The 55559-nt window shown below is 60.0% G+C and carries 53 protein-coding genes, 4 tRNA genes and 1 pseudogene (1 of these 58 cut by a window edge); 40 read left to right on the forward strand and 18 right to left on the reverse strand.

The window, feature by feature from the left end; genetic code table 11:
* The first annotated feature begins 43 nt into the window (after positions 1–43).
* Positions 44–718: a DNA-3-methyladenine glycosylase I gene (locus KGA96_RS07635; protein ID WP_046043019.1), complete on the forward strand. Its 675-nt coding sequence runs from the start codon at positions 44–46 to the stop codon at positions 716–718.
* 100 nt (positions 719–818) lie between these two features.
* Here KGA96_RS07635 and KGA96_RS07640 read toward each other — a convergent pair whose 3' ends face one another.
* The 3 genes from KGA96_RS07640 to arsC are packed head-to-tail and all read right to left on the reverse strand — an operon-like array spanning position 819 to position 2192.
* A complete protein-coding gene (locus tag KGA96_RS07640) occupies positions 819–1244 on the reverse strand; it encodes a DUF2069 domain-containing protein (protein ID WP_223512213.1) in 426 nt (141 codons plus the stop codon).
* Between the two features lies 1 nt (position 1245).
* Complete coding sequence (wrbA, locus tag KGA96_RS07645) at positions 1246–1842, reverse strand: NAD(P)H:quinone oxidoreductase (protein ID WP_046043016.1); 597 nt, start codon at positions 1840–1842, stop codon at positions 1246–1248.
* Positions 1839–2192 (reverse strand): arsenate reductase (glutaredoxin), encoded by a 354-nt coding sequence (gene arsC, locus KGA96_RS07650; protein WP_046043015.1) that lies wholly within the window; start codon positions 2190–2192, stop codon positions 1839–1841. The genes wrbA and arsC overlap by 4 nt, the downstream gene beginning before the upstream one ends.
* A gap of 114 nt (positions 2193–2306) precedes the next feature.
* Between arsC and KGA96_RS07655 the strand changes: the two genes are divergently transcribed.
* Positions 2307–2774, forward strand: coding sequence for a TlpA disulfide reductase family protein (locus KGA96_RS07655; protein ID WP_046043014.1), 468 nt, complete (start codon positions 2307–2309; stop codon positions 2772–2774).
* 191 nt (positions 2775–2965) lie between these two features.
* Here KGA96_RS07655 and KGA96_RS07660 read toward each other — a convergent pair whose 3' ends face one another.
* The 4 genes from KGA96_RS07660 to KGA96_RS07675 all read right to left on the reverse strand — a co-directional run bounded on the left by KGA96_RS07660 (position 2966) and on the right by KGA96_RS07675 (position 7723).
* Entirely contained in the window at positions 2966–3370 is a 405-nt protein-coding gene (locus tag KGA96_RS07660) for an META domain-containing protein (RefSeq protein ID WP_223464202.1), read from the reverse strand.
* Positions 3370–3804: a hypothetical protein gene (locus tag KGA96_RS07665; RefSeq protein ID WP_007988765.1), complete on the reverse strand. Its 435-nt coding sequence runs from the start codon at positions 3802–3804 to the stop codon at positions 3370–3372. The genes KGA96_RS07660 and KGA96_RS07665 overlap by 1 nt, the downstream gene beginning before the upstream one ends.
* A 77-nt stretch (positions 3805–3881) precedes the next feature.
* Positions 3882–4874 carry a 2-hydroxyacid dehydrogenase gene (locus KGA96_RS07670; protein WP_223512215.1) on the reverse strand — a complete coding sequence of 331 codons (993 nt, stop codon included), beginning with the start codon at positions 4872–4874 and terminating at the stop codon, positions 3882–3884.
* A 95-nt stretch (positions 4875–4969) separates the two neighbouring features.
* Positions 4970–7723 carry a response regulator gene (locus tag KGA96_RS07675; RefSeq protein ID WP_223464205.1) on the reverse strand — a complete coding sequence of 918 codons (2754 nt, stop codon included), beginning with the start codon at positions 7721–7723 and terminating at the stop codon, positions 4970–4972.
* Between the two features lie 215 nt (positions 7724–7938).
* On the opposite strand from KGA96_RS07675, the gene KGA96_RS07680 reads away from it, so the two are divergent.
* The 8 genes from KGA96_RS07680 to KGA96_RS07715 all read left to right on the forward strand — a co-directional run bounded on the left by KGA96_RS07680 (position 7939) and on the right by KGA96_RS07715 (position 17521).
* Entirely contained in the window at positions 7939–8658 is a 720-nt protein-coding gene (locus KGA96_RS07680) for a response regulator transcription factor (RefSeq protein WP_046043008.1), read from the forward strand.
* Positions 8648–10069, forward strand: a complete 1422-nt coding sequence (locus KGA96_RS07685; RefSeq protein ID WP_223512217.1) for a sensor histidine kinase — start codon at positions 8648–8650, stop codon at positions 10067–10069. The genes KGA96_RS07680 and KGA96_RS07685 overlap by 11 nt, the downstream gene beginning before the upstream one ends.
* A gap of 168 nt (positions 10070–10237) precedes the next feature.
* Positions 10238–11140: a cysteine synthase CysM gene (gene cysM / locus KGA96_RS07690; protein ID WP_046043004.1), complete on the forward strand. Its 903-nt coding sequence runs from the start codon at positions 10238–10240 to the stop codon at positions 11138–11140.
* Positions 11140–12492 (forward strand): 23S rRNA (uracil(1939)-C(5))-methyltransferase RlmD, encoded by a 1353-nt coding sequence (rlmD, locus tag KGA96_RS07695; protein WP_223512225.1) that lies wholly within the window; start codon positions 11140–11142, stop codon positions 12490–12492. The genes cysM and rlmD overlap by 1 nt, the downstream gene beginning before the upstream one ends.
* 122 nt (positions 12493–12614) lie before the next feature.
* On the forward strand, positions 12615–14858 hold the full coding sequence (relA, locus tag KGA96_RS07700; RefSeq protein ID WP_046043002.1) for a GTP diphosphokinase: 2244 nt from the start codon (positions 12615–12617) through the stop codon (positions 14856–14858).
* A 152-nt stretch (positions 14859–15010) separates the two neighbouring features.
* Entirely contained in the window at positions 15011–15844 is an 834-nt protein-coding gene (mazG, locus tag KGA96_RS07705) for a nucleoside triphosphate pyrophosphohydrolase (RefSeq protein ID WP_223464216.1), read from the forward strand.
* A gap of 28 nt (positions 15845–15872) precedes the next feature.
* Positions 15873–16415 (forward strand): DUF2058 domain-containing protein, encoded by a 543-nt coding sequence (locus KGA96_RS07710; protein WP_103397702.1) that lies wholly within the window; start codon positions 15873–15875, stop codon positions 16413–16415.
* 158 nt (positions 16416–16573) lie between these two features.
* The gene (locus tag KGA96_RS07715) at positions 16574–17521 is read left to right on the forward strand and encodes a hypothetical protein (protein ID WP_223464218.1); all 948 of its coding nucleotides are present in this window, start codon (positions 16574–16576) and stop codon (positions 17519–17521) included.
* Between the two features lie 68 nt (positions 17522–17589).
* On the opposite strand, the gene KGA96_RS07720 is transcribed toward KGA96_RS07715, so the two are convergent.
* The 6 genes from KGA96_RS07720 to KGA96_RS07745 all read right to left on the reverse strand — a co-directional run bounded on the left by KGA96_RS07720 (position 17590) and on the right by KGA96_RS07745 (position 25121).
* Positions 17590–17778: a hypothetical protein gene (locus tag KGA96_RS07720; protein WP_223464220.1), complete on the reverse strand. Its 189-nt coding sequence runs from the start codon at positions 17776–17778 to the stop codon at positions 17590–17592.
* Positions 17779–18170: 392 nt separating this feature from the next.
* A complete protein-coding gene (fabB, locus tag KGA96_RS07725; RefSeq protein WP_046042997.1) occupies positions 18171–19391 on the reverse strand; it encodes a beta-ketoacyl-ACP synthase I in 1221 nt (406 codons plus the stop codon).
* Between the two features lie 11 nt (positions 19392–19402).
* Positions 19403–19918 (reverse strand): 3-hydroxyacyl-[acyl-carrier-protein] dehydratase FabA, encoded by a 516-nt coding sequence (fabA, locus tag KGA96_RS07730; RefSeq protein ID WP_046042996.1) that lies wholly within the window; start codon positions 19916–19918, stop codon positions 19403–19405.
* Between the two features lie 247 nt (positions 19919–20165).
* On the reverse strand, positions 20166–22067 hold the full coding sequence (locus tag KGA96_RS07735) for an ATP-binding protein (protein ID WP_223464222.1): 1902 nt from the start codon (positions 22065–22067) through the stop codon (positions 20166–20168).
* Positions 22064–22996, reverse strand: a complete 933-nt coding sequence (locus KGA96_RS07740) for an ABC transporter substrate-binding protein (protein ID WP_046042993.1) — start codon at positions 22994–22996, stop codon at positions 22064–22066. Before KGA96_RS07740 ends, KGA96_RS07735 begins: the two co-directional genes overlap by 4 nt.
* A 1-nt stretch (position 22997) precedes the next feature.
* Positions 22998–25121 (reverse strand): TonB-dependent receptor plug domain-containing protein, encoded by a 2124-nt coding sequence (locus tag KGA96_RS07745; protein ID WP_223512227.1) that lies wholly within the window; start codon positions 25119–25121, stop codon positions 22998–23000.
* A 195-nt stretch (positions 25122–25316) separates the two neighbouring features.
* Between KGA96_RS07745 and KGA96_RS07750 the strand changes: the two genes are divergently transcribed.
* From KGA96_RS07750 to KGA96_RS07795, 10 genes are all read left to right on the forward strand, one after another.
* The gene (locus KGA96_RS07750) at positions 25317–26342 is read left to right on the forward strand and encodes an NAD(P)H-dependent glycerol-3-phosphate dehydrogenase (protein ID WP_223464225.1); all 1026 of its coding nucleotides are present in this window, start codon (positions 25317–25319) and stop codon (positions 26340–26342) included.
* Between the two features lie 33 nt (positions 26343–26375).
* On the forward strand, positions 26376–26723 hold the full coding sequence (locus tag KGA96_RS07755; protein ID WP_046042988.1) for a DUF4389 domain-containing protein: 348 nt from the start codon (positions 26376–26378) through the stop codon (positions 26721–26723).
* The gene (gene sixA / locus KGA96_RS07760) at positions 26720–27172 is read left to right on the forward strand and encodes a phosphohistidine phosphatase SixA (protein ID WP_046042987.1); all 453 of its coding nucleotides are present in this window, start codon (positions 26720–26722) and stop codon (positions 27170–27172) included. The genes KGA96_RS07755 and sixA overlap by 4 nt, the downstream gene beginning before the upstream one ends.
* Positions 27173–27371: 199 nt before the next feature.
* A complete protein-coding gene (locus tag KGA96_RS07765) occupies positions 27372–29039 on the forward strand; it encodes an AMP-binding protein (protein WP_046042986.1) in 1668 nt (555 codons plus the stop codon).
* A 32-nt stretch (positions 29040–29071) separates the two neighbouring features.
* Entirely contained in the window at positions 29072–29515 is a 444-nt protein-coding gene (locus KGA96_RS07770; protein ID WP_046042985.1) for a hotdog fold thioesterase, read from the forward strand.
* Between the two features lie 113 nt (positions 29516–29628).
* Complete coding sequence (locus KGA96_RS07775; RefSeq protein WP_223512229.1) at positions 29629–30435, forward strand: alpha/beta fold hydrolase; 807 nt, start codon at positions 29629–29631, stop codon at positions 30433–30435.
* The gene (locus tag KGA96_RS07780; protein ID WP_223512231.1) at positions 30432–31286 is read left to right on the forward strand and encodes an alpha/beta hydrolase; all 855 of its coding nucleotides are present in this window, start codon (positions 30432–30434) and stop codon (positions 31284–31286) included. Before KGA96_RS07775 ends, KGA96_RS07780 begins: the two co-directional genes overlap by 4 nt.
* Positions 31287–31336: 50 nt before the next feature.
* On the forward strand, positions 31337–31996 hold the full coding sequence (locus KGA96_RS07785) for a glutathione S-transferase family protein (RefSeq protein ID WP_046042981.1): 660 nt from the start codon (positions 31337–31339) through the stop codon (positions 31994–31996).
* Positions 31997–32004: 8 nt separating this feature from the next.
* Positions 32005–32811 (forward strand): DUF4892 domain-containing protein, encoded by an 807-nt coding sequence (locus KGA96_RS07790; protein WP_046042980.1) that lies wholly within the window; start codon positions 32005–32007, stop codon positions 32809–32811.
* Between the two features lie 69 nt (positions 32812–32880).
* Positions 32881–33936 (forward strand): AI-2E family transporter, encoded by a 1056-nt coding sequence (locus tag KGA96_RS07795; RefSeq protein ID WP_046042978.1) that lies wholly within the window; start codon positions 32881–32883, stop codon positions 33934–33936.
* A gap of 109 nt (positions 33937–34045) precedes the next feature.
* Here the strand turns inward: KGA96_RS07795 and KGA96_RS07800 are convergent, their stop codons facing one another.
* Together KGA96_RS07800 and KGA96_RS07805 are read right to left on the reverse strand one after the other, a co-directional pair.
* Positions 34046–35095, reverse strand: a complete 1050-nt coding sequence (locus tag KGA96_RS07800; protein ID WP_046037530.1) for a sensor histidine kinase — start codon at positions 35093–35095, stop codon at positions 34046–34048.
* Entirely contained in the window at positions 35095–35853 is a 759-nt protein-coding gene (locus tag KGA96_RS07805) for a response regulator (protein WP_046037528.1), read from the reverse strand. Before KGA96_RS07805 ends, KGA96_RS07800 begins: the two co-directional genes overlap by 1 nt.
* Positions 35854–36149: 296 nt before the next feature.
* On the opposite strand from KGA96_RS07805, the gene pyrF reads away from it, so the two are divergent.
* Positions 36150–36848, forward strand: a complete 699-nt coding sequence (pyrF, locus tag KGA96_RS07810; protein ID WP_008016546.1) for an orotidine-5'-phosphate decarboxylase — start codon at positions 36150–36152, stop codon at positions 36846–36848.
* 141 nt (positions 36849–36989) lie between these two features.
* Here pyrF and KGA96_RS07815 read toward each other — a convergent pair whose 3' ends face one another.
* A complete protein-coding gene (locus tag KGA96_RS07815) occupies positions 36990–37994 on the reverse strand; it encodes an NADP-dependent oxidoreductase (RefSeq protein ID WP_046037524.1) in 1005 nt (334 codons plus the stop codon).
* Between the two features lie 236 nt (positions 37995–38230).
* Here KGA96_RS07815 and KGA96_RS07820 point away from each other — a divergent pair, with 236 nt between their 5' ends.
* From KGA96_RS07820 to KGA96_RS29870, 4 genes and pseudogenes are all read left to right on the forward strand, one after another.
* The gene (locus KGA96_RS07820) at positions 38231–38992 is read left to right on the forward strand and encodes an SDR family oxidoreductase (protein WP_046037522.1); all 762 of its coding nucleotides are present in this window, start codon (positions 38231–38233) and stop codon (positions 38990–38992) included.
* 201 nt (positions 38993–39193) lie between these two features.
* Positions 39194–40579: a PLP-dependent aminotransferase family protein gene (locus tag KGA96_RS07825; protein WP_046037520.1), complete on the forward strand. Its 1386-nt coding sequence runs from the start codon at positions 39194–39196 to the stop codon at positions 40577–40579.
* A 987-nt stretch (positions 40580–41566) separates the two neighbouring features.
* Positions 41567–41791, forward strand: a pseudogene (locus KGA96_RS29865) (HAMP domain-containing protein); the annotation flags it as partial.
* Complete coding sequence (locus tag KGA96_RS29870) at positions 41789–42652, forward strand: methyl-accepting chemotaxis protein (RefSeq protein WP_411741520.1); 864 nt, start codon at positions 41789–41791, stop codon at positions 42650–42652. The pseudogene KGA96_RS29865 and the gene KGA96_RS29870, both read left to right, overlap by 3 nt.
* Before the next feature lie 60 nt (positions 42653–42712).
* Here the strand turns inward: KGA96_RS29870 and KGA96_RS07835 are convergent, their stop codons facing one another.
* A complete protein-coding gene (locus KGA96_RS07835; protein WP_046037516.1) occupies positions 42713–43471 on the reverse strand; it encodes a hypothetical protein in 759 nt (252 codons plus the stop codon).
* Between the two features lie 385 nt (positions 43472–43856).
* Here KGA96_RS07835 and KGA96_RS07840 point away from each other — a divergent pair.
* From KGA96_RS07840 to KGA96_RS07855, 4 genes are all read left to right on the forward strand, one after another.
* Positions 43857–43932 (forward strand) — tRNA-Glu (locus tag KGA96_RS07840).
* A gap of 2 nt (positions 43933–43934) precedes the next feature.
* Positions 43935–44010 (forward strand) — tRNA-Gly (locus KGA96_RS07845).
* A gap of 104 nt (positions 44011–44114) precedes the next feature.
* Positions 44115–44190 (forward strand) — tRNA-Glu (locus tag KGA96_RS07850).
* 3 nt (positions 44191–44193) lie between these two features.
* A tRNA-Gly gene (locus KGA96_RS07855) sits at positions 44194–44269 on the forward strand.
* Between the two features lie 58 nt (positions 44270–44327).
* Here the strand turns inward: KGA96_RS07855 and KGA96_RS07860 are convergent.
* Positions 44328–45197 (reverse strand): AraC family transcriptional regulator, encoded by an 870-nt coding sequence (locus KGA96_RS07860; RefSeq protein WP_046037514.1) that lies wholly within the window; start codon positions 45195–45197, stop codon positions 44328–44330.
* Between the two features lie 404 nt (positions 45198–45601).
* Between KGA96_RS07860 and KGA96_RS07865 the strand changes: the two genes are divergently transcribed.
* The 11 genes from KGA96_RS07865 to KGA96_RS07915 form a co-directional block, all read left to right on the forward strand.
* A complete protein-coding gene (locus KGA96_RS07865; protein ID WP_223512239.1) occupies positions 45602–45796 on the forward strand; it encodes a Flp family type IVb pilin in 195 nt (64 codons plus the stop codon).
* Between the two features lie 191 nt (positions 45797–45987).
* On the forward strand, positions 45988–46512 hold the full coding sequence (locus KGA96_RS07870) for a prepilin peptidase (protein ID WP_223512241.1): 525 nt from the start codon (positions 45988–45990) through the stop codon (positions 46510–46512).
* Between the two features lie 2 nt (positions 46513–46514).
* On the forward strand, positions 46515–47843 hold the full coding sequence (locus KGA96_RS07875) for an AAA family ATPase (RefSeq protein WP_223512244.1): 1329 nt from the start codon (positions 46515–46517) through the stop codon (positions 47841–47843).
* A gap of 15 nt (positions 47844–47858) precedes the next feature.
* Entirely contained in the window at positions 47859–48677 is an 819-nt protein-coding gene (gene cpaB, locus KGA96_RS07880) for a Flp pilus assembly protein CpaB (RefSeq protein WP_223512246.1), read from the forward strand.
* Positions 48678–48752: 75 nt separating this feature from the next.
* Positions 48753–50111: a Tad domain-containing protein gene (locus KGA96_RS07885; RefSeq protein ID WP_223512248.1), complete on the forward strand. Its 1359-nt coding sequence runs from the start codon at positions 48753–48755 to the stop codon at positions 50109–50111.
* Between the two features lie 8 nt (positions 50112–50119).
* The gene (locus tag KGA96_RS07890; protein WP_223512250.1) at positions 50120–50596 is read left to right on the forward strand and encodes a TadE/TadG family type IV pilus assembly protein; all 477 of its coding nucleotides are present in this window, start codon (positions 50120–50122) and stop codon (positions 50594–50596) included.
* Positions 50596–51063 (forward strand): TadE/TadG family type IV pilus assembly protein, encoded by a 468-nt coding sequence (locus tag KGA96_RS07895; RefSeq protein ID WP_223512252.1) that lies wholly within the window; start codon positions 50596–50598, stop codon positions 51061–51063. Before KGA96_RS07890 ends, KGA96_RS07895 begins: the two co-directional genes overlap by 1 nt.
* Entirely contained in the window at positions 51057–52274 is a 1218-nt protein-coding gene (locus KGA96_RS07900; RefSeq protein ID WP_223512254.1) for an AAA family ATPase, read from the forward strand. Before KGA96_RS07895 ends, KGA96_RS07900 begins: the two co-directional genes overlap by 7 nt.
* A gap of 3 nt (positions 52275–52277) precedes the next feature.
* On the forward strand, positions 52278–53720 hold the full coding sequence (locus KGA96_RS07905; RefSeq protein WP_223512256.1) for a CpaF family protein: 1443 nt from the start codon (positions 52278–52280) through the stop codon (positions 53718–53720).
* The gene (locus tag KGA96_RS07910; protein WP_223512258.1) at positions 53717–54703 is read left to right on the forward strand and encodes a type II secretion system F family protein; all 987 of its coding nucleotides are present in this window, start codon (positions 53717–53719) and stop codon (positions 54701–54703) included. Before KGA96_RS07905 ends, KGA96_RS07910 begins: the two co-directional genes overlap by 4 nt.
* A gap of 29 nt (positions 54704–54732) precedes the next feature.
* Positions 54733–55559 carry the 5' portion of a type II secretion system F family protein gene (locus KGA96_RS07915; protein WP_223512260.1) on the forward strand. The gene runs 136 nt beyond the window's last position, so the window shows 827 of its 963 coding nt (coding positions 1–827); the start codon lies at positions 54733–54735; its stop codon lies off the right edge, out of view.

Genomic DNA, 55559 nt, shown 5'->3' on the forward strand with positions numbered 1-55559 from the left:
TCGCTCCCACATTTGGTTTTTGTTTCATTCCTCAGGAGAGGGCATGCGCGATTACAAGTGGCTCAATGAATACTGTCTGAACCGCTTCGGTTCGGCGGCTGAACTGGAAGCCCATCTGCCCGTTCCCAAAACCCCGGCGCAACTGCGCAAAATCAGCGACGATCGCTACCTCTCGACGATGGCGTTGCGGGTATTCCGTGCCGGGCTCAAGCACAGCCTGGTGGATGCGAAGTGGCCGGCCTTCGAAGAAGTGTTCTTCAAGTTCGACCCGGAAAAAGTCGTGCTGATGAGTGCCGAGCACCTTGAACGCCTGATGCAGGACACGCGGATCATCCGTCACCTGGGCAAGCTCAAGAGCGTGCCGCGCAATGCACAGTTCATATTGGATGTGGCCCATGAAAAGGGCAGCTTCGGTGCGCTGATCGCCGATTGGCCGGTGACCGATATCGTCGGGCTCTGGACCTTCCTGAAAAAACGCGGACATCAGTTGGGCGGTCTGTCGGCCCCGCGTTTCTTGCGGATGATCGGCAAGGACACTTTTGTGCCGAGCTATGACGTGGTCGCGGCATTGAATGCGCAGGACATCATCGACAAGGTGCCGAGCAGTCTGCGCGACCTGGCGTTAGTGCAGGACGTGTTCAACCAGTGGTATGAGGAAAGTGGCGGGCGGCCGATGAGCCAGATTTCGATGATGCTGGCTTACACAGTGAATCATTGAGACCGAGTCGCCCCAATCGCGAGCAGGCTCGCTCCCACATTGGATCTGTGTCGTTCACAAAATCCCCTGTGGGGGCGAGCTTGCTCGCGATGGCGTCAGATCAGGTGGCAGAGATTTCACCTTCACCCACCAGCTTGCGGTTCAACTGATACCGCCAGCGCACATACAACAGTGCCGAACAAAACACCGCCAGACTCGCGCCCATCTCCAACAAACCGAAGATCTGCCGGTTCGGGTCATAGGCAGCCAATGCGCCCTTGATGAAATACAGGTTCACTACAAAGCACATCCACGAATGCCCGCGAGGGCTGCCGATGATCATCCCCGGTGCCAGAATCAGCAGTGGCACCAGCTCGATCAACAGAATCACCCAGGGGTGTGCCCCGTGCAGGTCGGCAATCGCCAGGTAGTAAACACACAGCAGTCCCACCAGGCCGAAAAAGCACAGCAGGCTGATGGCGCGCATCGCCTTGACCCGTGGTTCGAGCCATTCGAGGGCGGGCAGGATCTTCGGCTTCTTGGCCACCTCAGCTCTCCAGTTTCTGTGCAGTCTTGGCCAGACGCATACCCAGCGCGCGGCACAACGCCACTTCATGGGCATCCAGACCGCTTTTGCCGTCGGCACCGGCGTGGTGGCTGGCGCCGTATGGCGTACCGCCGCCCTGGGTTTCCAGTAGCGCCGACTCGCTGTAGGGCAGGCCGGTGATCAGCATGCCGTGGTGCAGCAGTGGCAGCATCATCGACAGCAGCGTGGTTTCCTGGCCGCCGTGCAGGCTCGCGGTGGAGGTGAATACACCCGCCGGTTTGCCCACCAGGGCGCCGGTCAGCCACAGGTTGCTGGTACCGTCGAGAAAGTACTTGAGTGGCGCGGCCATGTTGCCGAAACGGGTCGGGCTGCCGAGCGCCAGGCCGGCGCAGTTCTTCAGGTCGTCGAGGCTGGCATACAGCGCGCCTTCGTCGGGAATTTCCGGCGAAACGGCTTCGCACTCGGTGGAAATCGCCGGCACCGTGCGCAGGCGGGCCTCAAGCCCGGCCTGTTCGACACCACGGGCGATCTGCCGGGCCATTTCGTTGGTCGAGCCGCTGCGGCTGTAGTACAGGACCAGAATGTACGGTGCGCTCATGGCAACAGTTCCAGGATCTGCTCCGGTGGGCGGCCGATGATGGCCTTGTCACCGACTTCGAGAATCGGTCGCTCCATCAGTTTCGGGTGGGCGGCGATGGCGGCGATCAATTGCGCTTCGCTCAGGCTGCTGTCAGCCAGGTCGAGGGTCTTGTACTCGTCCTCGCCGGTGCGCAGCAATTGCCGGGCGCTGATCCCGAGTTTGCCCAGCAGGCCCTGGATCTGCGCGGCGTCCAGCGGGGTTTCCAGGTAACGGACCACGGTCGGCGTCAGGCCACGGGCTTCAAGCAGTTCGAGCGCACCGCGGGATTTCGAGCAGCGCGGGTTGTGATAAAGCGTCAGATCGGTCATGAGCGGGTCGCATCTTGCGTAAGGTGGCGGCTATTCTAACTGTGCAACGCGCAATCCAGAACCGTGAGAGGCGATGGGTCGCAGGTGCATTCAATTTTTGACAAGGAACACGACATGACAAGGCGACTGGCAGCAGCATTGGCGATCATCGGAGCGTTGATGCTGGGGGGCTGCGGTAATGACTATGGCATCGACCAAGATGGTCATAAAATCGCCTCTGACCGCCTGGATGGCAAATGGCTGGTGCTCAACTACTGGGCAGAATGGTGCGGACCTTGCCGTACCGAGATACCGGAGTTGAACACCCTGGCCGAGCAGCTCAAGGACAAGAAAATCGGTGTGTTCGGAGTCAATTTCGACAACGTCCAGGGGCAAGAGCTGAAGGGCGCGAGCGAGAAACTGGGGATCAGGTTCACCGTGCTGGCGCAGGACCCTTCCGAACTGTTCGAGTTGCCGCGCAGCGAAGCGTTGCCGGTGACCTACATCATCGATAACAAGGGCAAGGTACGTGAGCAGTTGATGGGTGAACAGACGGCGGCGGGGGTGATGGCGAAGCTTGAGGCGTTGCAGGCTAAAAACTGATCGGATGATCGATTCACTGTGGCGAGCGGGCTTTTTGTGGCGAGGGGGCTTGCCCCCGTTCGACTGCGTAGCAGTCGTAAACCGGTGTACATGGTGAATCTGATTAAACGCGGTGACTGGGTTTAGGGCTGCTTCGCAGCCCAACGGGGGCAAGCCCCCTCGCCACAGGTTTCTCGGGATACCCAGGGGGATCAACCCTCCTCAAGCCACCAACGCAGCGGCTTGCCTTCGGCTGGCCAGAAGCGTATCTGCTCGATCGGGGAGACGTCCCAGCGCTGGACGTTTTCCAGGGCCTGAAGGAAGCGTTTTTCCTGTTCCATCAGCGCCGGCGCGCACAATTTGCGGGTGCTGCCGATTTTGCCGAAGGTCAGTTTGTCGCCATCGAGGGTGTACGGCGCAAACCAGTGGTTGCAGCCGCCATTGCCGTAGGCCCGGCCATCTTCGCCGAAGGTGATGGTCAGGTGGCTGTAGTCCATCAACGGCCGCTCGCCGATCCACTCCAGAATGTAGCTGCGGTTCTGTTGCAGTTGCACCGGCTCGGCGGCGCAGCCCAGCAGGCTGGCGCCGACCATGGCGGTCAGAGCGAGGCGTTTCATCACGCAGGCTCCTGGCATTTCGGGCACAGGTGTTTCTCGCCGACAGTGGTCCAGCCCAACTCGGCAATCCGCGCGGTGGCGGCAGGCTTTTCGGCCTTGTTGCCCAGCTTGGCATCGACGGCGAACTCGAAGCTCAGCTCTTTGGCGCAGCTGTCACAGTTCACTTGCCAGGTGTGGATGGCCAGTTCACCGAACACCGGGCCACTGGCCACCGCGACCCATTGGCCGGGCGGGTTGATCAGGTGGCGAACCGTTTCGACGGTCAGGCGCATGGACAAGTCCTTCGCACCCTTGAGGGTCACGACCAGCACGTCATTGTTGCGAATCGAACCACCGTTGCCAGTGACTTGATAACGCCCCGGCACCAGGGCGCGGCATTCAGTGAGGGTGTGTTGCGGGTTCATCAGGCTGTAGCGGAAATCGTGTTCGACCATGGGTCCTCCAAATATGCGCGATATGCTAGCACGGGCTTGCACGCCGCATCGCGCAGGCAGATGACCTTCGATCCGTTTCAGTCTCCCGTCACCAGGTTTTCCGGGGTGCCCGCTGCCCAGGCTGAAATGTTGCGCAATGTGATGGTGGCAATCGCGTCCAGCGCTTCGCGGGTCAGGAAGGCCTGGTGCGCAGTGACGATCACGTTAGGAAAGGTCAGCAGCCGTGCCAGCACATCGTCTTGCAGCGGCAGGTCGGAGCGGTCCTCGAAGAACAACTGCGCCTCTTCCTCATACACATCCAGCCCGAGGTAACCCAGGCGACCGTCTTTCAAGGCATCGATCAGCGCCGGGGTGTCCACCAGGCCGCCACGCCCGGTATTGATCAGCATCGCGCCCGGTTGCATGTGCGCCAGGGATTGACGGTTGATCAGGTGCTTGCTCTGCTCGTTGAGCGGGCAGTGCAGGCTGATGATCTGCGATTCGGCAAGCAGCTGCGGCAGGCTCAGGTAGCGCGCGCCGAGGGCTTTGACCTGTGGGTTGGGGTAGGGGTCATAGGCCAGTAACTGGCAGCCAAACCCGCTCATGATTTTGGCGAAGGTCGCGCCAATCTGACCGGTGCCGACCACGCCGACGGTCTTGCCTACCAGGTCGAAACCGGTCAGCCCCTGTAGTCTGAAATCCCCATCTCGGGTGCGGTTGTAGGCGCGGGGCAAGCGGCGGTTGAGTGCGAGGATCAGCGCCACTGCATGTTCGGCCACGGCGTGGGGCGAATAGGCCGGGACGCGCACGATGGTCAGTCCCAGACGCTTTGCCGTCGGCAAGTCGACATGGTTGTAGCCGGCCGAACGCAGGGCGATCAGGCGTGTGCCACCGGCGGCCAGGCGCTCGAGCACCGCCGCGCCGAGGTCATCATTGATGAACGCGCAGACCGCTTCATACCCTTGGGCGAGCGCTACCGTGTCGAGGCTCAGGCGCGCAGGCTGAAATTGCAGCTCGATGCCGGCCGGTTGCTCGGCCGCGAGAAAGCTCTCGCGGTCGTAGTTCTGGCTGCTGAAAAGAATCGTACGCATGCGGTGCTCCTTGAAGGTGGCCTGCACCGTTGAGCAAGCCTGCATTCGACAGTCGTCAGGTTAGCTCGCCGGCAGCCTTTAACGATTGCGCTGCATCAAGCATTCATGCGCGCCTGGGCCGCCAGGCGATTGATTGCCCGGTCGAGCTCATCCAGTGCCACGCTGGCTTTCGGGTCCTGTTGCTTGAGCAGGGTTTCGCTGCGTTGGCAGGCCGCACGCAATTGCGGTACGCCGCAATAACGCGTCGCGCCATGCAGGCGATGGACCCGTTCGATCAGGGCGTTGTGGTCGTTGCTTTGCTGAGCGAGGCGGATGGCTTCGCGGTCGGCTTCCAGGGATGCGAGCAGCATCGCCAGCATGTCCGCCGCCAGATCTGCCTTGCCGGCGGCCAGACGCAATCCTTCGTCGTGGTCGAGCACCAACAGATCATGGGCGCCTGCATGTCCATCGCCGGAACGCTCCGGGCTGTGATTGCGCAGCGCCAGGCCACTCCATTTCAGCACCACCTGGGCCAATTGCCGTTCACTGATCGGTTTGGTCAGGTAGTCGTCCATGCCGCTTTGCAGCAGTGCGCGTTTTTCGTTGGCCATGGCGTGGGCGGTGAGGGCCACGATCGGCAGCGGGGTGCAATGGCGTTCGCTTTCCCACTGGCGGATCGCCTCGGTGCTCTGGCGACCGTCCATGCCGGGCATCTGCACGTCCATCAACACCAGATCGAATGTCTCGTTCTGTACCGCCTTGATGGCGGCATAACCGCTTTCCACCGCGAGCACCTTGGCGCCCATGTCTTCGAGCAGGGTCTGCACCAGCATCAGGTTGGCCGGATTGTCGTCGACGCAAAGTACCTTCGGGGCACGGCTGGACACCGGTTCGCCCGGTTCGCTGCGCATCGGTCGCGGGTTGACCAAGTCAGAAAGGGAGCGGCGCAGCTTGCGGGTGCAGGCCGGTTTCGCCTGGAGCTGGCTGTGGGGGTTGGGCACGGAAAGATGGAACAGCGTCTGTTCCGTGGTCGGGCACAGCACCAAGACTTTGCAGCCAAGATGCTCGAGGTCCCAGATGTGCTGGTTGAGGCGTTCCGGCGGCATGTCGTTACTGGTGATGCCGAGCACGGCAAGCTCGATCGCCTGGTCGGTCTGGTGGGCGGCGGTGACGCCATTGGTCAGGCTTTCCAGGGTATTGAACGGTGTGGTGCTGAGGCCGCAGTCTTCCAGTTGATGCTGCAACGCCTGCCGCGCCAGTTCGTGGTTTTCCAGTACTGCCACCCGTCGCCCGAGCAAGGGCGCGGAGGGCAGGTCTTCGGCATCGTCGCGGGTTTTCGGCAGGCTCAGGCTGATCCAGAACTCCGAGCCTTCCCCCGGCGTACTGTCGACGCCGATCTCACCGCCCATCTGTTCGATCAGGCGCTTGGAAATCACCAGGCCCAGGCCAGTACCGCCGGGCTGCCGTGACAGCGAGTTGTCGGCCTGGCTGAAGGCCTGGAACAGGGCGCGCACGTCCTGGTTCGACAGACCGATGCCGGTGTCCTGAATGCTGATGCGCAACTGCACGGTGTCTTCGTGTTCTTCTTCGAGCATGGCGCGGGCGACGATGGTGCCTTCGCGGGTGAACTTGATCGCGTTGCTCACCAGGTTCGTCAGGATCTGCTTGAGCCGCAGCGGGTCGCCTACCAGTGACAGCGGCGTGTCCCGGTACACCAGGCTCACCAGTTCCAACTGCTTGGCGTGGGCGGCCGGGGCGAGGATGGTCAAGGTGTCCTGGAGCAGGTCGCGCAGGTTGAACGGAATATGGTCGAGCACCAACTTGCCGGCCTCGATTTTCGAGAAGTCGAGAATCTCGTTGATGATGCCCAGCAGGCTGTCGGCGGACTTTTCGATGGTGCCCAGGTAGTCGAGCTGGCGTGGGGTGAGCTCGCTTTTTTGCAGCAGGTGGGTGAAGCCGAGAATGCCATTGAGCGGCGTGCGGATTTCATGGCTCATGTTGGCCAGGAATTCGGACTTGATCCGGCTCGCTTCCAGGGCTTCCTTGCGCGCCAGGTCCAGCTCGATGTTCTGGATCTCGATGGTTTCCAGGTTCTGGCGCACGTCTTCGGTGGCCTGGTCGATGCTGTGCTGCAATTCTTCCTGGGCATTTTGCAGGGTGCCGGCCATGCGGTTGATGCCGGAGGCCAGCTCGTCCAGTTCCTGACTGCCGAGGGGTGGCAAGCGGGTTTCCAGATGACCGTCCTTGAGTTGGGCCACGGCCTGCTTGATCTGGCTCAACGGCCGATTGATCGTGCGGCCCATGCGCAGGGCCAGCAGTGCCGCACCCGTCAGTCCCGCAATGATCAGCATCAGGCTGGCGAACAGGCTGCGGTAACCACGCAAAAGCATGCTGTTATGGGACAGTTCAAGCTCGACCCAGCCCAGCAGGCGATCGGCTTCTTCGGGAATCACGTCCCCGGCCAGGTTGCGGTGTTTGCCGAATACCGGCAGCAGATAGCGGGTCGCATCGTTGCCACTGCGGCGCAGCATCTGCGTGCCACTGCCGGAAGGTGTCTGGTTGAGCATGGTCGGGCCGGCGTGGGCCAGCAGCGTGCGGTCAGGAGCCAGGAAGGTCACCGCCCTCACGTCGGTTTGTTCCAGGGCCTGGGTGGCGATGCGTTCGAGCAGTTCGTTGTCCTGATGGCCCATGGCGGGCGCCGCCAGTGGGGCCAACTGCTCGGCGATCATTTCGCCGCGCTGCATGAGCTGGATGTGCAGGTCAGCCTGTTGCATCCAGGTAAAATAACCCCCCAGCACCAACGCCATCAGGCTGGTTGGCAACAGGGTCAGCAACAGCACGCGGCCTTTGATTCCCAGTTTCTTGAGCACGCATCTCTCCTGCATCCCGCTATTTATAGACCCGTACATGCATCCGCCATGCACCACTTGCGCAGTGTAGCGATTTGCTCGCGGGCAATCCTCGTAAAAATGGTGCCGTCATTCGTCGGTCCGGGCGGCTCTTTGGCAAAACGGACAAACCGTGGGTTGCCCCTGGCGAGGCAATCTTGAATAATCACTTAACTGAGAATTGTTTGCAGATAGTCATGGCTCCCATCACTGCTGGCCTCCCCCGAATCCTGTCCATCGAAGACGACCTTGTGCTCGGCGCCTACGTGCATGAGCATCTGGACCGCAGCGGCTTCCAGGTGACCTGGTGCCAGAACGGTCAGGAAGGCCTGGATATTGCCCGCAGGGAACCTTTCGACGTGGTGCTGATGGATATCCTGTTGCCGGGCATGGACGGCCTGGCGGTGCTGACCCAATTGCGCCAGAGCCATTCCACCCCGGTGTTGCTGATGTCGGCCCTCGGTGCCGAGGCCGATCGCATCAGCGGCTTTCGCCTGGGGGCCGATGATTACCTGCCCAAGCCCTTCAGCATGGTGGAGTTGAGGGTACGCATCGAAGCCATTCTGCGGCGGGTGGCACTCGACCGTCGACCCGCGCCCGCAGTGCTGGCCTCGTCAATGGACAGCCTGCGTTTCGACGATGAAAGCTTCGAGGTCTTTTACGGCGAACAGGCCGGTGGCCTGACCCGCAGCGAGTATCGGTTACTGGAGACGCTGCACCGCAGCGCCGACGAAGTACTGAGCAAAGCCTTCCTTTATCAACAGGTGCTGCAGCGCGGCTACGCGGCCCATGACCGCAGCCTGGACATGCACATCAGCCAGATCCGCCGCAAGCTCAAGGCCATTGGCTACACCGAGCGTGAAGTGCGCACGGTATGGGGCAAGGGCTACATCCTGAGCGCCGCCGATGAAATGTAATTTGCCGGGCAGGCATTCGCTGTTCTGGAAGCTGGCTTGTCTATTGGTCGCTTTCTGCCTGCTGATGATCTGGCTGAGTTGGTCTTGGGGCCGTTACATGGAGGAACGTAACCAGTTCCTCTCCGATGAGGCTCGCGGCACCCTGTCCGGTTATGCCGCCGAAGCCGAGCAGGCGTGGCAGCAGCGCCAGAACGTCGGTGTCGATGACTGGCTGCAAGGCATGCATCATCGGGAAAAAGGCTGGGTCGGTGTCATCGGCGGTGATTTGCAGTCCTTGAGCAACCAATCGCTGACGGACAAGGAAGTCGAACGCCTGACTTTTTTGCGCGGCCTCGATTGGCCAATCCACAAGAAAGGCCAACCGTGGATGCGCATACCGTTTCCCGGTGATCCGTCCGCCGGCAGCCTGGTGATCGAGCTGCCCAAGCGCTTCGTACCCGGGCGTTACCGGGTGTTCTGGCGGGTGATCACCAATGGCGTGATTCCGGGATTGTTCACCTTGCTGCTGTGCGTCGGGCTGTATCGCGTGTTGGTGGTGCCGCTCAACAGCTTGCGTGAACAGGCCAATGCCTGGCGTGCCGATCAACTGAACGTACGGCTGTCGACCCGGACCACCAATCGATCGGATGAACTGGGTGAGTTGGGGCGGGCGTTCGATCACATGTCTGAGCGCCTGCAAAGCACCGTGGCTTTGCAACAGCAACTGCTGCGCGATCTGTCCCACGAGTTGCGTACCCCCTTGAGCCGCCTGCGAGTGGCCAGTGAAAGCGAGCAGGGGCTGGAGCCATTGCGCGAGCGCATTGGTCGTGAGGTCGATGGCATGCAGCGCTTGGTGGAGGACACGCTGCAACTGGCGTGGCTTGATACCGAGCGCACCCGATTGCCCGACGAAGCGATCCAGATCCAGGCCCTGTGGGAAATGCTCACGGAGAACGCCTGCTACGAAAGTGGCTGGCCCGATACGCAGTTGCAATGCACGGTGGATGCATCCTGCTGGGTTCGCGGTCATCTCAACACCCTGGCCCAGGCGTTGGAAAATATTCTGCGTAATGCCATTCGTCATTCGCCGGCGGGAGGCATTGTCCAATTGGGCGGTCGTCGTGATGGCGATTTCTGGCACCTGTGGCTGGAGGATCAGGGTGGCGGTGTGGCAGAAGCTGATCTGGAGCGGATCTTCCTGCCGTTCACCCGACTCGACGGTTCGCGGCCGGGGGATGGTGGGTTTGGCCTGGGCCTGAGCATCGCCAGGAATGCGGTGCAGCGTCAGGGTGGACAGCTGTGGGCGCAGAACACAGGGACCGGGTTGCGGATGAATATGCGCTTGTTGGCGGATGTTAATAGCGCCAGTGCCGACGCCATCGCGAGCAGGCTCTCTCCCACATTGACCGTGTTTGAATCGCGAAACCTGTGATCACCGCGGTACCCTGTGGGAGCGAGCTTGCCCGCGAAGAGGCCCTCAAGTTCACCGCAAAATATCTGCTTATTCCCATTAACCATAAGCACCATACTTTGCGTGATATGGCCTGCGAACGTTTGCCGGTATGATAGGCACCCCCGCAGTCTGGATTGCGAATACGCCATGACCTTGCAGTACCCAACCATCGCCGATTGCGTCGGCAACACTCCGCTGGTTCGTTTGCAGCGCCTGCCCGGCGCCACCAGCAATACCCTTTTGCTCAAGCTCGAAGGGAACAACCCGGCGGGTTCGGTCAAGGACCGTCCGGCGCTGTCGATGATTACCCGCGCCGAACTGCGCGGGCAGATCCACGCTGGCGATACGTTGATCGAGGCGACCTCGGGCAACACCGGGATCGCTCTGGCCATGGCCGCCGCGATCAAGGGTTACAGGATGATCCTGATCATGCCGGACAACTCCAGCGCTGAGCGCAAGGCAGCCATGACGGCCTATGGCGCCGAGCTGATTCTGGTCAGCCAGGAACAGGGCATGGAAGGCGCCCGTGACCTCGCGCAGAAGATGGAAGCCGAAGGTCGCGGCAAGGTACTGGATCAGTTTGCTAACGGTGACAACCCTGAGGCGCACTACACCACCACCGGTCCGGAAATCTGGCGCCAGACCCAGGGCACCATCACCCATTTCGTCAGCTCCATGGGCACCACCGGCACCATCATGGGCGTGTCGCGCTACCTCAAGGAGCAGAACGACAACGTGCAGATCATCGGCCTGCAGCCGATGGAAGGCTCGGCGATCCCGGGTATCCGTCGCTGGCCTCAGGAATACCTGCCGAAGATCTACCAGGCCGACCGCGTGGACCGCATCGTCGACATGGCCCAAAGCGAAGCCGAAGACGTGACCCGTCGTCTGGCCCGCGAAGAAGGCATTTTCTGTGGCGTGTCCTCGGGCGGTGCCGTGGCGGCAATGCTGCGCCTGTCCAAAGAAGTTGAAAACGCGGTGATCGTCGCGATCATCTGCGACCGTGGCGACCGTTACCTGTCGACCGGCATTTTCGACGCGCCCAACTGATGGCCAAACATGAAAGAGGCCTGCGCTTCCAGCCCACCGGCGGCAGCAAGGCCCCGCAAGTCCCGACCGGCAAAAAGCAGCGCCTGACCATCGAGCGCCTGGCCAATGACGGTCGCGGTATCGCGTTTTTCGAAGGTCGCACCTGGTTCGTCATCGGCGCAATGGCCGGTGAAGAGATCGAGGCGCGCGTCCTCGGTGCCCACGGCAAAGTGGTCGAGGCGCGCACCGAACGGGTATTCAAGGCCAGCGAATTGCGCCGCCCGGCACCGTGCGCCCATGCCGGCCGCTGCGGCGGTTGCAGCGTGCAGCATCTGCCCCACAACGAACAGCTTGCCCTGAAACAGCGCATGCTCGCCGAGCAGTTGTCGAGGGTCGCGGGCGTCGAGCCCGAAGAGTGGGCGGCGCCATTGAGCGGTGCGGAGTTCGCTTACCGGCGTCGCGCCCGCGTGGCGGTGCGCTGGGACATGAAGGCGAAAAAACTCGAAGTCGGTTTCCGTGCCGCCGGCAGCCAGGACATTGTTGGCATCGATGACTGCCCGGTGCTGGTACAACCCTTGCAACCGATCATGAGCCGCTTGCCGGAGATGCTGCGGCGCTTGAGCAAACCCCAGGCACTCGGGCATGTGGAGTTGTTCAGCGGCTCGACGCTGGCCGTGTTGCTGCGGCACATGGCGCCGTTGTCCGACGCCGACCTGACGATCCTCAAGGAATTCTGTGCGTTCCATGAAGCCCAGTTGTGGCTGCATGGCGACGGCGAACCGCGTCCGGTCGAGGCCGATCAGTCGTTGGGCTATCGTCTTGAACAGTGGGACCTGGAGCTGGCGTATCGTCCCGGGGATTTCATCCAGGTCAACGCCGCCGTCAACGAAGCGATGGTCGCCCAGGCACTGGACTGGTTGAGGCCGACAGCGGATGAGCGCGTCCTCGACCTGTTCTGTGGTCTGGGCAACTTTGCCTTGCCGCTGGCCAAGGCCGCTCGTGAAGTGGTGGCGGTCGAAGGTGTGCAGGTGATGGTCGATCGGGCAGCGGCGAATGCGGCTAGTAATAATCTGCATAACGCGAAGTTTTTTCAGGCCGATTTATCCCAGCCTTTGACGGACGCCGAATGGGCCGCCGAAGGCTTTTGTGCGGTACTCTTGGACCCACCGCGTGACGGTGCTTTCGAGGTCGTGCGCAAGCTCAAGAGCCTTGGCGCCGAACGTTTGGTGTATGTGTCGTGCAACCCTGCAACTCTGGCGCGCGACACGGTCGAATTGATCAAGCAGGGCTACCGGTTAAAACGTGCCGGGATTCTCGATATGTTTCCTCAAACGGCACATGTCGAGGCCATGGCGTTATTTGAAGCGAGCTAGGATGCTCGTCTGGTCCGACTGGCCCGCCCGTGCAGCCGCGCACCCAGCCCGACGTGGGCGCACGGGCAACGAAGGTCAGCGATTTGACGCATTGAATCTGCGTCGTAGGGAAGGTAAGCAAGATGGTACAGGTGAGAGCACACCAGCCGATCAACACCGACGGCAGTATCAATCTCGAGGCTTGGCTCGATCATGCGGTCAGTGTCGATCTGGCACTGGATCGCGAAGCCTTGAAAGAGGCCTGCGAGTACGCTCGCGAGGCCGAACAACAAGCCAATGCGGCACAGAATCTGTGGTCGGAAGGTAACTCGACTTTCCGTACCGGGCTTGAGATCGCCGAGATCCTCGCCGACCTCAAGCTTGACCAGGATTCACTGGTCGCCGCGATCCTGTATCGAGGCGTGCGCGAAGGCCAGATCAAGTTGCCGGCCGTCAGCCAGCGCTTCGGTCCGGTGGTGTCCAAGCTCATCGACGGCGTGCAGCGCATGGCCGCGATCAGCGACAGCCTGAGCCCGCGCAAATCCCTGGTGCTGGGCACCCAGGGCCAGGTAGAAAACCTGCGCAAGATGCTGGTGGCCATGGTCGACGACGTTCGCGTTGCCCTGATCAAACTGGCCGAACGCACGTGCGCGATCCGCGCGGTGAAGACCGCCGACGACGAAAAACGCAACCGCGTGGCCCGTGAAGTCTTCGACATCTACGCTCCGCTGGCCCATCGCCTGGGTATCGGTCACATCAAGTGGGAACTGGAAGACTTGTCCTTCCGTTACCTGGAACCGGACCAGTACAAGCAGATTGCCAAGTTGCTCCATGAGCGGCGACTGGATCGCGAGCGTTTTATCAGCGATGTGATGAGTCAGCTGAAAAACGAACTGCAGGCCACCGGCGTCGATGCCGACATCAGCGGCCGGGCCAAACACATCTATTCGATCTGGCGCAAAATGCAGCGCAAGGGGCTGGAGTTCAGCCAGATCTACGACGTGCGTGCCGTGCGTGTGTTGGTGCCGGAAATGCGCGATTGCTACACCGCGCTCGGCATCGTCCACACCCTGTGGCGACACATCCCGAAAGAGTTCGACGACTACATCGCCAACCCCAAGGAAAACGGCTATCGCTCGCTGCACACCGCGGTGATCGGGCCCGAGGGCAAGGTGCTGGAAGTGCAGATTCGCACCCACGCGATGCACGAAGAAGCCGAACTCGGCGTGTGCGCGCACTGGCGCTACAAGGGCACCGACGTCAAGTCCGGTTCCAATCACTACGAAGAGAAAATCTCCTGGCTGCGTCAGGTGCTCGAATGGCACGAAGAGCTGGGTGACATCGGTGGCCTGGCGGAACAGTTGCGGGTCGATATCGAGCCGGACCGGGTGTACATCTTCACCCCGGACGGTCACGCCATTGACTTGCCGAAGGGCGCGACCCCGCTGGACTTCGCCTACCGCGTCCACACCGAAATTGGTCACAACTGCCGTGGCGCCAAGATCAACGGGCGCATCGTACCGCTCAACTACAGCCTGCAAACCGGTGAACAGGTCGAGATCATCACCAGCAAGCACGGCACCCCGAGCCGCGACTGGCTGAACCCGAACCTGGGCTACGTCACCACGTCGCGAGCACGGGCGAAGATCGTTCACTGGTTCAAGTTGCAGGCTCGCGACCAGAACGTCGCGGCCGGTAAAACCCTGCTCGAGCGCGAGCTCAATCGCCTCGGCCTGCCGGCGGTGGATTTCGACAAGCTGGCCGACAAGGCCAACATGAAAACCGCCGAAGACCTGTTCGCCGCCCTCGGTGCCGGGGACCTGCGCCTGGCGCAACTGGTCAACCTGGCGCAGCAACTGGTCGAGCCGGAGCGTGGCAACGAGCAGCTTGAACTGATTCCACGCAAGGCCACCGGATACAAACCGGGCAAGCGCGGCGACATTCAGATCCAGGGCGTCGGCAACCTGATGACCCAGATGGCCGGCTGCTGCCAGCCGCTGCCGGGGGATGCCATCGTCGGTTACATCACCCAGGGCCGTGGCGTGAGCATTCACCGCCAGGACTGCGCCTCGGTGCTGCAACTGAGCGGGCGGGAGCCAGAGCGGATCATCCAGGTCAGCTGGGGCCCGGTACCGGTGCTCACCTATCCGGTGGACATCGTCATCCGCGCCTACGACCGTTCCGGTTTGCTGCGTGATGTTTCGCAGGTGCTGCTCAACGAGCGGATCAACGTGCTGGCGGTCAACACCCGCTCGAACAAGGAGGACAACACCGCGCTGATGTCCCTGACCATCGAGATTCCGGGGCTGGATGCATTGGGGCGGTTGCTGGGGCGGATTTCCCAGTTGCCGAACATCATCGAAACCCGGCGTAACCGTACGCCGTGATGGTGTTCATGTCTGGCACCGTTCTACTGTGTGAGCGAGCTTGGCTCCGGGCGGCGATCCGACGATGGCTGCTTGAAGGACACATTGATGTTGAATGTGACGACGCTATCGCGAGCAAGCTCGCTCCCACAGGTTCTCGCAGAGTTTAATAAATGTATTCACTTGAAGACCTGCTTCACCTGATGAACCGCCTGCGCGATCCGCAGTACGGTTGCCCGTGGGACATCAAGCAAACTTACGCCAGCATCGTCCCCCACACTCTGGAAGAAGCCTACGAAGTCGCCGACGCCATTGAGCGCGGTGACTTCGATCACTTGCAGGGTGAGCTGGGCGACCTGTTGTTCCAGGTGGTTTATTACAGCCAGTTGGCCCGGGAAGAAGGGCGCTTCGAGTTCGCCGGCGTGGTCGACAGCATCACCCGCAAGCTGATCCGCCGCCATCCTCACGTGTTCCCCACCGGTGATCTGTATGCGCCAATGGATGTCCCGCGCCTGAGTGAAGCGCAGGTCAAGCAGCGTTGGGAAGAGATCAAGGCCGAGGAGCGCGCGGAGAAATCTTCAGCCCCCGAACAGCTGTCGTTGCTTGATGACGTCCCCGCGGCCTTGCCGGCGTTGTCACGGTCGGCGAAATTGCAAAAGCGCGCAGGGCAGGTCGGTTTCGACTGGCCGGACGCCTTGCCGGTGCTCGATAAAGTACGTGAAGAGCTCGATGAAGTCCTCGAAGCCATGTCGGAAAATGATCCCGAGGCCGTGGCCGACGAGATCGGCGACCTGCTGTTTTCCGTGGTCAATCTGGCGCGGCATCTCAAGGTCGATCCGGAAACCGCACTGCGTGGCGCCAACGGCAAGTTTGAAAGACGCTTTCGTTTTATCGAACAGGCATTGCGCGACACCCGCCGTCCCATGGAAGATTGCACCCTCGAAGAGTTGGACGCCTTGTGGGGCGAAGCCAAACGTCAGGAAAAGAATTTGCCCAGCTGCGGTTGAGCAGTAGCCTAAGTGAGTAATAAGCACCATGAGCATTTCCCTTCGCGACCAGTTGCTCAAAGCAGGGCTGGTCAACCAGAAGCAGGCCAAGCAGGTCAGCAAAGACAAGCAGAAACAGCAACGCCTGGCCCACAAAGGCCAGGTCGAGCTGGATGACTCCCAGCAACGCGCGGCACAGGAAGCCATGGCCGAGAAGGTCAAGCGCGACCAGGAGCTCAACCGCCAGCAGCAGGAAAAGGCTGAGGCCAAGGCCCGTGCCGCGCAGGTCAAGCAATTGATCGAAGTCTCGCGCCTGCCGAAATTGACGACCGAGGATTACTACAACTTCGTCGACGACAAGAAGGTCAAGCGCATCTCCGTCAACACCCTGATGCGCAACAAGCTCAGCAGCGGTTCGCTGGCCATCGTGCATCACGCTGGCGGCTACGAAGTGATTCCGCGCGAGGCTGCGCTGAAGATTCAGGAGCGCGACCCGCAACGCATCGTGCAGTTGAATGTGCAGACCGAAGAAGTCAGCGTCGAGGATGATCCGTACGCAGCCTACAAGATCCCTGATGATCTGATGTGGTAATCGCTTCTCTGGCATTACATGTTTGTTAGTACATTGCTGGATTAATCAATTGAACCCGAAAGATCGCGTCGATACGATCTCTCGGGTTTTCTTTTGCCCGAAATATTCTCAGGGGAGAGAACTAATGGAATGAACTTCAATGAATAAGGATATTCTCAATGCTGGTAAGTATCGCCTCGTTACGCCAACCCACTTTTAAATCGCAGCTTTCACGGCCGCGACAACTCGATCAATCCATTCACGATTATCTTGACGACGAGCTTGTCGCGCGAGCGGAGCTTGTACGCCGAAAGATCAAGATTGCTGCGAAAGCTGCTCGCGACGATCACGGCGGGTCTGCTTGCGTTTTCGTAACCTTGCCTGAGTTTTTCTGGAACATTCCCTGGCACGAAGTCCGCAATGAGCAAGAACTTCACGAACTGAGCTCTGCCTATCTGACGAAGGTGACCGAGTGTGTGACGCTGTTGATAAGCGATCTGCCAGTGGAACTGTACGGCAAGATCGTTTTATTGGCGGGAAGTTGTGCGACGCTGATCAAAGTGGGAGAGGGGGAGTCGAGCTATTACGATGTCGTTAATTATGTGCTGACCATTTCCAATAAGGAGTACGAGGCTGACATTCCGCTTATGTCGATGTGGCCGAAACGTTATGTGTCTGGAATCGATTTTGGAAGGCATGTAGGCGCGGAAGACGGGTACTGGTTTTTCAAGTTGTTCGATGAGGTCGTGGTAAGGGTAAAGAAAGTCAGTGATGTACGGGCCGAGCACAGTTACTTTGGTGGTTACGAAGGGATATTCATTAATAGTCTTGTCGCGGGTTGCCCATTCGGTATCAACTTGTGCCTGGATTATGCGGTGTTGAAAGACGGTGAACGGGATAAGGAAGTTGAACAGGCGGGGGCAAAAATCGATTTTCTGATTGCCTGTGGCATGAACTTCGATTACGGCAAGCGTCATCTGTCTTCGCTTCAGTTTGCCGTCCGCAATGACGGCATGGGTGATGGTGAGTGCGAGGTGGTGAAACTTGAGGCGGGCTGGATCGTCGGTGTTGTTCCTTCGGTGGAGATCGACGACTCGCTTCATTTAGCGGCCATTCAGATTGCCTGAGCCGCGTCCTCCGGTCGCAGCCTGCCCGTGCGGGGAAGGGGCAGGCTGCATGGTGGTGGAGTCTGTCTTCAACCGGTTGCGAGCTCGCGTTTGCGCTCGAGCATTTCCAGTTCGGCCCTGTAGTTTTGTGCGTCGATCTCGGAATGGAACATCCCGACCAGCAGGTCTTGTTGATGCACATCCCAGATCCGGATACCGGCGGCTACACCCTCGTGGGATTTATGTGAATCGTCGCGTTCAGTTACTTTTACAGTCATCTGCTAGCTCCAATCTCTGTTATCTGCAGCAAGGCGTGTGCAGGCCTTTGTTATATGTTTTGTTAGCTTGCTAAGTAAATGACTGAGTTTGGTAACGGTTTTTTGCAAAAACGGAAACAGTCCTGCAGCCCGCTAAACACGCGACATTCGGTCACAGGGCATTAAGTTTCATGACAAAAGCTTCATCTTCAGAACGCACCGCAGACGCTTGTAGGAGTGAGCCTGCTCGCGATAGCGGTGGGTCAGTTACCAGTGATGTTGCCTGGAATACCTCTATCGCGAGCAGGCTCACTCCTACAGAGGATTTGTGTATGTCTTGAGGCTTTTCTCAAGGCAAAAAAAACGCCCCGAACCAGTCGGGGCGTTTTCTTGTGCGGCGTTATGGCGGGGTGTTACTTGCCCTGCCAGCGCTTCAGTACCAGGGTGGCGTTGGTGCCACCGAAACCGAAGCTGTTGCTCATCACGGTGTTGATGGTGGCGTTTTCGCGGGTCTTGGTCAGCACCGGCAGATCGGCCACTTCAGGGTCGAGTTCGTCGATGTTGGCGGAGCCGGCAATGAAGTTGCCTTCCATCATCAGCATGCAGTAGATCGCTTCGTGAACGCCGGCGGCGCCCAGCGAGTGACCGGACAGGCTCTTGGTGGAGCTGATGGCCGGAGCCTTGTCGCCGAACACTTCACGCACACCTTTCATTTCCGCGACGTCGCCGACCGGGGTCGAAGTGCCGTGGGTGTTCAGGTAGTCGATCGGGGTGTCGACGGTGGACAGTGCCTGCTGCATGCAGCGGATCGCGCCTTCGCCACTCGGGGCAACCATGTCGTAGCCGTCGGAGGTCGCGCCGTAGCCGACGATTTCCGCGTAGATTTTCGCGCCACGGGCCAGAGCGTGTTCCAGCTCTTCAACCACGACCATGCCGCCACCGCCGGCGATGACGAAACCGTCACGGTCGGCGTCGTAGGCACGGGAAGCTTTTTCCGGGGTGTCGTTGCGCTTGCTGGACAGGGCGCCCATGGCGTCGAACAGGAACGACTGGCTCCAGTGCTCTTCTTCACCGCCACCGGCGAAGACGATGTCCTGCTTGCCCATCTGGATCTGTTCCATGGCGGTACCGATGCAGTGAGCACTGGTGGCGCAGGCAGACGCGATGGAGTAGTTCAGGCCCTTGATCTTGAACGGAGTGGCCAGGCACGCGGAAACGGTGCTGCTCATGGTCCGCGTTACGCGGTATGGGCCGACGCGCTTGACGCCTTTCTCGCGCAGGATGTCCAGCGCTTCCATCTGATTCAGGGTCGATGCGCCACCGGAACCGGCGATCAGGCCGGTACGCGGGTTGGACACCTGCTCTTCGGTCAGGCCGGAGTCGGTGATGGCGTCTTTCATGGCCAGGTAGGCATAAGCTGCCGCGTGGCCGACGAAGCGATAGATCTTGCGATCGATCAGTTCTTCAAGGTTGAGGTCAATGGAGCCGGAAACCTGGCTACGCAGACCCATTTCGGCATATTCCGGGTTGAACCGGATGCCAGGGCGGCTTGCACGCAGGTTAGCGGAGACGGTCTCTTTGTCATTGCCCAGGCAAGAAACGATGCCCAGACCAGTGATAACGACGCGGCGCATGCGGATAACCCTTAGAAGTTGTCAGTGGAGGTGAACACGCCGACCCGGAGGCCTTCGGCGGTGTAGATTTCGCGACCGTCGACAGTGACCGAACCGTCGGCGATGGCCAGGTTCAGCTTGCCCTTGAGGACGCGCTTGATATGAATGTTATAGGTGACTTTCTTGGCGGTCGGCAGGACCTGGCCGAAGAATTTCACTTCGCCCGAACCCAGCGCACGGCCACGGCCCGGCAGGCCTTGCCAGCCCAGGAAGAAACCGACCAGTTGCCACATGGCGTCGAGGCCCAGGCAGCCCGGCATCACCGGGTCGCCTTCGAAGTGGCAGGCGAAGAACCACAGGTCCGGATTGATATCCAGCTCGGCGACCAATTCACCTTTGCCGTACTTGCCACCTTCTTCGCTGATAAGGGTGATGCGATCAACCATCAGCATGTTCGGGGCGGGCAGTTGCGCGTTACCAGGGCCGAACAGCTCACCGCGACCGCAGCGCAGCAGGTCTTCCCGGGTAAAGGCGTTTTGTTTGGTCATGCGAGCTCCTCAATAGTCCCATGCGGCAGGTGGGGCAAATCTTCCCGGCCGATCGAAGCGTTCATGCCTCGAACCGGCAGCCTACTCATAGACTATTGCGTTGTGGTGAAAGTCACAGCACCAAGGACATGAATGTACACTTGTGCACTGAAATTATTATTCAAGCCCCTTTTCGGGCCTGTTCGGGTGACTAAGACTGCCGCACTTTCGCCTTTCACGCCAGTCGCAGATGCTCGAAAGGCCTGTACTACTGCACCCATCGCTGCAGAATTTGCTGCAGATCAGTCCGTTTGAACGGCTTGGCCAGGTAATCGTTCATCCCTGCCGACAGACAGGCTTCGCGGTCACCCTGCAAGGCGTTGGCGGTCAGGGCGATGATCGGCAGGTCGGTGCAGCCGGGTAGCTTGCGGATTTGTCGGGTGGCTTCATAGCCATCGATGATCGGCAAGCGGCAATCCATCAGGATCGCTTCGAAAATCAGGCTCTCGGCACTGCGTACCGCCTGCGCGCCGTCGGCGGCGACACTGACCTTGAAGCCCAGGCTGCGCAACATGGCTTCGATGACGGTCTGGTTGACCGGGTTGTCTTCGACCAACAGCACATTGCGCCCCTCGCCATTGCTGTTGCGCGATTGCGCGCGAGGGGGCAATAGCGGTTGGGTCTGCTGGTGCAGAGCCAGGGGGATTTCCAGGGTGAACACCGAACCGTGGCCTTCCTCACTCTGCGCGCGCAAGGTGCCGCCCATGCGTTCGGCCAAGGTACGGGCAATCGGCAGGCCCAGCCCTGTGCCGCCGTAACGTCTTGAAATGGAGCTGTCGGCCTGCTGGAAAGCGTTGAACATCAATTCCAGGCTTTGCGCCGGGATGCCGATGCCGCTGTCGCGCACGGTGCAGGTGAACCACAGCAACTCGTGGTCCAGCGACTGCCACTGCGCCTCGATGGTGACGCGGCCCTGCTCGGTGAATTTCAGTGCATTGCCAACCAGGTTGACCAGTATCTGCCGGATACGCGTCGGGTCGCCCTTGGCCTGCAAGCCGCGCATGTCGTCGGGGATCATCAGTTGCAGGTCCAGACCACGTTGCGCGGCGCTGTGCTGGAACGACTGGGCGCAACTGCCGATCAGGTCGGCGAGGTTGAACGGGATGTGCTCCAGTTCCAGCTCTGAACGTTCGATCCGCGAGAAATCCAGGATGTCGTTGATGACCTTGAGCAAGTGCTCGGTGGATTCCGAGGCCAGCGCCGCGTATTCCACCTGTTCCTCGGTCATGTCGGTGGTTTCCAGCAACTGCAGCATGCCCAGTACGCCATTCATTGGCGTGCGCAGTTCATGGCTCATCATGGCGAGGAAATCGGATTTGGCGTTGTTGGCCTTTTCCGCTTCTTCGCGGGTCTGGATCAGCTGCGCCATGGCCTGATGCTGTTCGCGGCTGGCCTGCTCGAGACCGCTGGCGAGGTTGTTGATGTGTTGCGACAGCGCCCCCAGCTCGGTGTCATCGACAATCGGTAGCGGTGTCTTGTAGTCGCCGTCCTGGATCGCCTTGACCGCATTGCCGATATCGCGGATCGGTTGCGACAGGCTGCCCGCCAGACGCCGGGCCACAATGAAGGTAAACAGCAGGGCAAACAGTGCCAGGATGGCGGCCTTGAGCACGATTTCCTGTTGGCGCCGGCTGAAGGCGTCGTTGGAAAGCCCGACGATCACCCGGCCTAGATAGTCTTCGACAGGGGCCACGGTGGCGGTTTTGCTGCTCTGGAAAAAATCATTGTGCAAAGCGATGCGCTGGAGCCGTATCGGTGCCTGGAACACTTCGAGCTGTTGCGCGCGATTATGATGTTCGTTCGGTTGTTCGACGTACACCAGAACCCGGTTGGCGCTGTCCTGGATTTCCAGAAAGCTCACGTTGGGTGTGGCCAGCGTCGCCTTGAGCAAGGTGTCGAGCACTTCGATGTTGCCCGAAATCACTCCGTACTCGGTGGCCGGGGCCAGTTGATTGGCGATCAGCTGGCCGGTGTGGGTGATTTCCTGACGCAGATCCTGAATACGCACGAACGTGAAGAAACTGATCAGCAACAAGGTCAGCAGCAGTGCAGGGCCGAGGCTGATCAGTTGGGTGCGGGTGTTGATGTCCCAGCGACGGCGCAAACTCATGGACGGCGTTCTCCTTCAGCCAGCAGTGTGGCGACAGACGCTTCGTTTATCTGTTCGATACCCAATGAACGCGCCACCTGCGGATTGCTCGCGACCTTGAATCGATGGGGATAGTACGTGTGCGGCCAGGTGGCCGGAGGCCGGTCGAGCAATTCGTCGAGGACCGCCAACCAATCGCTCTGATCGCTATAGGTACTGGCCAGGCTCCCGGCCTTGACGAATCCGGCGTTGGGTCCGATCAGCGCCACTTGCCGGGAGTAGCTGCTCAACAGCAGGTTCTTTGCGGTTTGCGGGTTGTACAGGTCGGCATCGTCCAGGCCCAGCAACACGTCGCTTTTATTTAGCAGGGCCTGTAATGGACGACTGTCGTGAATGTTGTCCCAGCGCTGGGTGACCACCTCAAGATCCAGGGGGAGGGCGGCCTGACGCAGCTCATTCAAGAGGAATTCACTGTGGGTGTCGTAGAGCACGCCGACGCGTCTGGCCTGGGGCAACAGGGTGCGGGTCAAGCGCAACTGGCGATCCAGTGGTGGATCGCTCCATAGCAGGCAAAGGCGTGCAGGCAGCGAGTTGTTCAAGCGCTGCCGGGCCTGCAGGCGGCTGATGCGCAATACCAGTGTCGCCGGGCCCTGGGCGTTCTGCAGGCGCCAGTCGAGGCTGGGCAGGTCGAGCAGTATCAAGCGGATGTTTTCCGGCAACTTGTCCGGTATCGGCATTTTGGCCAGCGTCTGGAAGCGTACGCTATCGCTTGGTCGCAACTCGCTCAGGGCCTGGGTAAACGCCCGCACAGCGGGGCTGTCTTCGGCACCCGTGAGCAAAATGTCGGCCGCATTACTCGCCAGGCTGCCCAGCAGGCCGCTTGATAGCAGGCAGAGTATGGCCAGCAGCCGACCCAGGGTCGGCATTCTGCAGGCCGGACGATTCGGCATCTTAAAGCTCCAGCTCCGCGCTGAAATACATTACGTGGCGCTGGTCATAGTTGTTGTCGATGAAGGTGGTCGGCTGATTGTCCAGCCGTTGCTGGAGCACTCCGGCCAGCTCCAGGCTGGCCTTGCCCAAGGCGATACGTTTGGCGATGCGCGCATCGACCCGTTCGAAGCGGTAGCCGTTGAGGGCGTCATCGCCATAATAGAAAAGCGCACTGTTCCAGCCCTGGCCCCAATCGCGCAGCCATCCGACCGAACCACTGTTGCTTGCAGTCTGCCTGGCATCCAGCGGATTGCTGGCGTCGGCATCAACGTAGGCATAGGTCAGTCGCAGGCGATCGAGGCTGCCGACGCGCCAGTCGAGCTGGGTTTCGCCCCCCGAAAAGCGTGCCTTGTTGGCGTTGCTGGCGATGTACTGATTGTTGCGCAGCGGTTCACTGATCATGCCGGTGATTTCGTCGTGGAACAGCTTCACGTCGAGCGCCAGCCCCGGTTCGGGAAAATAGCCGTTGTAGCCCAGTTCCCGGGAGCGCATGTGCTCTTGGTCGAGGTCGCCGGGGCCACGGGTCTTGACGAAATAACGGGCGCTGGACTGGCCAAAGGCGCCGGGCTTGAGGTTGGTGACCTGATAACTCCAGTTGACGTTGTTCTCGAACATGTCCGGCGAACGGACGGCCTCGGAGTACACTGCACGCAAGCCGTGACGCGGATTGATCAGGTAGTTGACCGCCATGCGAGGTGTCAGCGAGCTGCCGATCAACCGGGTGTCCTCGAACATGGCACCGCCTTGCAACAGCCAGTGTTCGGTGGCACGCCACTCGAACTGGCCGAACGCCCGCCAGATGGTGTCATCGAGCTTGCCATTGAAGTAGGTCTCGGAATCTGCCCGGTCGTAACGATAGTTCAAACCGCTGACCAGCCGCAGGTTATCGGCAAGGCTCAGGGTGTCCTGCAGTTCGAGGTCGTAGCGCGACTCTCGGGTGCTCTGGTCGATGTCGCCGCAAACGGTCTGGCTTGCGCCGTTGCGCCATTGATCGAGCACCTGATTGGCCAGCGCCTGCTCGGCGGGCGTGCCGGCCGGCGCACCAGGGCCGGTGAAACGCGTGATGTTGCGGGCCAGGCGTTCGGTGTAGTTCGGGTTCAATTGCCAGAGTTCGGTCAGTTGCGGGCTGAAGGATATTTCAGCATCGCAGGCGCGCCAGGTTTGCTGACGATCCCAGTGTTGGGCCGAACCCTGGATATAAAGGCTGTGGTCGGGATCGATGTCCAGGTTCCAGCGCAATGACCCGGCGTAGTCCTTGGCGGTGACGTCGGAGTCGTTGCCCGCGCGGGTAATCCCCGGGAACACCGGCCGGTAGGTATAGGGGCGTTGGTTGGTGCCGTCCTTGGCATTCAATTGCCAGTCGAGGCTTTGCCGTTCGTCGAGGCTCTGGCTGACGGCGAGGTTGAAGCGATCGAGGCGACGGCTGTCATGGTAGTGCGCGCCGGTTCGATCGGTGTCGAAGCCGTCGTCTTGCTGGCCGGACAGGGACAGGCGCATGTCACCGTCCTCCCAGCCCAGGCCCTGGCTGGCGTAAAAGTCGTTGATGCCGCGCTGGCCCTGGGTGACCTTCATGCGCGTACCGTGACTGTCGGCCGGCCGCCGGGTAATGATGTTGACCACCGCCATCAGGGCATTGGCGCCGTAGCTGACGGTATTCGGTCCGCGAAAAACTTCGATGCGCTCGATATCTTCCATGGCCACCGGAATGTCGCTCCAGTCGACGGTGGCCAGGCCGGCGCGATACACCGAGCGCCCGTCTATCAGCACTTGCATGCGTCGCGCTTCAGTTGCATTGGTGCCGTGGTAGTTCACCGCTGCCTGGTTGCCGCTGATGTTGCCGACCATCATCCCCGGCACCAGACGCAGCAGTTCACTGATGTCGCGGGCTCCGCTGGCGTGGATCAGGGCGCTGTCAATCACCGTCATGCTTCCCGGCACGGCCGCCGGCGACTGCTTCAGGCGCGTGGCGGTGAGCACTTGCGGCAGTGGTTCACTGTCCAGGAACAAGTCGTCGGCCAGCACCGGCGAGCTGAAAATCAGCGCCAGTACCAGAGGCGAATGCGGTGAAGAAGAGCCCGGAGACACAACTGATCCCTGTCAGTGATTGTTGGCGCGCATGTTAACCGAGCCGAATGACTTTTCCATTCACGATGTCTGCATTTTCCTCGGTTTTATTGGTCTTCTTCCTACGGTTGCAGGTATTTGATGTCGGGGCTGGCCGCCGAGGGGCTGCCCCGTATAATGCCGACATCGCCACTGGTATGGATTAACGGATTGCATATGACTGAACAGCGCCCGATTGCGGTCCTGGGAGGCGGAAGTTTTGGAACCGCCGTGGCTAATCTGCTGGCCGAGAACGGGAATCAGGTCCTTCAGTGGATGCGTGACCCCGAACAGGCCGAGGCCATTCGGGTCAATCGCGAAAACCCGCGTTACCTCAAAGGCATCAAAATTCTGCCCGGCGTCACGCCGGTCACCGACCTGCAAGCCACCCTGGACGCCTGTGACCTGTGTTTTGTCGCATTGCCCTCCAGCGCGCTGCGCTCGGTGCTGGTGCCGCACGCCGAACGCTTGACCGGCAAATTGCTGGTGAGCCTGACCAAAGGCATCGAAGCCCACACGTTCAAGCTGATGAGCGAGATCCTCGAAGAGATCGCCCCGCAGGCGCGCATCGGCGTCCTGTCCGGACCCAACCTGGCCCGAGAAATCGCCGAACATGCACTGACCGCCACGGTGGTCGCCAGTGAAGACGAAGAACTCTGCCAGCAGGTTCAGGCCGCGCTGCACGGGCGCACCTTTCGTGTGTACGCCAGCGCCGACCGTTTCGGCGTGGAACTGGGTGGGGCGTTGAAAAACGTCTACGCGATCATCGCCGGCATGGCGGTGGCGCTGGGCATGGGCGAAAATACCAAAAGCATGCTGATTACCCGGGCATTGGCGGAAATGACCCGCTTCGCGGTGAATCAGGGCGCTAACCCGATGACCTTCCTGGGACTGGCGGGCGTGGGCGATCTGATCGTGACCTGTTCGTCGCCCAAGAGCCGCAACTATCAGGTCGGTTTCGCCCTCGGCCAGGGCCTGAGCCTGGACGAGGCGGTCACGCGCCTGGGTGAAGTCGCCGAAGGGGTCAACACCCTTAAAGTGCTCAAGGCCAAGGCCCAGGAGGTTGGCGTGTACATGCCGCTGGTCGCCGGTCTGCACGCGATCCTGTTCGAGGGCCGCACGCTGGAGCAGGTCATCGGACTGTTAATGCGTGGCGAGCCGAAAACCGACGTCGACTTTATTTCCACCAGTGGTTTCAACTAATTTCACGCTTGCCAGAAAAGCAGGGAGTTGCGCATGAACGATCCAAAAGTAGAAGCCAAGTACGAATCCATCCTGCTGCGGGTGCTGTGGATGATCCTCTTCGTGCTGGTGTGGCAAGTGGCGCAGTTCATCCTCGGCGCCGTCGTGCTGGTGCAGTTGATCTATCGTTTGTTCTATGGCGCCCCAAGCGCCAGCCTGATGAATTTCGGCGACAGCCTGAGCCAGTTTCTGGCGCAGATCGGTCGTTTCGGCAGCTTTCACAGCGACCAGAAGCCCTGGCCGTTCGCCGACTGGCCGACGCCGCGTACACCGGAAGGTGAGGCGCCGCATGTCGTGGCACCGGCACCCCATCCGACCCGAGATGAGGAACCCAAGCTATGAAACTCTGGGTATTGCGTCATGGTGAAGCCGAGCCTTATGGAGCGCGACCTGATTCCGAGCGGGCACTGACCGACCACGGCCGCAAGGAAGTGTTGAGCAGCGCCGCGCGGTTGATGGGTGAGCCGCTGACGGCGATCTATGCCAGCCCCTACCTGCGTGCACAGCAGACAGCGCAACTGGTGCGCGAGGCATTGGGCTTCGAGCCCGAGATCCGTACCGTCGAATGGCTGACCCCGGACACCGACCCGGACAAAGTGGCCGAGCAACTGGTATCGGTGAGCAACGTCCTTTTGGTCAGTCACAACCCGCTGGTGGGGCATTTGTTGAGTTACCTGCAACATGGTGCCGGGCATCCGCCGGAAAAAGTCAGCACCGCCGGGTTGGCCGAACTCAAGGGCGATGAGTTACTGATCGGGTCGATGAAACTCGACAGCATCAAGCACCCTTAACACCGCTTTTCTGTGGGAGCGTGGCTTGCCCGCGAAGGCATCGACTCGGTTTACCTGATAAACCGCGGCGCCTGCATCGCGGGCAAGCCACGCTCCCACAGGTACGTCATAACCCGAAAAGTTTTGTATGAAATAGTCAACCAAGCACTTGCTTGGTTGGCTACGCTTGCTCCAGACCAAAATCACAGGAGCGAGTCGCATGTCTGCTGCTTTTCGTTTGCCACTGGACGTCTTCTACGAGCGTGAGGCCCGTCATCCCCGCCAGCGCTTTCTGGTCCAGCCTGTCGGAGGCGGCCAGGTCGAGACCTTGACCTGGGCCGACGTCGGTCATCAAGCACGCTGCGCCGCCCACTGGCTGCGAGCGCGGGAACTGCCGCAGGGCAGCCATATCGCCCTGATCTCGAAAAATTGTGCGCACTGGATCATTGCCGATCTGGCGATCTGGATGGCCGGGCATGTGTCGGTGCCGTTGTACCCAAACCTGACCGCCGAGACCGTTGCCCAAGTGCTCGAACATTCGGAAGCAGCGCTGGCGTTCATTGGCAAGCTCGATGACTGGCCAGGCATGTCCCGTGGCGTCAGCCCCGACCTGCCGACCATCAGCCTGCCCCTGCATCCTCCCGGTGACTTTGATTTCAGCTGGGACGACCTGCAACGCAGCTCGCCCATCCAGGACAATCCCAAGCCTGACGCCGATCAACTGGCGACCATCATTTACACATCCGGCACCACGGGCATGCCCAAGGGCGTGATGCACAGCTTCGGCAATCTGGGGTTCGCCACGACACGCGGCACTGCGTTGTTCGGCCTCAACGAGTCGGACCGGCTGTTGTCCTACCTGCCGCTGTGCCACGTTGCTGAGCGGATGTTCGTCGAACTGGCGTCGATCTATACAGGTCAAACAGTGTTTTTCGCTGAGAGCCTCGATACCTTCCTCACCGACCTGCGACGTGCGCGCCCGACCGCACTGTTTGGCGTGCCGCGTATCTGGACCAAATTCCAGATGGGCGTGTACAGCAAGATCCCGGCAAAACGTCTCGACTTCCTGCTTGGCCTGCCGATCATCGGCAAACGGGTCGGGCATAAAGTCCTCGCCGGGTTGGGGCTGGACGCGTTGCGCATCGCGTTGTCCGGCGCAGCTCCGGTGCCGCAGACCTTGTTGCAGTGGTACCGCAAACTGGGGCTGGACGTGCTGGAGGTCTACGGCATGACCGAGAGTTGCGGCTACTCCCACATCGGTATGCCGGGCCAGAACAAACCGGGCTGGATCGGCAAGCCTTGCCCGGAAGTCGAAGTGCGGATCGCCGAGACGGGGGAGGTCATGGTGCGCAGTGGTGCGACCATGCTCGGGTATTACAAGGAACCGGAAAAAACCGCCGACACCATTACCGAGGACGGCTTCCTGCGTACCGGCGACAAGGGCGAGCAGGACGCCGAAGGCAATCTGCGCCTGACCGGACGCCTGAAGGAAATCTTCAAGACCAGCAAAGGCAAGTACGTGGCCCCGGCTCCGATTGAAAATCGCCTGGCCGTGCATTCGCGCATCGAACAGGTCTGCGTGGTGGGCGATGGTTTGAGTGCGCCGCTGGGTTTGTGCGTGTTGTCGGCGGTCGGCCAGCAGGATGCCGACGGGGCCGCGCGCGCCGGCCTGCATTCGAGCCTGGAAAAATTGCTGGAAGAGGTCAACGGCGCCCTCGACAAGCATGAACAACTGCGGCGCCTGGTAGTGGTCAAGGACAGTTGGGCCGTGGAAAACGGCTTTCTCACCCCGACCCTGAAGATCAAGCGCAACGTGATCGAAGCGGCTTACGGTGAGCGCTTTGAGGAATGGAGCGAGCGCAGCGAAGCGGTGCTGTGGCAGGATTGATTCACGAAGAAAACCAACAAGGAAATACTGCGATGAGCTTGTGGCGCACCACCCCGAACATCGAGCAGTTGAACGCAATCCAGAAAAACACCATTGGCGAAGTGCTGGACATCCGTTTCGAGTCCTTCGACGAAGAGTCCCTGACCGCCAGCATGGTCGTCGATCACCGCACCCATCAGCCCTACGGCTTGCTGCATGGCGGTGCCTCGGTGGTGCTGGCCGAATCGGTCGGCTCAATGGCCAGCTACCTGTGCATCGATGCCAGCAAATTCTATTGCGTGGGCCTGGAAATCAACGCCAACCATTTGCGCGGCCTGCGCAGCGGACGGGTGACGGCGGTGGCCAAGCCGATCCACATCGGCCGCACGACCCACGTCTGGGACATTCGCCTGACTAGCGATGAGGGCAAGGCCAGTTGTGTGTCGCGACTGACCATGGCAGTGGTGCCATTGGGTGAGAATCCACCGACTCGTTGAACCAAAGCCATAGCTTTGACCGGACTGTCATCATTCCTGTCAGTTACGGTCATTGCTGTAGGACGCGGTCTTGCGGACAATCGACGTCTGTTCTCGCTCATGGATTTGCAGGTATGTCGCAACAGATCTTTTTCGCCCACGCCAATGGTTTTCCTTCGGGGACCTACGGCAAGTTGTTTGCGGCGCTGGCACCCGAGTTTCAGGTGACGTATCTGGAGCAGCACGCCCACGATCCGCGTTTCCCGGCGGACGACAACTGGTACAACCTGGTGGATGAGCTGATCCATCACCTGCAACAGCAGGCCGAGCCTGTGTGGGGTGTCGGTCACTCCTTTGGTGGCGTGCTGCATCTGCATGCGGCTTTGCGCTGCCCTGAGCTGTATCGCGGGGTAGTGATGCTCGACTCGCCCGTGCTGACCCGCACCGACCAATGGGTCATACGGGCGGCCAAACGCTTTGGTTTCATCGACCGCTTGACCCCGGCCGGGCGCACCCTGGGTCGCCGTGAAGAATTCGCCGACCTGGAAAGCGCCCGGAAATATTTCGCCGGTAAAACCCTGTTCCGCGGTTTCGACCCGGAATGCTTCGATGCCTACCTGCAACACGGCTTGCACCAGGTCGGCGACAAGCTGCGCCTGCGGTTCGACCCGGCCACGGAAATCAGCATCTATCGCGGTGTGCCGCACACCAGCCCGGGCAGCACCCGGCAGTTGCAAGTGCCGCTGGCGGTGGTTCGCGGGCACAACAGCCGCGTAGTGATGCGCCATCACGCCAGTTCGGTGGACCGCCTGCCGCTGGGCGAGTCGTTGACCATGCCCGGCGGCCACATGTTTCCGCTCGAACGTCCCCTTGATACCGCTGACATGCTCAAAGGCCTGTTCTATCGCTGGGGCGGCCGTCGACAGCAGGATTGCGCATGAACCACGTCGTCGAAGAAGTCCGCCTGAGCCTGCCGCACATCGAACTGGCGGCGCACCTGTTCGGTCCTGAAGACGGTCTGCCGGTGATTGCCCTGCATGGCTGGCTGGACAACGCCAACAGCTTTGCCCGTCTGGCGCCGAAGCTCAAAGGCTTGCGCGTCATCGCGCTGGACATGGCCGGTCACGGTCATTCCGGGCATCGCCCGCCGGGCGCCGGTTACGCCATGTGGGACTATGCCCACGATGTGCTGCAAGTCGCCGAACAGCTAGAACTGCGCAAATTTGCGCTGATGGGGCATTCGATGGGCGCCATCGCTTCGCTGATCATCGCCGGGTCGATGCCCGAACGGGTCACCCACCTGGCGTTGATCGACGGCATCATTCCTCCTACAGACAAAGGTGAAAACGCTGCCGAGCGCATGGGCATGGCCCTGCAAGCTCAACTGGATTTGCGGGAGAAGCGCAAGTCGGTCTACGACACCCTCGACCGAGCCATCGAAGCGCGCATGAAGGGCCTGGTTGCGGTCAGCCGCGAGGCCGCTGAACTGCTGGCGCAGCGCGGCCTGATGCCGGTGCCGGGCGGTTACACCTGGCGCACCGACAATCGCCTCACGTTGCCATCGCCGCTGCGTCTTACAACCGAACAGGCCATGGCCTTCGTCCAGCGGATCAAGTGTCCTGCAACGCTGGTGGTTGCCGCCGACGGCATGCTCGCCAAACACCCTGAGTTGCTGGAGCGTCTACCCTTTAGCCGGGAACAGCTGCCAGGCGGCCACCATTTGCACCTCAATGACGAGTCCGGTGCCGATCTTGTCGCAGACTGTTTCAATCGGTTTTTCGCCATTCCTTGACTTGCGCCGGGCAACTGTCGAGGCTTGGCGGGTTGAAAAGGGAGACAACCATGATAGATCTCTACACCGCTGCGACTCCGAATGGCCACAAGGTCTCTATCGTGCTCGAGGAACTCGGCCTGCCCTACACGGTGCATGCCTTGAGTTTCGACAAAAAGGAGCAGAAGTCCACGGACTTCCTCAAGATCAACCCCAATGGCCGGATTCCGGCGATTGTCGACCGCGCCAACGGCGATTTCGCCGTGTTCGAATCCGGCGCCATCCTGATTTACCTCGCTGAACAGACCGGCAAACTGATGCCATCGGACCCGAAGGGGCGTTCGCTGGTATTGCAGTGGCTGATGTTTCAGATGGGCGGGATCGGCCCGATGCAGGGCCAGGCCAACGTGTTCTTCCGCTACTTTCCGGAAAAACTCCAGGGTGCCATCGACCGCTATCAGCATGAAACCCGTCGCCTCTACGAAGTGCTCGAGACGCGTTTGCAAAGCGTGGAGTTCCTCGCGGGCGAGTACAGCATTGCCGACATCGCCACCTTTCCCTGGGTGCGCGGCTACGAGTGGTCGGGCGTCTCGGTGGAGGGCTTGACGGCGTTGCAACGCTGGATGGCAACCATGGAGGCCCGGCCCGCGGTGCAGCGTGGTCTGCAGGTACCGATACGCGCCGATGAAGCCAGTGTCATCAAGGGCGCCCAGGCCATGCTGATCCGATGAGTCTATCCATGCGTTCATTCAGTTTATTGGTGCTGTGCAGTTTCAGTCCCTTGTTGTTCGCCGCTGATATTCCGGGCAGTCAGGACCTGCCGATAGTGCCGCGCATGACCGACGCCCAGATTGTCGACTATCGCCCCGCCGCCGAACTGGAGCGGATCTACCCGTTGGGCTCGATCCGTAAAATCAGTGGCCAGTTACGTTTCGACGGCCAGGTCAGTGCCCGCGGCAACGTCACGTCGGTGACCTACGAGTTGCCACCGGAGCATTCATCCATCGAGGCGTTCACCGCTGCCCGCGAGGCTTTGCAACAGCAGGACGCCGGGTTGCTCTTTTGGTGCCAGGCGCGCGATTGTGGCGAAAGCAGCCTCTGGGCCAATGAAGTCTTCGGTAACGCCAAGCTGTACGGCGCCGACGATCAACAGGCCTATCTGCTGCTGCGTCTTGCCGCACCAAGGGACAACACGCTCATTGCGCTGTACAGCATCACCCGGGGTAATCGCAAAGCCTACCTGCATGTCGAACAGTTCGAAGCTTCGGCACCGCTGGGCGAGTTGTTGCCGACCTCCGCGACCTTGCTGCGTGAACTCAAGAGCACCGGCGAGCTGGATTTTTCCACGTTGAACAGCGCACCTGACGAGACCTGGCTGCGCCTGATTTCTCGCGGACTGAATCTGGACACCACCTTGCGGGTCAGCATTTCCGGAGCGAACTCCGAAGCCTGGCGACAGGCACTGATTGCCCAGGGCGTGCGTGCCGCGCGGATGGAAACCGGCAGTGCCGAGGGCTCTGGCCTGCACATCGAGCTATTGCGCTAGGCTGTACCGGGCGAGCGTGCAAGCTGCGTTCGCCTACTCTTTTGCTGACTGACTTTTTCGAGACTTTTGATGATCAATAACGATCGCCTGTTGGTGCAGATCCTGCTCGTGGTGTTGTTCGGCGCGAGCTTCTGGGTGATGGCGCCGTTCTGGTCGGCGATGTTCTGGGGCGCGGTCCTGGCGTTTGCCAGTTGGCCGCTGATGCGCTTGCTGACCCGTTGGCTTAACGGTCGCGAGTCGCTGGCGGCGGCATTGTTGACGCTGGGCTGGATGGTGCTGGTAGCGGCACCGCTGGTGTGGCTGGGTTTCAACCTCGCCGATCATGTGCGCGATGCCACCGCATTCATCAAGGATGCGCAGGTCGAGGGGCTACCCGAAGCACCGGTGTGGCTGGGTTCGATTCCCTTTGTGGGCGAACGGCTGGTAGGCATCTGGAACAGCATCGATGAGCAGGGCGCGGCGATGATGGTGTCGCTCAAGCCTTATTTGGGGCAGGTGGGTAACTGGTTGCTGGCGCGCAGTGCGCAGATCGGCGGCGGTATTCTCGAGCTGACCCTGAGCATCGTCTTCGTGTTCTTTTTCTATCGTGACGGGCCGCGACTGGCGGCGTTTGTACACACGTTGCTGGAGCGGCTGATCGGTCAGCGGGCCGGCTATTACATCGAGCTGGTGGCGGGCACGGTACAGCGGGTGGTGAACGGCGTGATCGGCACCGCGGCGGCCCAGGCGATCCTGGCGCTGATCGGGTTCCTGATTGCCGGCGTACCGGGAGCGCTGGTGCTCGGTATCGTGACGTTCATGCTCAGCCTGATCCCGATGGGCCCGCCGTTGGTATGGATTCCGGCGACCGCATGGCTGGCCTGGAAAGGCGAGTACGGGATGGCCATATTCCTCGGCATCTGGGGCACATTCATCATCAGCGGTGTCGACAACGTGCTCAAACCGTACCTGATCAGCCGTGGCGGTAACCTGCCGCTGGTCATTGTGCTGCTTGGGGTGTTTGGCGGGTTGATTGCCTTTGGCTTTATCGGCCTGTTCATTGGCCCGACATTGCTGGCGGTGGCCTACAGCCTGTTGATCGACTGGAGCAAGACTCAGGCGCGGGTTGAAGATCGCCGGCCCTGAAGTTCCAGGGTCCGTAGCCCACTGAGCCCCTGAGGGTCAGTGGGCTTTTTGTTGCGGCACAGGGCCTCATCGCGAGCAGGCTCACTCCCACATTGGGCCGGTTTTGCTTTCAGGCGCGCGGCAGGCGAATCACCGCCGTCAGGCCGCCACCGGGGGTTTCTTCCAGTGTCAGCTGCCCGCCCATTCGTTGCGCGGCCTCCCGGGCAATGGTCATGCCCAGGCCAACGCCGCCGGAATTGCGATTACGCGAGCCTTCAAGGCGAAAGAAGGGTTCGAACACTGCTTCGCGTTGTTCTGCGGCGATGCCCGGGCCATGGTCGATGACCCGAATCACCAACTGTTCACGATGGTCTTGCAGGGTAATCAGCGCCTGTCCGGCATAGCGCAGGGCATTGTCCATCAGGTTGTTGATGCAGGAGCGCAAGGCCATTGGCTGCACCTGCAGGGGAGCGCAGTGGCCGCTGGCCTGGACGTTCGCACCCTGGTCCTGGGCATTTTCGCTCAAGGACTCCACCAACGCCTGCACGTCCATCCACTGCGGGGCTTCGCTGGTGCGCTGTTCATGCAGATAGGTGAGCGTGGCGTCGAGCATGCTGATCATGTCGTCGAGGTCCTGGCGCATCTGGCCTTGCAACTTCTCGTCGTCGATTTTCTCCAGCCGCAGCTTGAGCCGCGACAACGGCGTGCGCAGGTCGTGGGACACGGCACCAAGCATGCGCGAGCGCTGCTTGACCTGTTCCAGGATTCGGCGCTGCATTTTGTTGAACGTGTGCGCCGCTTGCCGTGCTTCCCGTGGTCCCGATTCATCCAGTGGTGGGCTGTCGAGGTCTTCGCTCAAGCGCTCGGCCGCGTCGCTCAGGCGCTGGATCGGCCGGCTCAGCAGTTTGGCGCCGTACCAGGCGGCGATGATCAGCGAGACCAATTGAAACGTCAGGGGCACCAACGGACCGCCAAACCACGGTCGAGGCGGCCGTTTCTCGAAACGTGGGTCCAGTGGCGGGCGTGGCCCGTCCAGGCCTTCGGAAAACTCCGGTGGAGGCGGCGGAGGCGGCGGGCCGTAATGGTGGAACCAGGCAAAGGCCAGCAGGTGCGCGAGGATAATCGCCAGCAACAGTACGCCAAACAGGCGACCGAACAGCGTATCGAAGCGCCCGCGCATCAGCCGATGTCTCGGGCATCGAACAGGTAACCCTCACCGCGAACGGTCTTGATCAACTGCGGAGCCTTGGGGTCGTCGCCGAGTTTCTGGCGCAGGCGCGACACCAGCAGGTCGATGCTGCGATCAAAGGCTTCGATCGAACGACCACGAGCGGCGTCCAGCAGTTGTTCCCGGCTGAGCACGCGGCGCGGACGTTCGATAAACACCCAGAGCAGGCGGAATTCGGCGTTGGACAACGGCACCACCAGGCCATTGTCGGCAATCAGTTGCCGCAGCACGCTGTTCAGGCGCCAATTGTCGAAACGAATGTTCGCCCGCTGTTCGCTGCGGTCATCGCGCACCCGGCGCAGGATGGTCTGGATCCGCGCCACCAGTTCGCGGGGCTCGAACGGCTTGGCCATGTAGTCGTCGGCGCCGAGTTCGAGGCCGATGATCCGGTCGGTGGGTTCGCAACGGGCGGTGAGCATCAGGATCGGGATGTCCGACTCGGCGCGCAGCCAGCGGCACAGCGACAGACCGTCTTCACCGGGCAGCATCAGGTCGAGCACCACCACGTCGAAATGCTCCGCCTGCATCGCCAGGCGCATCGCGGCGCCATCGGTGACGCCGCTGGCATGGATGTTGAACCGGGCCAGGTAGTCGATCATCAATTCGCGGATCGGGACGTCATCGTCGACGATCAGGGCGCGAATGCTCCAGCGTTTGTCGTCACCAGGCGTTTTTTGGTCGTCGTTCACGGGTGCTTGGGTGTTGTGCATGCGTGCGTTCATCTGCCAGGTAGGCTGCCAACCACAAAGATAGGCTGCGAGGTTGTGGTTCCAGCATAGGCGTCCGGCCCTGAGGCGGGAAGTGCTGTTGCAGGGACCTGTTGCGGTTGCCGAGGGTAGCGGGCCGGGGTGTTGCGGACGTGTCGTGTCTGTATCGAGCTCGACACAATGGCCTCAAGGGCTAGTCTTGCCTGAGCCGTCGCGACGATTTACCGATCATCGGGTCCCGCAGCGGCGCTGGTTCCGCTACAATGCGCGCCGATTTCGACTTGCCTGAGAGCCCACTCATGTCCGCCTGCCAGACTCCTATCATCGTCGCCCTGGATTTCCCTACCCGTGACGCCGCACTGAAGCTGGCCGATCAGTTGGACCCGAAGCTGTGCCGGGTCAAAGTCGGCAAGGAACTGTTCACCAGCTGCGCTTCGGAAATCGTCGGTACCCTGCGCGACAAGGGTTTCGAAGTGTTCCTGGACCTCAAGTTCCACGACATCCCGAACACCACAGCGATGGCCGTCAAGGCGGCTGCGGAAATGGGCGTGTGGATGGTCAACGTGCACTGCTCCGGCGGCCTGCGCATGATGGCTGCGTGCCGTGAAGTGCTGGATCAGCGTACCGGTCCGAAGCCGTTGCTGATCGGCGTGACCGTGTTGACCAGCATGGAGCGTGAAGACCTGGCGGGCATCGGCCTGGACATCGAGCCCCAGGAGCAGGTGCTGCGCCTGGCCGCCCTGGCGGAAAAAGCCGGGATGGACGGCCTGGTGTGCTCGGCCCTGGAGGCCCAGGCACTGAAAGCTGCGCATCCGTCGTTGCAACTGGTGACCCCGGGGATTCGTCCGGCGGGCAGCGCCCAGGACGATCAGCGCCGAATCCTGACGCCACGTCAGGCGCTGGATGCCGGTTCCGACTATCTGGTGATCGGCCGTCCGATCAGCCAGGCGGCGGATCCGGCCAAGGCATTGGCTTCGGTTGTGGCTGAACTGGCCTGATCTGACACCGCAGAACCAAATGTGGGAGCGGGCTTGCTCGCGAAGAGGGCGTGTCAGTCGACATCAATGTTGACTGATACATCGTATTCGCGAGCAAGTCGGATCGCCGCACCGCCGCACCCACATTGGTTTGTGGTTGCCTTAGATCTTCAACACCAACTTCCCGAAATTCTCGCCGCTGAACAATTTCATCAGCGTCTCCGGGAAAGTCTCCAGTCCTTCAACGATGTCTTCCTTGCTCTTGAGCTGCCCCTTGGCCATCCAGCCGGCCATTTCCTGGGCGGCGCTGGCGTACTGGGCGGCGTAGTCCATCACCACAAAGCCTTCCATGCGCGCGCGGTTGACCAGCAGCGACAGGTAGTTGGCCGGTCCCTTGACCGCTTCCTTGTTGTTGTACTGGCTGATGGCACCGCAAATCACCACCCGCGCCTTCATGTTAAGGCGGCTGAGCACTGCGTCGAGAATGTCGCCACCCACGTTATCGAAATACACGTCGACGCCTTTCGGGCACTCGCGCTTGAGGCCGGCCAGGACGTCTTCATTCTTGTAGTCGATAGCGCCATCGAAACCCAGTTCATCGATCAGGAACCTGCACTTGTCGGCGCCGCCGGCGATGCCAACCACCCGGCACCCTTTGATCTTGGCGATCTGCCCGGCAATGCTGCCCACGGCGCCAGCTGCGCCTGACAACACCACTGTGTCACCGGCCTTCGGAGCGCCGACGTCGAGCAGGGCGAAGTACGCCGTCATCCCGGTCATGCCCAGTGCTGACAAGTAACGTGGCAGCGGTGCCAGTTTCGGATCGACCTTGTAGAAGCCTCGTGGCTCGCCGAGGAAGAAGTCCTGCACGCCCAGGGCGCCGTTAACGTAATCCCCGACCGCGAACCCCGGGTTGTTCGAGGCAATGACTTTGCCCACACCCAAGGCGCGCATGACTTCGCCGAGCCCGACCGGCGGGATGTAGGACTTGCCCTCGTTCATCCAGCCGCGCATGGCCGGGTCCAGGGACAGGTATTCGTTTTGAACCAGGATCTGACCCGCCGCCGGCTCGCCGACCGGTACTTCCTGGTAGGTGAATGTCTCTCGGGTCGCCGCGCCAACCGGACGTTTGGCGAGCAGGAATTGGCGATTGGTCTGGGAGGTCATGGCAGGCACTCAAGATGAATGAAGCTTTGTTGATAGCCGGTCAGCGACGATGCCGCAAGTTCGGCTGATGCGGCGAATGCAGGTTGATCCAGTGCAGTGATAGTTGGTACGACAGTTCCATCACTGCAACTCATGGATGTCCAACCGGAGCCTTGATAGTGCTGCCGTGTTCAAGACCTCCATGGCTAGACTGGTCACACGCGATTCCCCGCATTCTTCTATTCGAGGACATAACAATGAGCATGACGTTTTCCGGCCAGGTGGTCGTGGTGACAGGCGGGGCGGCCGGTATTGGCCGCGCGACCGCCCAGGCATTTGCCGCCGAGGGCCTGAAGGTCGTGGTGGCCGATATGGACGTGGCGGGCGGCGAGGGCACGGTGGCGCTGATTCGTACAGCCGGTGGCGAAGCGACCTTCGTGCGTTGCAACGTTACCCTGGAAAGCGATGTGAAAAATCTGATGGAGGAGGTGATCAACACTTACGGTCGCCTTGACTATGCCTTCAACAACGCCGGCATCGAAATCGAAAAAGGCAAGTTGGCCGAAGGTACGCTCGACGAGTTCGACGCGATCATGGGCGTCAACGTCAAAGGCGTCTGGCTGTGCATGAAGTACCAGTTGCCGCTGCTGCTGGCGCAAGGGGGCGGCGCGATCGTCAATACGGCATCGGTGGCCGGCCTTGGGGCCGCGCCGAAAATGAGCATCTACGCAGCCTCTAAACACGCAGTGATCGGCCTGACCAAGTCGGCGGCCATTGAGTACGCCAAGAAAAAGATCCGGGTCAACGCGGTGTGCCCGGCGGTGATCGACACCGACATGTTCCGTCGCGCTTATGAAGCCGACCCGAAAAAAGGCGAGTTTGCCAACGCCATGCATCCGGTCGGTCGCATCGGGAAGGTTGAAGAGATCGCCAGCGCGGTGCTGTACCTGTGCAGCGATGGCGCGGCGTTCACGACTGGCCATTCGCTGGCGGTGGATGGCGGGGTTACTGCGTTTTAAAGCAAACATCTCTACCAAAGAAGAGTTGCAACCTGTGGGAGCGAGCCTGCTCGCTCCCACAGGTGTTTGGGTTCCGTTGAAGGGCCAGGCAATGTGTTTCAAATGATTAGAACAAAGGGTTTTGGCGGCGTTGTCGCACATGTCTTCGAACACTCCTGTGATTAACTGCTTCTCGCAAAATCAACAGGAGTTTGCTTGCTCATGGAATTGAGAATCGACCGACAGGCGCTGGTGCCCGTCGTACAGCAAATTGTTGATGCGCTGACCTGCTGGCTTCATTCCAGTGGGGTATCGCCCGGTACACGCCTGCCTTCGGTGCGACAGATCGCGCGGACCAATTTGCTTAGTCAGGTAAGCGTCGCCCAGGCTTGTGAACGCCTGGTGACGCAGGGGATGCTGGTGTCAGGTCATGGGGCCGGCTATACGGTTGCCGACCCGATATTGGCCGCAGGCGCAAAGCACGAGCCGGTGTGGTTCGAGGGAGCTGAGCCCGAGATCGGGCCCTGTTCGACTGAGTTGAGGCTGGGCTGTGGCGGGCTGCCTGAAAGCTGGCGCGAGACAGACGATCTGATTTACGCGATTCGGCAAGTCAGTCGTACCGACACGGCCAGCCTGTTCAACTACAGCACGCCGCTGGGTTTGCCAGCCTTGCGACAACAGATCCTCAAACACCTCAGGCAGCTGGATATCCGGGCGCAGGACAACCGGATCATGACCACGGCGGGTGCCAGCCAGGGGCTTGACCTGATCGTGCGGACACTGTTCAAGGCCGGTGATTGTATGGTCGTGGAGAGTCCAGGTTATCCGGTGCTGTTCGATCTGCTCAGGTTGCATGGCATCCACATGGTCGAGGTGCCGCGAACACCGCGCGGGCCGGACTTGGACGTGCTCGAATCGGTGCTGGTCAAGCACCGGCCTCAAGGGTTGCTGATCAATAGCTTCTATCACAACCCGACCGGCAGCAGCCTTGCACCGGTGGTGGCGCGCCGCGTACTGCAGCTGGCCAGGACCTTTGGCGTGAAGGTGATCGAAGACGACGTTTATGCGGATTTGCACAGCGGTTCCGGTATGCGTCTGGCTGCGGTGGACGACAACGTGATCTACGTGGGCAGCTTTTCCAAGACCCTCAGCAGTTCCTTGCGGGTCGGATTTGTGGTGGCCGGTGTCGAAGTGATTACGCGCCTGGCCGAGGTCAAGATGATCAGTGGCATGGGCGCCTCGCGATTTTGCGAGTCGGTGCTGGCGTGCCTGTTGGCTAACGGTGCCTACCGCAAACTGGTACAGCGTCAGCGCCAACGCTTGAGCAGCGACCGGCTGGCGGTGCTGCAATTGCTCGAAGATGTCGAATGGGAAGTTTTCGGCAAGCCGGCAGGAGGCTTGTTCATCTGGGCGCGATCACGAATGTCCGACTACGATCAGGTGCGGACCCACGCTCGGCGCCTGGGTGTACTGCTGTCATCGAAGACCGCCTTCAACCCCTCGGGGGAGACCAGTGACTGGCAGCGTATCAACGTGGCATATGCCTGTGACCCGCGTGCCCGGGCGTTCTTTCAGGCCACTGCCCGGGATCGACCTCAAGCGTTCTGAAAACGACGTTGGCGTAGCTTTTTGCCATTATTCCGGCGCCAGAGCCTTGTGTTGCCACTGGCCCGTTGCGAATCTGCGTCTACAGACTTTGGCAGGGGACTAAGTGCAATGAATTCGGCCGTGCAAGGACGTTTTGCCAACCTCGGTATGGCGAAAAAACTGGGTGTCGGGTTTGTCCTGGTGCTGTTGTTGACTGCATTGGTGGCAGGCATTGGTGTTTGGTCCCTGCAAACCATCAGCCAGCGCTTCGACGGGCTCAAGCAAATGTCATCGCTCAACAGCGGTCTGCTCAAGGTGCGGCTGCTGGAGCAGGAGTACGCCCTGCACGGCAACCCAAAAACCGTCGATGCTCTGCACGAGGGCGTCGATGGCCTGATCGCCTTGGCCGGCCAGCTCAAGGCCGCGTCTGCGGCCAACGTGCCGGTGATGAATGATGTCGAACAGTCCCTGGGGGCCTATCGCAAGGCCTTCGACGAGTTTGTCTCGCTCACCCAGGCCAAGGACCTGGCCCTGGAAATGGCCAGTTGGTCGGTGTCCAGCGTGGCCAATAATCTTGATGTATTGCAGTCCGGGCTCGCCGATGACGGCGCCTATACGCTGAAAGATTCCGAAGGCAAAGATGGTGCGCAATTCATCGATCAGGCCAGCCAGGTCGGCCAGGTTTCACGCTTGATGCTGCAAGCCATGAATGAAGCTCGCGTGCGCCTGGATCAAAGTCGTAAAGGCGACGACAGCGCCGGGCAGGGCAAGATCGAACAGGCCAGCCAGGCACTGACCCAGGCCGAGCAGCTCAAGACCACGGTCAAGGACGAGGGGTACCAGACCGTCCTCAATGAGGTGATGGGCCATATCACCAGTTTCAGTGACAAGCTTGCCGAGTACACCGGCCTGCTGGAGCAGGAAAAAACCGTCTATCAACAATTGCATCAGCGCGCGGCCCAAGTGGTCGAGCGGGTGGATCAGGCTTATGTCGCGCAAGACCTGGCGATGCAGGCCGAGCTGAAAAAGAACTCGCTGCTGATCATTGGCTCTTCCGCCCTGGCCTTGCTGGTCGGGCTGGTTGCCGCGTGGTTCATCACCCGGTTGATCGTGGCACCGCTGCGCAGCGTGATTCAGGTGGCGCAGCAGATTGCCTCGGGGGATTTGAGTGCGACCATTGACGTGACCCGCCGTGACGAAATTGGCCAGTTGATGCAGGCAATGCAACAAATGGGCGCGGGACTCAGCCATATAGTCAGCGGCTTGCAGTCGGGTATCGAGCAGTTGGCGACTTCCGCCCAATCGCTGTCGGCGGTGACTGAACAGACCAATCTCGAAGTCAGCACGCAGAAAGAGGAAACCGAACAGGTCGCCACCGCAATGAATCAGATGACGGCCACGGTGCATGATGTCGCACGTAATGCAGAGGAGGCGGCCCTGGCAGCGCAAACGGCTGACGGCAAGGTTGAAAGTGGTCAGCAGGTGGTGCGCCAGAGCATGGCGCGGATCGAGCAACTGGCGGACTCGGCCATCTCGGCCAGTTCGAGCATCGAAAGCCTGAGTGCGGAAATCCAGAACATCGGCACGGTTTTGAGTGTGATCAAGAGCGTGGCGGAGCAGACCAACCTGCTGGCATTGAACGCGGCGATCGAGGCGGCCCGGGCCGGCGAGCAGGGTAGGGGCTTTGCGGTGGTGGCCGATGAAGTGCGTGCGCTGGCCAAGCGAACCCAGCAATCGACCGAGGAAATCGAACGCCTGGTCAGCGCTTTGCGCTCGGCGGCGCAGTCGTCGGTGCAGCAGATCCAGAGCAGTGGTGAGTTGGTGAAGCTGGCGGTCAGTGATGCCTTGCAGACCGAGAGTGCGCTGGGAAGCATTGCGGCGGCGGTGTCGTTGATCCAGCAGATGAACCAGCAGATCGCCGCGGCGGCCGAGGAACAGAGCTCGGTGGCCGAGGAGATCAATCGCAGTGTCACCAGTATTCGCGCCAGTGCCGATCAGTCATCGCTGGCGATGCAGGGCAATGCAGCGTCCAGTATTCAGCTGGCACAACTGGGGGTTGAGCTGAAGGGGATGGTGGGGCATTTCAGGCTTTGAACTGATCATCGGCCAGACCAAAAAAAGCCACCTCTCGGTGGCTTTTTTCATTTTCGCTGATCAGTCGTAGATCACTTTTTTCTTCCAGTCCGCGTCAGCCTCGACGTCCTTGAGGCCTTCGGTCAACTGGTTGACCTCGCCTTCGACCGGCGCGATGCGATCCATGACCTGATCGTTGGCGCGGGCCAGGAGTTTTTCCAGGTATTCCAGTTGCTCGGCGTAGACCTGTGGGTCCTGTTGTTTGCGCAGGTATTGCACGCCGCGCTCGAATGCCAGGCGAGCCTGCCCGGGCTGGTTCTGTTGCAGGGAATGCTGGCCGAGGTTGTTGAAGAACTCGATGTGCAGCAGCACCAGGATGTGGCGCACTTCACGAATCCAGCGCTTGGCTTCGTTGGGGGGCAAGAAGCCGTCCTGTGCCGCACGGGTAATCTGGCCGTGCAGGGCTTCGAGCAGGAAGCGTACATCCTTGGCCTTGGCTTCGGTCTGGATCGGTGCTGGCGGATTGTTGACCGGGATGGATTCACCCTGGCCGACAAGGGCCTCCAGTTCGGCGATCCGTGCCTTGAGGTTGGCGCTGGATTTTTCCAGGTTGAGCAGGCGCTGGCAGACGTTCAGTTCCAGGCGGGCCAACAGTAGCTTGAGTGCCGGGGTCATCAGCTGGCCGGGGAACGTCTCGGTGATTTCGCCGCAGCGTCGCAGGCGATCGTTGAGCTCGATCTTGGTACGGGCCTTTTCCAGCTTGTTGTTTTCCACCACATGGTTCATGTAGCCAATGGCGATCAACAGTGCGATCCCGGCTACGACTAGCAGGGTGATCATGAGTGGCGTCACCGGTAAGACCTCTTTATAGGTTACGCATGCGAGTCTGGTGGCTTGGCATTTGAGCGCCCAGGCCCGCACGACGGGTTGGATCGGACATGCTTGTACTTATATCGGCCGGAGCCCCGCATCTATAAATGATGGCACTCGATATACAGATTGCCATCACCCGGTGGACTATAACGTCTTGGCGGGTGCCAGAATATAGGCGTCAAACGCCGGGCAGCGGAAAAACCGCAACGGCTCCCAAAAGCAGGGTGAAGTCATTGATTTAAATAAATTTATATCAGGGGGTTGACGACCTCTCAATCCATCCATAGAATGCGCGCCACTTGCAGCGTAAAGCACACAGCGAAACGAAGCAGGGAGTGAATGTTGTACGTGTGTCCCCTTCGTCTAGTGGCCTAGGACACCGCCCTTTCACGGCGGTAACAGGGGTTCGAGTCCCCTAGGGGACGCCAATGCGGGAATAGCTCAGTTGGTAGAGCACGACCTTGCCAAGGTCGGGGTCGCGAGTTCGAGTCTCGTTTCCCGCTCCAATTTTAAACAGCGTTGCTTTCGGGCAGGGCTGAGTGAAACCAGAACCAAGTCTTCGGATGCGGCTCTGGACACCGAAACACACACCATGTGTTTCGGGTAGCGTGTCCCCTTCGTCTAGTGGCCTAGGACACCGCCCTTTCACGGCGGTAACAGGGGTTCGAGTCCCCTAGGGGACGCCATTTGCGGGAATAGCTCAGTTGGTAGAGCACGACCTTGCCAAGGTCGGGGTCGCGAGTTCGAGTCTCGTTTCCCGCTCCATATTTAACGAAAACGCCGCTCATTGAGCGGCGTTTTTGTTTGTGCGTAAAAAACCAGATCAACCGCTGAGGGTTTGTACCAGGCTTTCGAGCGTCTCAGTGGTTTTCTCATCCAGCACCTGTTGCGCAGCTGCGGTCGCCCTGATTTGCCGTACAAGGCGGTATTCGCTGGGCGTGCAATTTGCGAACTGCTTGAAGGCACGGGCGAAGTAGGAAGGATCCTTGAAGCCGGCCTCATAGCCGATGCTGGTAATCGGCATCTGGCTGTTGTCGAGCAGGTCTTTGGCGAAGTTCATGCGCTTGTCCAGGATGTAATCGGTGAAGCCCAGTCCATTGGCTTCCTTGAACAGGCGGCTGAAGCGAAATGTCGTCATGCCGCAGCGCTGCGCCAGATCCCTCTGATCGATGCTGTCTCGAAAGTGCTGTTCGATGTACAGCATGACGCTGTTCAGCGCCTGGTGTTTTTGGTGTCCTGAGGTCAGCCGGATGCTGTCCGGCAGCGTCGGGGAATGGTCGATCTGCGATGACTTGTCCAGGCCGTTGAAATTTCGGCGCAGCTCGCAGAGCTGCACCACCGCCGCCAGGTAACGCTTCTTCTCGTTGGGCGAGAGTGGGAGCACCATGTATTCCCAGACGCTGGAGCGCATGGCCCATACAGCCAGTTCCTCCGAGTGTTGCACGGTGAACATGGTAATTGGGATGGTGGGGGAGGTGCGTTTGATCTCCAGCAATAGCCGCAAACCTGGCGTGTCGGGGCGATCAAAATGGATGCAGATCATGTCTGCGTGTTCCCCGATGGGCAACACGGAGTTTTTTGCCAGTTTGCAGTCGCAGGCGTCCTCGAACTGCGTGACGAGTTCTTTCGTGGACCGATCATGAGTCAGATCGAACCATAGGAGCGATGGCCTTTTGGTCAAATTGGACGTCATGTCTCTACTCTGGGGGTTCTAGTGACTCTCATCGCCAGTATTGCCAATGTGCTATCACTTTGCAGATTAAATCCCGATAGAGCAGACGAGTTTTAGTTCTTTTCGCTCTATGAGTCCCCTGGAAGGTTGCCCGGGGCGAGTGTTTGCTTGTGTATTGTCGGCAAACCCGGGTTGAGCCGCCTGTCGCTTGTGAATCAATGGCAATTGCCTTTGCGTTTCAATGCATTGTTTACCCCTCGTTACTTCTGCAAAGGCCAATGTTCCGTATTTGGCCGCCCCGCAAAAAAGTCCTAACGATGTGCAAAATCCTCCTAACGCCTATGCCTTGCCCCTGACTAGTGTTGCATCAGGCAGCGCAGAAAGTACTGCCTCAGAAAAAACAACATTCGAGTGAGGTGGGCAAAATGATCATGCAAACAATCAAGGCTTCGGTTGTGAAGTTCATCAAAGACGAAGATGGCCTGACCGTTGTGGAATACGCGGTAGCCGGAGGGTTGGTTACGGCGCTTGTCGTCACAATATTCACGAACCTTGGCTTAGCGGTTCAGACCAAAATGCAGTCACTGTGCACCAAGATCAATGGTGGCACCGCCTGCTGATAGTTCCCGCTGGAGGACGCGTCGATGTCCATGGGACAGCCGGTTGTCGCTATTTCTGATAGGGCGCCGGCAACTTTCTTAATGGACTTCGCGTGCTCTCTGTCAATTTGCGTAGAAAGCACAAATCACTGAGCTGGGTCGCTAACAGCAACATTGCGTGCTAGCGATCAGTACCCGCAGGGAGACATGCCATGTCCACGGAACTGGTATCGATGGTTTTACTGATAGGACTTTTGGGCGTGGCGGTGGTGAGCGATCTGCTTCGTCACCGTATTCCCAACATGCTCGTCCTGGTGGGCCTTGTCTTGGGATTGATCGGTCAAATGTATTCGGGTGGTGTCAGCGGATTGGGTGACAGCCTGCTGGGTATGTTGATTTGTTTTGCGCTGTTTCTGCCGATGTACGCCTTCGGTGGCATGGCTGCCGGTGATGTCAAGTTAATGACCATGGTCGGCAGCTTTCTACCGTTCCAGTTCGCGTTGTGGGCCGCAATGTTCAGCCTGATAGCCGGCGGCATATGCGGTTTATTGATCGTGCTGGTTCGCGGTCAATTGCCTCAAACCTTGGGACGCTATTGGCTGATTTTAAGAGCGCAGGTTTATCTGGCGCCAACTTCAGATGAAGTAGCCAGCAAGCCTTTCCCCTATTCGATTGCAATATTGATCGGCACTTTGAACAGCGTCTACTGGCAAGTTGCCGGTGGATTCGGAGGTTAGTCATGCACGTCATCGTCGATAGTGATGCCTACCCCAGCAATCGGAGCGCGGTGCAACGCCTGGCTCCTCAGCCCTGCACTATCCGCGAAACCGGTCTGACCGACAGTTTTCTCGGTGAGTTGGTGTGCAAGCATTTGTTTGATGCCGGTGTGCTGGACATGTCGCGGTTGGTGGATCGCCTGGCGCTGACTGGCGCGGTAATCGAAGAGGTCCTGGCGTTTCTGCGCAGGGACGGTCGTATCGAAGTGCTTGGCCAGGTGAGTCAAACGGGTGGTCAGTCGCTGCGTTATGGGCTGACCGAACGCGGACGCAGTACCGCCCGCGATGCCCTGTCGCGCAGTGGCTATATCGGTGCGGCCCCCTTCCCGGTGAGTACCTATCGCTCCCTGATCAAGCTACAGACCATTCACCATGGTCGCATCAACGCCAACGACATGCGCAATGCCCTTGCTGGTGTAGTGCTCACGGAGGAGATGCTCGATCAGCTGGGTGTGGCGATGAACTCCGGGCGCGCGATCATGATTTATGGCCCCGCGGGTACCGGCAAGACTTATGTCAGCAGTCGGTTGATCCGTCTGTTCGCCGAGGCCATCTGGGTCCCCCATGCCATCGTCATCAACGAGTCGGTGATCGAGATCTATGACCCGCAGGTGCATCAGCGGCTCGATGATAACGCTCAACAGAATAATCTGATGCTCAACGAAGGGGTCGACCGCCGACTGCTGTGCTGCAAACGCCCGATCGTCATCACGGGCGGTGAGTTGAGCATGGAGCAGTTGGACGTTCGTTATGACCCTTTCACCCGTCAATACCAGGCCGCGTTGCAGCTCAAGGCCAGCAATGGTTTGTTCATCATTGACGACATGGGGCGTCAACGCATGGCACCCGCCGAGCTGTTGAATCGCTGGATCGTTCCGATGGAAGAGAAACGCGATTTCCTCAACCTGGGCGGCGGTCGGCATTGCGAGCTGCCGTTCGATCTGATTCTGGTGTTTTCCACCAATCTCAATCCCCTGGAGCTGGCCGATGAGGCCTTCCTTCGCCGGATTGGCTACAAGCTGCAATTCGGTTACCTGAAGCCCGAGCAGTACGAAAAGATCTGGCGTCAGGAAAGCGAGCGTCTGGGCATTTCCTACGACCCGCTACTGGTGCGTTATGTGCTGCAAAGGCTTTATGCAAATGAAGGCATGCCCCTGGTGCCCTGCCATCCCCGTGATCTCCTGAACATGGCGCTCGATCGTCAGCGTTATATGGGCGGTTCCGGACCACTGTCACCGAAAGAGTTGGAATGGGCCTGGAACAACTACTTCGTCCAGCTCAACTTTCTTTGATACGGAGATACAGACATGAGCTCTCGTACGCTTACCTTGATAGGTGTTTCTCTGGCCATGGGCCTCGGGGCTGCATGGATGGCCGACTCTTGGCTGAGCGCGCGGCTCAATGCCAGCCCGGATGACCACCTTCGAAGCGTGGTGGTTGCCACGGTAGAGATTCCATTCGGGCAGATGGTCGAGGCCCAGCAGGTCACGACCGTACGCATGCCGATGGATACGATCCCGAACGATGCCTTCGACTCCACCGAAAAAGCCGTGGGCAAGATCGCAACGTTCGACATTCTCAGTGGCGACATTGTGCGGGGTGCGCGTCTGAGTGAGCACTTGGGGGGCAGCACCTTGGCCTCTTTGATTGCGCCTGACAAACGCGCCATTTCGGTACGTGTGGACGATGTGGTCGGCGTGGGTGGATTCCTGTTGCCTGGTAACCGGGTCGATGTACTGGCGACCAAAACCACGGGGGGCAGCGGTAACAGTGCCACCTCAAGGACCATCCTGGAGAATTTGCGGGTGTTGGCGGTGGACCAGACCGCGGGTACCGACAAGACCCAGCCGGTAGTGGTGCGCGCAGTGACGCTTGAGATGTCGGTCGCTGAAGCGGAAGCCCTGGTCACGGCGCAGACGGAAGGCAAGTTGCAACTGGCACTGCGTAACCCACTGAATCTAGATAAGAAAACTGCGGTCGTGGCGCCTGCTGTACCGGTTGCACCAGCCATGGCTGTGGCCGCCGTCGCGGCGCCACAACGCATGGTACAGCGCAGCAGTGGCGAGGGTGGCGGGAGGGTCACCATTATTCGCGGCACTGAAGCCAATGTAGTCAAAATTCGCTGACAGAGTGCAACAGGTGCCTGGGTAACTTGGTATTGGTGGCGCCGATTCGGATCAGTATCGGCAAACGAGGGCTTGATGATGAATCTTCGAATTCAGCAGCCGTTCACTGCGGCGCCAAGGCGCCAGGAAGGATCGGTGAGTGTACTGATGGTGTTCGCGTTGGCAGCGATGCTCATGGTGGCGGGCTTGGCTCTAGACGTGAGCCACATGTTTTTGAACAAGACACGCCTGCAGAACGCTGTCGATGCTGCCGCTCTGAGTGGCGCCAAAACCCTGAGCCAGATGGAGGGCGGGGTCGACGTTGGCACCATTGCCCTCGCGACACGCACTGCTGCGCTCAATACGCTGATGCAAAATGCCAATGCAGCAGGAAATAGCGAATTGGCAACTGCGATGGAGGGCAACGAAGTCACATTTGCAAAGGTGACACTGGCAGAAAAACTCGATGGCACGTTTCGCTATCCCGCGCTGACGACGAATGCCAAATACGTTCGAGTAGAGGTGCCGACCTACAACCTGACGGGTTTTTTCTGGACCCTTGTCCAGTCACTCCGCTCTGGAGGCTTGGGGACCAAAGCGGTGTCGGCGACCGCCACCGCGGGACCCAGCCCTACCAGCCCCTGCGATCTCGCACCCTTGATGGTCTGTGGCGACCCGAGCCAGTACAACCCGAGCGCTGGCATTTTCTGGGGCTTTCAGTTTGGTAACTTGGAGGTATTGAAGACGGGTGCCGGCGATCCGTCCGACAACATGAGTCCAGGCAACTATCAATTGCTCGACTTTGGTTCTGGCGGCAATACGGTCAGGGAGGATATGGCCGGAGGTGGCAAGGTCTGCCGCAATGTAGGGGAGGAAGTCCAAACCTCTCCAGGCAACAAGGCCGGGCCTACGTCTCAAGGCTTGAATACGCGCTTTGGCATCTACGAAGGTGGTCCGCTCAATGACCCAGCCTATCCGCCGGACTTGGTGACCACGTCCAGTACCCCGTCAATCACTGACGATGGTGACGGTACAGGCCCGAAGTACCAGGATAAAGCCGTCACCTCGAACAATGGAGATCTCACGGCGGACGGCAACTCGATACTGGACTACAACGACTGGCGTGCGAGCGTCGCCGCGTGTGTGGCAGGGACCGGCAATGACTGTCGTAGCAACGGGGTATTCGAGCGCCGGATGTTGAAAATCGTGGTGGGTGACTGCACCGATAGACAAAATGGTTCAACCTCGGTCCCCGTCCTCGGTTTTGGCTGTTATTTCGTAGTGCAGCCCATGGATAAAGGCGGCAAGAACTCGGAGATCTTCGGCCAGTTCGTGAAGGAGTGCGAAGGCGACAACGTGGCTGGCCCCTCGACGCCAACCGGTGCCGGCCCGCAGATCATTCAGCTCTACAAGACCTATCTCAACGGCAACGGCACTCCGAGCACTGACTCGTAGGAGGCGTCATGAGACTTCAGGGATTTAAACATTCGCCGCGCCAGCAAGGCGTGGCCATCGTGGAGTTCACCCTCGTACTGCCGGTCTTGCTGTTGCTGTTGCTGGCCTTTGGTGAGTTCGGCCGCATGCTCTATCAGTACAACGTCCTGCTACAAGCCAGTCGCGATGCCGACCGTTTTGTCGCCAGCCAAGCTTGGAATTCGACGAAGGGCACTATTGATCTGACCGCATTGGTGGACCAGACCAAAAAAGTTGCGGTGTATGGCGTGCCTGTCAATACCGGGGCCGCCGTGGTGACAGGGTTGACGACTGACAACGTGGTCGTTGCTGCAGTGGGCACCAACCATGTGCGGGTCACCATCACTTACACGTTTTGCCCGGTGATTGGCGCTGGCACTTGTGCCGGCGCGATTCCAGGATTTTTTGGAAGTCCGATTGCGCTGGGCATTCCGCTGGTTGCCACTACCGTGATGAGGGCGCTGTGATGAACAGAAAATACATGCGAGGCACCTATGTCGTGGAGTTCGCCATCATTGGTCTGCTGATGTTCACACTGTTGTTCGGCGTAGTGGAAATGGGTCGCCTGTACTTTACGGTCAATGCGCTGGATGAAGTCGTGCGCCGTGGTACGCGCCTGGCGGTGGTATGTGGAATCGACGACGATTTGATGATCCGGAAGCGGGCGATCTTCAATGACGAGCACGATCCAGATACGAGCCTGCTGATCGGCGATCTGAACATCGACCACCTGAAGCTGACCTATCTTGACGCAGACGGTGCGGAGGTGGCCAACCCCGCTACCAGCGACTATGCCATCCGTTATGTCCAGTTGAGTCTAACAGGCTTTGTTTTCAATCTGTTTATCCCCGGGTTCGGCGTGTCCATTACCCTGCCTGCGTTCAAGGCAACCTTGCCACGCGAAAGCCTCGGACGGGAGTCCACTCAATGCTGAATACCAAGGATACCCCACTCTCCAGTTCGACCGGAAAAGCCGGGCTGCGGTTGCTGATCAGCAGCCGAGATGCCACGTCGTTGCGCGACCTGCAGAGCGTTTGTCAACGCATGCCCAGCCTGGAGGTGAGCACTCGGCTGGTGAGCAATGGGCATGTCGATCCGCTCTACGGCCTGGACCGGATGCCCGATTTGTTGCTGTTGCGCGTCAGCCACCTGTGGCGTGAAGAGCTGGCGGCACTGTTGCAGCGCCCGGCCCATGAGCGTCCGCCGATGTTGGTGTGCGGGCTGCTGAGCGAACAGGAAGGCATGCGTCTGGCGATGCAGGCCGGCGCCCGAGACGTGCTGCCGGAGCCTGTCGCCGAGACAGAACTGGTTGCCGCCTTGAATCGTCTGGTCATGGAGGTTCGGACCGGCAGTGGGACAGTAGGAAAATTGATCGCCGTGATGAGCTCCAAGGGCGGATCCGGCGGAACCTTGCTGGCCTGCAACCTGGCTCAACAGCTCAGCCTGAAGGGTGGCAGTACCCTATTGCTGGATATGGACCTGCAATTTGGCAGCGTGACGCATTACCTGGATGTGGCGCAAACCCACAGCCATCTGGAGGTGTTGCATCAGATCGACGGCATGGACAGCGTCGCGTTACGTGGTTTTTGCAGCCACTTCAGTCCGACCTTGCATGTGCTGGGCGGCCGGGCCGGCGAGCTGTGTCTGCCGCAGGATGCCCAACCCGAGCAGCTTGACACCCTGTTGCAGTTGGCCCGCGCCAGCTATGACTGGGTGGTGATCGATTTGCCAAGGCAAATCGATCACCTCACCGGCTCCGTGCTGGAACAGGTGGATCGGGTGTACGTGGTGGTACAGCAAAGCGTTAGCCATCTGCGGGACGCCAGCGGCCTGGTGCGGATTCTTCGCGAAGACCTGGGCGTGCGCGGGGATCAATTGCAGATAGTGGTCAACCGCTATGACAAGGCGGCAGCGATCAGCCTCAAAGATATCGGCGAGGCGCTGCGTTGCACGAACCTGTCGAAATTACCCAACGACTTCACCCTAGTCAGCCAGAGTCAGAACACTGGCGTGCCGTTGGGGCTGCATGCGCCGAAATCGGCGATTACCGTTGCGCTACGTGGCGTGGCCGATGACCTGGTCGGCATCAAGATGGCTGACAAAGGCTTGCTCAAACGCGCCTTCAACCGTTTTTTCGGGGGATGACCCATGATCAGCGACTTTCGTAACCGCTTGCGCAAACCGTCCGCTAAACCCGGCTCTTCGTCGGCCGGCCAGACGGGTGACGACCTGCTGGATCCGGCAGAGGAAATAATGGCCTGGGAGCGTTCAACGCCGGACGTTCTTTACGAAACCAGAAGTCAGGTCACCCCGGTGGAGGCTGAGTGGCGAGAAAAGATCTACCAGCAGTTGCTCAAAGTCATGGACCTGTCCTTGCTGGACGCCCTTGAACAGGCGGAGGCCGCGCGGCAGATTCGCGATATTTGCCAGCGCTTGCTTGATGAGCATTCGGCACCGGTGAGTACTTCCAGCCGGCAGTTGATCATCAAACAGATCACCGACGAGGTGCTCGGTCTAGGGCCTCTGGAACCGCTGTTGGCTGATCACAGTGTGTCCGACATTTTGGTCAACCGGCATGACTCAGTGTATGTCGAGCGCTTCGGCAAACTGCAACGGACCGATGTGCGCTTTCGTGATGATCAGCATTTGCTGAACATCATCGACCGCATCGTCTCCAGCCTGGGGCGGCGTATCGACGAGTCTTCGCCGTTGGTAGATGCGCGGCTCAAGGACGGTTCGCGGGTCAACGCGATTATCCCTCCGCTGGCCATCGACGGCCCGAGCATGTCGATCCGACGCTTTGCCGTGGACCTGCTCAATACCGACAGCCTGATCCAGGTGGGGGCGTTGACCCCGGCTATTGCCCTGCTGCTCAAGGCGATTGTCCGTGGGCGCTTGAACGTGCTGATTTCCGGCGGTACCGGCAGCGGCAAGACCACCATGCTCAATGTCCTGTCCAGTTTCATTCCGCACAACGAGCGAATTGTCACCATCGAAGACTCTGCGGAACTGCAGTTGCAGCAACCCCACGTGGTGCGCTTGGAAACCCGACCTTCGAATATCGAGGGGCGTGGCGAGGTGGGCCAGCGGGAGTTGGTGCGCAACAGCTTGCGGATGCGTCCGGACCGCATTGTGATTGGCGAAGTGCGCGGCGCCGAGGCGCTGGACATGTTGACCGCGATGAACACTGGCCACGACGGCTCGTTGACCACGATCCACGCCAACACCGCGCGCGATGCATTGGGGCGGGTTGAGAACATGGTGTCGATGACCGGTGCGACCTTTCCGATCAAGGCCTTGCGCCAACAGATCGCTTCGGCCATCGGAGTGGTCATCCAACTGGAGCGCCAGGAGGACGGCAAGCGCCGCCTGGTCAGTGTGCAGGAGATCAACGGCATGGAGGGCGAGATCATCACCATGACCGAAATCTTCTCCTTCGAGCGCCATGGCGTGGGCGAAAACGGCGAAGTACTCGGTGATTTTCGACCCAGCGGCATGATCCCCGCCTTCCGCGATGTGCTGGCCAAGCGTGGTATCGAGTTACCGCTTGCGATGTTCAGGCCTGAGTGGATGGAGGCTCGGCAGTCATGAGCTATATTCCCGGTGAATTCATTCTGATGTTCCTCGGCATGGTGTTTATTGCCGTCTTCCTCCTGTCCCAGGGCGTGGTGGTGCCGGTGTTCGGCGAGGCCGGCAAGATGCGCAAGCGCATCCGTGGCCGCCTGCACGTACTGGAGAAAGCCAATAATTTGCCCAACATGCAGACGGTGTTGCGGCAGAAATACCTGACGCGTTTGTCGCCACTGGAGGCCAGGCTTGAACAGCTGCCCTTGATGGAAGCATTGACGCAAATGATTGAGCAGTCCGGGCACGAATACCGGGCCTATCGGGTATTGCTGCTCGGGCTGGTGCTGGGAGGGACGACGGGTATCTTGATCTGGACGGTTTCGTCAATCTGGTGGATGGCGCTGCTGGCGGGTTTCGCGGTCTTTTGGTTACCCATACTGAAAATCTCACGCGACCGTGGCAAGCGTTTCGCTGAGTTCGAGGAAGGCCTGCCGGATGCGCTGGATGCCATGTGCCGCGCTCTGCGCGCCGGGCACCCATTCAATGAAACCCTGCGCCTGGTGGCCGAGGAGCACAAGGGACCGGTCGCTCAGGAGTTTGGCCTGACCTTCTCCGATATCAACTATGGCAACGATGTACGCCGGGCCATGCTCGGCCTGCTGGAGAGGATGCCAAGCATGACGGTGATGATGCTGGTGACCTCGATCCTTATCCATCGCGAGACCGGCGGCAATCTGACCGAGGTGCTGGAGCGTCTGAGTCGGCTGATTCGCGGGCGCTTCCGCTTTCAGCGCAAAGTCAAAACCCTGTCGGCGGAAGGACGCATGTCGGCCTGGGTGCTGGTGGCGGTTCCCTTTGTGCTGGCGATTGCGATCTTAATCACTACTCCGAAGTACTTGCCCATGCTGATCAATGATCCTCTCGGCAATAAGCTGATCATAGGGGCTTTCTGCGCCATGTTGATCGGGATTTTCTGGATACGCAAAATCATCCGGATTCAGGTTTAAGCGGTATTCGCTACCGGGAGGTACAGGTCATGGATTTTTTGCTCGGGTTGTTCAGTCGGGTCACGGGGAGCGAGGAGATGGCGCGCCTGCTGTTCCTTGGCACGATCGGTTTGAGTACGGTGCTGGCGGTCGGCGCCGTGATTTTGCTGATGATGGGGCTTCAGGACCCCGTGCAGCGTCGTTTGGCGCTGATCAAACGTGGTCATTTAGGCAACACCGCCGGACAAGAAACCCCAGGTAATCTGCAATTGTTGCTGGAGCGGGTTGGCGGGCGTTTCGGCTCGGCCGAATCGGCGCAGACGTCCGCCATCCAGACCCTGTTGATGCATGCCGGGTACCGCTCCTCGTCGGCGGTGCAGATGTACTGGGCGGTGCGCTTGATGTTGCCGCTGTTATTGATCGGTATTACGTTGTTGCTGTTGCCGATGATTCCCAAAGTTTCCTTGAGCATGGGGCTGCTGTTGGTGGTCGTTGTGGCCACTATCGGATGGTTGGTACCGGCGCTGTATGTCGGCAAGCGCAAGCAGCTGCGACAAGCTCGGCTGCGTGCTGCGTTTCCGGATGCGCTGGATCTGATGGTGGTGTGTGTGGAGTCGGGCCTGGCCCTGCCCACGACCATCGAACGGGTGGCTGAGGAAATGTCGGTCAGTCAGGCCGAACTGGCTGAAGAACTGGCCCTGGTCAATGCACAAATTCGTGCGGGCATTTCCAGTACCGAGGCACTCAAGCAACTGGCCGTACGCACGGGCCTGGATGACGTACAAGGGTTGGTCAGCCTGTTGGCGCAGAGTATCCGCTTTGGTACCAGCGTGGCCGACACGTTACGCGTCTATGCCGATGAGTTCCGTGACCGGCG

It is taken from the genome of Pseudomonas sp. GL-R-26, assembly GCF_019947365.1.
GTDB lineage: Bacteria > Pseudomonadota > Gammaproteobacteria > Pseudomonadales > Pseudomonadaceae > Aquipseudomonas.

Excerpts from the sequence above, each read along its gene's own strand:
- KGA96_RS07660 (WP_223464202.1), bottom strand. The coding sequence starts at position 3,370 with ATGAAACGCCTCGCTCTGACCGCCATGGTCGGCGCCAGCCTGCTGGGC.
- KGA96_RS07685 (WP_223512217.1), top strand. The coding sequence starts at position 8,648 with ATGAAATGTAATTTGCCGGGCAGGCATTCGCTGTTCTGGAAGCTGGCT.
- rlmD (WP_223512225.1), top strand. The coding sequence starts at position 11,140 with ATGGCCAAACATGAAAGAGGCCTGCGCTTCCAGCCCACCGGCGGCAGC.
- KGA96_RS07750 (WP_223464225.1), top strand. The coding sequence starts at position 25,317 with ATGACTGAACAGCGCCCGATTGCGGTCCTGGGAGGCGGAAGTTTTGGA.
- KGA96_RS07805 (WP_046037528.1), bottom strand. The coding sequence starts at position 35,853 with ATGCACAACACCCAAGCACCCGTGAACGACGACCAAAAAACGCCTGGT.
- relA (WP_046043002.1), top strand. The coding sequence starts at position 12,615 with ATGGTACAGGTGAGAGCACACCAGCCGATCAACACCGACGGCAGTATC.
- wrbA (WP_046043016.1), bottom strand. The coding sequence starts at position 1,842 with ATGAGCGCACCGTACATTCTGGTCCTGTACTACAGCCGCAGCGGCTCG.
- KGA96_RS07795 (WP_046042978.1), top strand. The coding sequence starts at position 32,881 with ATGATCAATAACGATCGCCTGTTGGTGCAGATCCTGCTCGTGGTGTTG.
- KGA96_RS07665 (WP_007988765.1), bottom strand. The coding sequence starts at position 3,804 with ATGGTCGAACACGATTTCCGCTACAGCCTGATGAACCCGCAACACACC.
- sixA (WP_046042987.1), top strand. The coding sequence starts at position 26,720 with ATGAAACTCTGGGTATTGCGTCATGGTGAAGCCGAGCCTTATGGAGCG.
- KGA96_RS07800 (WP_046037530.1), bottom strand. The coding sequence starts at position 35,095 with ATGCGCGGGCGCTTCGATACGCTGTTCGGTCGCCTGTTTGGCGTACTG.
- KGA96_RS07635 (WP_046043019.1), top strand. The coding sequence starts at position 44 with ATGCGCGATTACAAGTGGCTCAATGAATACTGTCTGAACCGCTTCGGT.
- KGA96_RS07775 (WP_223512229.1), top strand. The coding sequence starts at position 29,629 with ATGTCGCAACAGATCTTTTTCGCCCACGCCAATGGTTTTCCTTCGGGG.
- KGA96_RS07720 (WP_223464220.1), bottom strand. The coding sequence starts at position 17,778 with ATGACTGTAAAAGTAACTGAACGCGACGATTCACATAAATCCCACGAG.
- KGA96_RS07740 (WP_046042993.1), bottom strand. The coding sequence starts at position 22,996 with ATGCCGAATCGTCCGGCCTGCAGAATGCCGACCCTGGGTCGGCTGCTG.
- KGA96_RS07910 (WP_223512258.1), top strand. The coding sequence starts at position 53,717 with ATGAGCTATATTCCCGGTGAATTCATTCTGATGTTCCTCGGCATGGTG.
- KGA96_RS07815 (WP_046037524.1), bottom strand. The coding sequence starts at position 37,994 with ATGACCTCCCAGACCAATCGCCAATTCCTGCTCGCCAAACGTCCGGTT.
- KGA96_RS07865 (WP_223512239.1), top strand. The coding sequence starts at position 45,602 with ATGATCATGCAAACAATCAAGGCTTCGGTTGTGAAGTTCATCAAAGAC.
- KGA96_RS07905 (WP_223512256.1), top strand. The coding sequence starts at position 52,278 with ATGATCAGCGACTTTCGTAACCGCTTGCGCAAACCGTCCGCTAAACCC.
- KGA96_RS07670 (WP_223512215.1), bottom strand. The coding sequence starts at position 4,874 with ATGCGTACGATTCTTTTCAGCAGCCAGAACTACGACCGCGAGAGCTTT.
- KGA96_RS07900 (WP_223512254.1), top strand. The coding sequence starts at position 51,057 with ATGCTGAATACCAAGGATACCCCACTCTCCAGTTCGACCGGAAAAGCC.
- KGA96_RS07820 (WP_046037522.1), top strand. The coding sequence starts at position 38,231 with ATGAGCATGACGTTTTCCGGCCAGGTGGTCGTGGTGACAGGCGGGGCG.
- KGA96_RS07870 (WP_223512241.1), top strand. The coding sequence starts at position 45,988 with ATGTCCACGGAACTGGTATCGATGGTTTTACTGATAGGACTTTTGGGC.
- KGA96_RS07680 (WP_046043008.1), top strand. The coding sequence starts at position 7,939 with ATGGCTCCCATCACTGCTGGCCTCCCCCGAATCCTGTCCATCGAAGAC.
- KGA96_RS07860 (WP_046037514.1), bottom strand. The coding sequence starts at position 45,197 with ATGACGTCCAATTTGACCAAAAGGCCATCGCTCCTATGGTTCGATCTG.
- arsC (WP_046043015.1), bottom strand. The coding sequence starts at position 2,192 with ATGACCGATCTGACGCTTTATCACAACCCGCGCTGCTCGAAATCCCGC.
- pyrF (WP_008016546.1), top strand. The coding sequence starts at position 36,150 with ATGTCCGCCTGCCAGACTCCTATCATCGTCGCCCTGGATTTCCCTACC.
- KGA96_RS07875 (WP_223512244.1), top strand. The coding sequence starts at position 46,515 with ATGCACGTCATCGTCGATAGTGATGCCTACCCCAGCAATCGGAGCGCG.
- KGA96_RS07895 (WP_223512252.1), top strand. The coding sequence starts at position 50,596 with ATGAACAGAAAATACATGCGAGGCACCTATGTCGTGGAGTTCGCCATC.
- KGA96_RS07790 (WP_046042980.1), top strand. The coding sequence starts at position 32,005 with ATGCGTTCATTCAGTTTATTGGTGCTGTGCAGTTTCAGTCCCTTGTTG.
- KGA96_RS07890 (WP_223512250.1), top strand. The coding sequence starts at position 50,120 with ATGAGACTTCAGGGATTTAAACATTCGCCGCGCCAGCAAGGCGTGGCC.
- KGA96_RS07755 (WP_046042988.1), top strand. The coding sequence starts at position 26,376 with ATGAACGATCCAAAAGTAGAAGCCAAGTACGAATCCATCCTGCTGCGG.
- KGA96_RS07835 (WP_046037516.1), bottom strand. The coding sequence starts at position 43,471 with ATGATCACCCTGCTAGTCGTAGCCGGGATCGCACTGTTGATCGCCATT.
- KGA96_RS29870 (WP_411741520.1), top strand. The coding sequence starts at position 41,789 with ATGGGCGCGGGACTCAGCCATATAGTCAGCGGCTTGCAGTCGGGTATC.
- cpaB (WP_223512246.1), top strand. The coding sequence starts at position 47,859 with ATGAGCTCTCGTACGCTTACCTTGATAGGTGTTTCTCTGGCCATGGGC.
- KGA96_RS07825 (WP_046037520.1), top strand. The coding sequence starts at position 39,194 with ATGGAATTGAGAATCGACCGACAGGCGCTGGTGCCCGTCGTACAGCAA.
- KGA96_RS07735 (WP_223464222.1), bottom strand. The coding sequence starts at position 22,067 with ATGAGTTTGCGCCGTCGCTGGGACATCAACACCCGCACCCAACTGATC.
- KGA96_RS07785 (WP_046042981.1), top strand. The coding sequence starts at position 31,337 with ATGATAGATCTCTACACCGCTGCGACTCCGAATGGCCACAAGGTCTCT.
- KGA96_RS07715 (WP_223464218.1), top strand. The coding sequence starts at position 16,574 with ATGCTGGTAAGTATCGCCTCGTTACGCCAACCCACTTTTAAATCGCAG.
- cysM (WP_046043004.1), top strand. The coding sequence starts at position 10,238 with ATGACCTTGCAGTACCCAACCATCGCCGATTGCGTCGGCAACACTCCG.
- fabB (WP_046042997.1), bottom strand. The coding sequence starts at position 19,391 with ATGCGCCGCGTCGTTATCACTGGTCTGGGCATCGTTTCTTGCCTGGGC.
- KGA96_RS07885 (WP_223512248.1), top strand. The coding sequence starts at position 48,753 with ATGATGAATCTTCGAATTCAGCAGCCGTTCACTGCGGCGCCAAGGCGC.
- KGA96_RS07770 (WP_046042985.1), top strand. The coding sequence starts at position 29,072 with ATGAGCTTGTGGCGCACCACCCCGAACATCGAGCAGTTGAACGCAATC.
- fabA (WP_046042996.1), bottom strand. The coding sequence starts at position 19,918 with ATGACCAAACAAAACGCCTTTACCCGGGAAGACCTGCTGCGCTGCGGT.
- KGA96_RS07655 (WP_046043014.1), top strand. The coding sequence starts at position 2,307 with ATGACAAGGCGACTGGCAGCAGCATTGGCGATCATCGGAGCGTTGATG.
- KGA96_RS07780 (WP_223512231.1), top strand. The coding sequence starts at position 30,432 with ATGAACCACGTCGTCGAAGAAGTCCGCCTGAGCCTGCCGCACATCGAA.
- KGA96_RS07765 (WP_046042986.1), top strand. The coding sequence starts at position 27,372 with ATGTCTGCTGCTTTTCGTTTGCCACTGGACGTCTTCTACGAGCGTGAG.
- KGA96_RS07710 (WP_103397702.1), top strand. The coding sequence starts at position 15,873 with ATGAGCATTTCCCTTCGCGACCAGTTGCTCAAAGCAGGGCTGGTCAAC.
- mazG (WP_223464216.1), top strand. The coding sequence starts at position 15,011 with ATGTATTCACTTGAAGACCTGCTTCACCTGATGAACCGCCTGCGCGAT.